Source organism: Paraburkholderia lebeckiae (genome assembly GCF_014201005.1).
In the GTDB taxonomy this organism is placed as follows: Bacteria; Pseudomonadota; Gammaproteobacteria; order Burkholderiales; family Burkholderiaceae; genus Paraburkholderia; species Paraburkholderia tuberum.
Window position 1 is genome coordinate 1 of the sequence record NZ_JACHDK010000014.1, and the last position, 56,039, is coordinate 56,039.

Genomic DNA, 56,039 nt, shown 5'->3' on the forward strand with positions numbered 1-56,039 from the left:
ATGGAGAACTTCCGTCGGATCGTCAACAGGTTTTTATCACCCGCTTAACCTGCCCACCCCGCTGAAGCCCTCGCCATCAAAGGCTTCCCGCTTCTCCGCACCCCGGCGTCCGGAGCACGAAAGAGCGGAATTCTAGTCGCCGGCATCGGGACTTGCAAGCGATATTTTGACAAGCGTATTAACGGTGCTTGAAAACCGGTTTGCGCTTCTCCACGAACGCGGCCATGCCCTCTTTCTGGTCTTCGGTGGCGAAGAGTGAATGGAACAGGCGGCGCTCGAAATGCACGCCCTCCGCGAGCGTCGTTTCATAGGCTCGGTTGACCGACTCCTTGACCATCAGCACCGCCGGCAGCGGGAATTCCGCAATGGTGGCGGCCGCGCCGACCGCTTCGTCAAGCAGCGATGCCGCCGGGATCACGCGCGAAACCAGTCCGGCGCGCTCCGCTTCGGCGGCATCCATGAAACGGGCGGTCAAACAGAGGTCCATCGCCTTCGCTTTTGACACCGCCCGCGGCAAGCGCTGCGTGCCGCCCGCACCCGGCATGATCCCGAGCTTGATTTCCGGTTGACCGAACTTTGCCGTGTCGGCGGCGAAAATGATGTCGCACATCATCGCCAGTTCGCAGCCGCCGCCGAGCGCGAAGCCCGCCACCGCGGCAATGATCGGCTTACGGATCGAGCGAACCGTTTCCCAGTTGCGCGTGATGTAGTCGCCCTTGTAGACATCCATATAGGAGTACGACGCCATCATCCCGATGTCCGCGCCGGCCGCGAACGCTTTCTCGCTGCCCGTCACGACGATTGCGCCAATCGACTCGTCGCCGTCGAACTCGCGCAACGCAGCGCCTAGTTCGTCCATCAGCGCGTCATTCAGTGCATTCAGAGCCTTTGGACGGTTGAGCGTAATCAGTCCGACCCGTCCCCGCGTCTCAACCAGAATGTTTTCGTAAGCCATGCCGCCTCCATAAGGGTTAATCGCACGCGAAAAACGCTTCGCGCATCGTCCATAGTGATGCTACCATTCACCAACCAACCGGTCGGTCAATTATTCGACAGATATTTCCCCAACGTACAGCCGAGCCTCTTTGCCATGACACATCCGCTATTCACCAAGCACGAAGACACGCTGCACCAAGCGCTCGCCGCGCTCGAAACGCGCGGCTACTGGAGCCCGTTCGTCGAGATGCCCAGTCCGAAAGTGTACGGGGAAACAGCCAACGCGGACGGCGAAGCCGCGTTCAAGGCGCTTCTAGACAAAACGTTCGACCTGGACCAATCCTCGACGGAAGAGACCGTCGGCGCAGAGGTTTCGCCGTTCGGCTTCCAGCTCGGCGTGCGTTACCCGAAAGCCGACCCGAGCACGCTCATCGCCGCATCTGCCGCGGCGCAACGCGATTGGCGCGCGGCCGGCCCGCAGGCATGGATCGGCGTGAGCCTCGAAATCCTCGCGCGCCTGAATCGCGCCAGCTTCGAGCTCGGCTACAGCGTGATGCACACGACCGGTCAGGCGTTCATGATGGCCTTCCAGGCGGGGGGCCCACACGCGCAGGATCGCGCGCTCGAAGCGGTCGCGTATGCCTGGGATCAGCTGCGCCGTATCCCCGCCGACGCGCACTGGGAAAAGCCGCAAGGCAAAAACCCGCCGCTCGCGATGCACAAGCGCTACACCGTCGTGCCGCGCGGCATCGGCCTCGTGCTCGGCTGCTGCACATTCCCGACGTGGAACGGCTATCCGGGCCTGTTCGCCGATCTGGCCACCGGCAACACGGTGATCGTCAAGCCGCATCCTGGCGCGATCCTGCCGCTCGCACTGACCGTGCGCATCGCGCGCGACGTGTTGCGCGAAGCGGGCTTCGATCCGAACGTCGTCACGCTGCTGGCCACCGCCCCGAACGACGGCGCTCTCGTCCAGCAACTGGTCCAGCGCCCCGAGATCAAACTGATCGACTTCACGGGCAGCACCCAGAACGGCACCTGGCTCGAGCGCAACGCGCACCAGGCGCAGGTCTACACCGAAAAAGCTGGCGTCAACCAGATCGTCATCGACTCGGTCGACGACATCAAGGCGGCCGCGCGCAACATCGCGTTCTCGCTGGCGCTGTACTCGGGCCAGATGTGCACCGCGCCGCAAAATATCTACGTGCCGCGAGACGGCATTCGCACCGCGGAAGGCACGCTGAGCTTTGACGATGTCTCCCAGGCGCTTGCCGGCGCGGTGCAAAAGCTCGTCGCCGATCCGGCCCGCGCCGTCGAACTGCTCGGCGCGATCCAGAACGAAGGCGTCGTGCAGCGCATCGACGAAGCCGCCGGGCTCGGTCGCGTTCTCGTCGCGAGCCAGACGCTCGAACATCCGTCCTTTCCGGGCGCTCGCGTGCGCACCCCGCTCGTATTGCAACTCGACGCCTCGACCGACCACGCCCAGTTCACGAGAGAATGGTTCGGGCCGATCTCGTTCGTCATCGCGACGGACTCGACCGCGCAGTCGCTCGACCTCGCGGGCAACATCGCCACCGAGCACGGCGCGCTAACGCTGGCGGTCTACAGCACGGACGACGCCGTGCTCGACGCCGCGCACGAAGCGTCGATTCGCGGCGGCGTCGCACTGTCGATCAACCTGACCGGGGGCGTGTTCGTCAACCAGTCCGCGGCTTTTTCGGACTTTCATGGCACCGGCGCCAACCCGGCCGCCAATGCCGCGCTAGCCGATGCCGCTTTCGTCGCCAACCGCTTCCGTGTCGTTCAAAGCCGCGTTCATGTTGAACCGAAAGCGGCGCCCGCGGTAGCTGGCTGAACGGCATAAGAAGGCTTCAGCACAACGCACGACTTCGTCCTATGCCGTTCGGCGGATGGACCGAGTCGCGCGCTCTGACTAACATCAGACATCGGATCGGCATCACGCGCCGACGCTAGTCGAGCGACCGTGCCCATCGGCCAAAGAGAGTTTGAGGAGACACCCCATGTCATATGAAGCGATCCGGCTGGACATCGACTCATCGAGCCACGTCGCCACCATCACGCTGAACCGCCCGGACAAGCTCAACAGCTTCACGCGCGCGATGCATCAGGAACTCGGCGCGGCGCTCGACCAGGTCGAAAAGTCCGGCGCCCGTGCGCTCGTGCTCACCGGCGCGGGACGCGGCTTCTGCGCCGGCCAGGATCTCGGCGACCTCGATTTCACGCCCGGCGCGGTGACCGACCTCGGCGCCGTGATCGATGAATACTTCAATCCGTTGATCCGCCGTCTGCAAGCGCTACCGTTTCCGGTGATCGCGGCGGTCAACGGCACGGCCGCCGGCGCGGGCGCCAATCTCGCGTTGGCCTGCGACCTGGTGCTCGCAGCTCGCTCCGCGAGTTTCATCCAAGCGTTCGTGAAGATCGGCCTCGTGCCGGATTCGGGCGGGACGTGGTTCCTGCCGCAACGCGTTGGCATGGCACGCGCGCTCGGCCTCGCGATCACCGGCGACAAGCTCAGCGCCGACAAAGCCGAGAGCTGGGGCTTGATCTGGCAAGCGCTCGACGACGCCGAACTGGCTCCGGCCGCGGCAAAACTCGCGGCCCAGCTTGCCCAGCAACCGACGCGCGCGATCGCCGCGATCAAGCAGGCGATGCGTGCCGGCAAGACGCAAACGCTCGACCAGCAGCTCGATCTCGAGCGTGATCTGCAGCGCCAACTAGGCGCCTCGCACGATTACGCGGAAGGCGTGCAGTCATTTATCGAAAAGCGCGCGCCGCGCTTCGAGGGGCGTTGAGATGTCCGCGCAAACCACCCGCCCCGAGCAGATGACTGCCGACGAACTCGCCCGCGCGACAGCCGCCGCGATGTACGAAAACGACGCCTGCAGTCGCGCGCTCGGGCTCGAGATTCTCGAAGTGCGCCCCGGCTATGCGCGGCTGCGCATGGCGGTGCGCGACGTTTTCCTGAACGGCCATCAGTTCTGCCACGGCGGCCTGATCTTCACGCTCGCCGATTCGACCTTCGCCTTCGCCTGTAACACCTACAACATCAATACGGTTGCCGCCGGCTGCTCGATCGAATACCTCCGGCCGGTCTACGGCGGCGACGTGCTGAGCGCCGAAGCGGTCGAGCAGACATCGAGCGGGCGCACTGGCATCTACGATATTCGCGTCACGAATCGCGCCGGCGAGACCGTCGCGATGTTTCGCGGCAAGTCGGCACAAATCAAGGGCAACCTGATTCCCACCGGCGACTGACATTGAGCGGCGGCAAGCCAGAGCCGCCCTCGCGGACAACTGTCTGCGTGGCTCTCTGACGCCAACGCGTTACATATCAGACTCAGATACTGAAGCAGCAAGGAGACACTCGATGAGCACCGCTCTTCCGCTCGATCCGATCGAGACCGCCAGCCGCGACGAGCTCGCCGCGCTCCAACTTGAACGGCTCAAATGGTCGCTCGCCCATGCGTATGAAAATTCGCCGGTGTACCGGCGCAAGTTCGACGAAGCCGGTGTTCATCCGGGCGATGCCAAGTCGGTCTCGGACCTCGCGCGCTTTCCGTTCACGACGAAGAAGGATTTGCGCGACAACTATCCATTCGGCATGTTCGCGGTGCCGCAGGAGCAGATTTCGCGAATCCATGCATCGTCTGGGACGACCGGCAAGCCGACCGTCGTCGGCTATACGGCGCGCGACATCGACACGTGGGCGAATCTCGTCGCCCGTTCGGTACGCGCCGCCGGCGCGAAACGCGGCGACAAGGTGCACGTGAGCTACGGCTACGGCCTCTTCACGGGCGGCCTCGGCGCGCATTACGGCGCCGAGCGCGCGGGGCTCACCGTGATTCCGTTCGGCGGTGGCCAGACCGAAAAGCAGGTGCAGCTGATCCAGGACTTCCGGCCGGACATCATCATGGTGACGCCGAGCTACATGCTGTCGATCGCCGACGAACTCGAGCGCCAGGGTATCGATCCGGCTAGCTGCTCATTGCGCATCGGCATCTTCGGCGCTGAGCCGTGGACCAACGACATGCGCGAGGCGATCGAAAAACGCATGGGCATCGACGCGGTCGACATCTACGGTCTCTCCGAAGTGATGGGCCCGGGCGTCGCCTCGGAGTGCGTCGAGACCAAAGACGGCCCGACGATCTGGGAAGACCATTTCTATCCCGAGATCATCGACCCCGAAACGGGCGAGGTGCTGCCCGATGGCGAATTCGGCGAACTCGTGTTCACGTCGCTGACGAAAGAAGCGCTGCCGATCATCCGCTACCGCACGCGCGATCTCACGCGCCTGCTGCCGGGCAGCGCCCGCACGATGCGGCGTATGGAAAAAATCACGGGTCGCTCGGACGACATGATGATCGTCCGTGGCGTCAATGTGTTCCCGACGCAGATCGAAGAACTACTGCTCAAGCAGCACGCGCTGGCGCCACACTATCAGATCGTACTGACGAAGGAAGGGCCGCTCGACGTGTTGACGCTGAATGTCGAACCGTGCCCCGAAAGCGCGCCAGATACTTCCGCGCTAACCACCGCGAAAAACGCGCTGGCGTACGACATCAAGGCGCTGATTGGCGTAAGCGCGGTGGTTAACGTGCTGGCGGTGAATGGAATCGAGCGCTCGGTGGGCAAGGCGCGGCGGGTGGTCGACAAGCGCAAATCGGGGCTCTAAGTCAGGCAACCGGCAACGACGCGCAGCGTAAGAGCCCAACAAAAAACAGCGTCACGCACGGATCCTGATCCAAACGTGACGCCGATTTCCACGACTTCTATTGACGGCTTCGCGGCAGCCTCCAACCCGCCTCCCGAAAACCGCCGTAACTCGGCCTGCGCCCCACCGCCTCACGAATTCGGCAGCAGCAACCACATCCGGCCACCCTGCTTCATCTTGCCAGCCAGATCACCGGCATCGTCGCCGAGGCCCCAGAAGTAGTCGGCGCGCACGCCGCCTTTGATCGCGGTGCCCGTGTCCTGCGCGAACACGAGGCGGTTCATCGGCGAGTTCGTCAGCGGCCGTGTGGTCTGCAGGAACACTGGCGTGCCGAGCGGAATCGCGCTTGGGTCGACCGCAATCGAGCGCTCCGGCGTCAGCGGCACGCCGAGCGCGCCGATCGGACCGTCCGCACCGCCGCTCGGCATACTTTCGGCCGACGGCATCTCGCGGAAAAACACGAAGCGCGGATTGGTGTCGAGCAGTCCATCGACGCGAGTCGGATTCGCACGTGCCCATGCCTTGATGCCCTGCATCGTCGCCTGCGCGGGTGTAATCTCGCCATGATCGAGCAGCCAGCGCCCGATCGACTTGTACGGCTGATTGTTGGTACCGCCAAAGCCGACGCGCATCACGCTGCCGTCTTCCATCACGATGCGCCCGGAGCCCTGCACCTGCAAAAAGAACGCTTCGATCGGATCGTCGACCCACACGAGTTCGTTGCCGCTGAGCGCACCCGAGCGTTCGAGCTGGGCTCGCGCCGGCAACGGCGCCCCTGCGCGATAGCCGGCGGGCCAGCGGTACAGCGCTGTCTGATATACCCCATGCCGCGTGCGCGAGCCCCGCAGCAGGGGCTCGTAGTAACCGGTGACCAGACCGTCGAGCGTGCCGTCGCTATTCGCGAGCTGGAACGGCGTGAAGTAGGCTTCGAAGAAGGCGCGCGCGCCGGTGACGTCGAGATCGTCGATTTGCGCGGCGGCCGCGCATGCATGCGACCAGTTCGGCTGACGCGCGAGCCTCGTGCAGTTTTGCCGCAACGCGGCCGTCGCGCCGATCAGCGAGTCGTCCTGCCAGCCCGGCACCTGCTGCCACGCAACCGCGGTCAAGCGCGACGACGCGATCTGGCCGGGGATGATCGCCGCGCCGCTCGGCGGCGAAGGCCGGAGCGCGCCGCCGCCACCGCAGGAGGCAAGCAACACCGCAACCGACAATGCACCGACCCACGCGCCGGCTCGGCCGACAAAACGCATACAATGTTCGTTCTTGATGGAAACCGCCATGTCTGATTTGTTCGACGAATACCCGATGCTCATCTTCGCGCTGGAATCGCTGCTCGCGCTGTTCCTGCTCGTCTTTATCGTTGTGTGGACGTCGGCTGGCAAGAAAAAAGCGAGACATGTCAAGCCGGCGGAACGGTCCCAACAGCAAAAGCCGCAGTGACCGGGCCTGCGGGTTGCATGCAGAACCGCGCAACCCCTCGTGCATCAAGCGCTCGTCTGAGCGCTCATCCAACCACCCACTCAACTGCCCGCTGTGCCGCGCGCCCATACGAACTCATTAAAGACCGCGCAACACCGCGCCGGTTCAATGCAACGTTCGCGGCATGCGCAACACGAACTCCGGCACCGGCGCCTCGAAGCGCTCACCATCCTCCGCCACGCAGAAATAATCGCCGCGCATCGTGCCGACCGGCGTCGCGATCACTGCCCAACTCGTGTATTCGAAATGCTCGCCCGGCTTGAGCAGCGGCTGATGACCGACCACGCCCAGCCCTTTGACTTCCTGCACGGTGTTTTCGCTGTCGGTGATGATCCAGTGACGCGCGATCAACTGTGCGGGCACCTGGCCGGTGTTACGGATGGTCAGCGTGTAGGCAAAGGCGTACTGGCGACGCTCCGGGTCCGATTCTTCGGGCAGGTAGTGCACCTGCGCCGAGACGCTGAATTCGTACTGGCTCATCCTGATTCCGATCTGATCAAACGGGCTGTGAAAAATCGTGGAAGGCCCGAACGCCAATGGTCTGCGGGTGCAGCGGCGATGCGGCGCTCATGGAGTGGCATTCTGCTTGATGCGCGGCATGGCCGCAACCGAATACGCCTTTCGGCCAGCAGTGTCTAAGACGTTGGGACACGGCTGCTTTGCCGCGCCCAGTCTCCATGCCGTTTTTGCGCCGGCACTTTGCGAAGTTTCATCGCGCGATTCCGCCACGCCAACTGCGGCCAGCACCCCGGTCTGCACGCGTAAAACCGGTAAAATGGCGCTTTCCCGCTTGCATCCGCCCCCTGTCATGACGCAATTTCGCATCGCCCCTAGCATTCTCTCCGCCGACTTCGCCCGCCTGGGCGAAGAAGTCCGCAACGTCGTCGCCGCCGGCGCCGACTGGATCCACTTCGACGTGATGGACAACCACTACGTGCCGAACCTGACCATCGGCCCGCTCGTATGCGAAGCGATCCGCCCGCACGTGGACGTGCCAATCGACGTGCACCTGATGGTGCGTCCCGTCGACCGCATCGTGCCGGACTTCGCGAAAGCCGGCGCGAACCTGATCAGCTTTCACCCGGAAGCGTCGGATCACATCGACCGCACGCTGTCGCTGATCCGCGACCACGGCTGCAAGGCCGGCCTCGTGTTCAATCCGGCGACGTCGCTGAACTATCTCGATCATGTGATGGACAAGGTCGACCTCGTGCTGATCATGTCGGTGAACCCGGGCTTCGGCGGCCAGTCGTTCATCCCCGAGGCGCTCAACAAGCTGCGTGAAGCGCGCAAACGCATCGACGCGTACACCGAGCGCACCGGCCGCGACATCCACCTCGAAGTGGACGGCGGCGTGAAGGTCGACAACATCGCGGAAATCGCGGCGGCCGGCGCGGACACGTTCGTGGCTGGCTCGGCGATCTTTGGCCAGCCCGATCACAAGGTCGTGATCGACAAGATGCGCGCCGCCCTCGCGACCGTCCAGCGTTAAAAACCACCGCCTCATGACCACTTCGTATCCCGCCCCGACGTTTACCGGCCCGCGCCTCGAAGCCGCGATCATCGACCTCGACGGCACGATGATCGACACGGCCGACGACTTCACCGCCGGCCTGAACGGTATGCTCGCTCAGCTCGACGCGGAGGAAACGACGCGCGAGGAAGTGGTCGGCTATGTCGGCAAGGGTTCGGAGCATCTGATCCGCAGCGTGCTTGCGCCGCGCTTCGAAGCCGAGCACGCGCAAGAGCGCTTCGACGAAGCGCTCGCGATCTATCAGGCCGAGTACGCGAAGATCAACGGCGTGCACACGCGGCTTTATCCAGACGTCGAGGCCGGTCTGCGCGCGCTGCGCGACGCGGGCCTGAAGCTCGCCTGCGTGACCAACAAGCCGCACCGCTTCGCGCTCGAATTGCTGCAGCAGTACCGGCTTGCACCGTATTTCAGCGTCGTGCTCGGCGGCGACAGTCTCGCGAAAAAGAAGCCCGACCCGCTTCCGATGCTAACCGCCGCTGCGCAGCTCGGCGTCGAGCCGAGCGCCACGGTGGCGATCGGCGACTCGGAAAACGACGCGCTGGCGGGCCGCGCGGCCGGCATGGCGACGCTGACCGTGCCCTACGGGTACAACCACGGCCAAGCTATACAAACGATAAAATCCGATGGTATAGTTGCCTCGCTGCTCGACGCCGCCAGGGCGATCGCAGCGCATCAATCCACGACTTAACAGTCCTTCATCCTCATGTTTCTGAATAAAAAACGGAGTCTGATTAGCATCGACCGGGGAGCCTGGCCCTGGCGTCGCTGGTCGCGCTAACCTCGCCTGAGGTACGCTGAAGCTCGTCTTCGGCAACCGTTTTTTACTTCGCTGCGCTCACGCGCTTTTTCCATCGATCTGTTTTTGCGCACCTGCATCGGCTGATTGAGCCTGCGCGTACCCGCAAGGTACCGTTGCTCATCCGCACCGCTCGCACGCGCCGATGGAAGACCCGCGCCGGTCGGTATCATTGTGTCGAGAACGTCGACCCACGCCCTGACCGGAGGCGCTTAGCCCCGCTTTGCCCGACGCTTGCTGCCGCCGGACCACCGTACAGGATCGGAACATGACCGAACTCGAATTCCAGTCCCTCGCCAACGAGGGTTTCAACCGCATCCCGCTGATCGCCGAAGCGCTCGCCGACCTCGAGACGCCGCTGTCGCTGTACCTGAAGCTCGCGCAGACCGAGCGCAACGGCGCGAACTCGTTCCTGCTGGAGTCGGTGGTCGGCGGCGAACGCTTCGGGCGTTATTCGTTCATCGGCCTGCCGGCGCGGACTTTCATGCGCACGCGCAACGGCGTGTCGGAAGTGGTCCGCGACGGCAAGGTCGTCGAGACGCACGACGGCGATCCGCTCGCGTTCATCCAGCAATTCCAGGCGCGCTTCAAGGTCGCGCAACGCCCGGGGCTGCCGCGCTTCACGGGCGGTCTCGCCGGCTACTTCGGCTATGACGCGGTGCGCTACATCGAGAAGAAGCTCGCGCACAGCGCGCCGAAAGACGACCTCAATCTGCCCGACATCCAACTGCTGCTGACCGAGGAAGTCGCCGTCATCGACAACCTCGCCGGCAAGCTCTATCTGGTGGTCTACGCCGACCCGACTCAGGCTGAGGCCTACACGAAAGCGAAGCACCGTCTGCGCGAACTACGCCAGCGGCTGCGCGTCACCGTCGAGCCGCCCGTCGTGTCGGCCAGCGTGCGCACCGAGATCTACCGCGAATTCGCGAAAGACGACTACCTGGCCGCCGTGCGCAAGGCGAAGGAATACATCGCCGCCGGCGAACTGATGCAGGTGCAGGTCGGCCAGCGCCTGATCAAGCCGTACCGCGACAATCCGCTGTCGCTGTATCGCGCGCTGCGCTCGCTGAATCCGTCGCCGTACATGTACTACTACAACTTCGGCGACTTCCACGTGGTCGGCGCGTCGCCGGAGATTCTGGTGCGCCAGGAAAAGCGCGCCGAGGACCGTATCGTCACGATCCGCCCGCTCGCCGGCACCCGTCCGCGCGGCAACACGCCCGAGCGCGATGCCGCGCTCGCGACCGAGCTGCTGAACGATCCGAAGGAAATCGCCGAGCATGTGATGCTGATCGACCTCGCGCGCAACGACGTCGGCCGCATCGCGCAGATCGGCTCGGTGGTCGTGACCGACAAGATGGTGATCGAGAAGTACTCGCACGTGCAGCACATCGTCAGTTCGGTCGAAGGCAAGCTCAAGAACGACATGACCAATTTCGACGTGCTGCGCGCCACCTTCCCGGCCGGCACGCTGTCGGGCGCGCCGAAGGTCCGCGCGATGGAGCTGATCGACGAGCTCGAGCCCGTCAAGCGTGGCCTGTACGGCGGGGCGGTCGGCTATCTGTCGTTCACCGGCGAGATGGATCTGGCCATCACGATCCGCACCGGCGTGATCGCGAACGGCAATCTGTATGTGCAGGCGGCCGCAGGCGTGGTCGCCGATTCGGTGCCCGAATCCGAATGGCAGGAGACCGAGAACAAGGCACGCGCGGTAATGCGCGCCGCCGAGCAGGTCCAGGACGGCCTCGATAGCGACTTCTGACCGGAGACACACCATGCTGCTCATGATCGACAACTACGACTCGTTCACCTACAACCTGGTGCAGTACTTCGGCGAACTCGGCGAAGACGTGCGCACCTATCGCAACGACGAAATCACGCTCGACGAAATCGCCAGGCTGAACCCCGAGCGCATCTGCCTGTCGCCGGGCCCGAGCAATCCGCAACACGCGGGCATCACGCTCGACGTGCTGCGCGAATTCGCCGGCAAGACGCCGATTCTCGGCGTGTGCCTCGGCCATCAGGCGATCGGCGAGGCGTTCGGCGGCCGCGTCGTGCGCGCGCAGACCATCATGCATGGCAAGGTCAGCACGATCGAAACCGACTGCAAGGGCGTATTCGCGGACCTGCCGAAGCATTTCACGGTGACGCGCTACCACTCGCTCGCGATCGAACGCGAATCGCTGCCCGACTGCCTCGAAGTATCGGCATGGACTGAAGACGGCGAAATCATGGGCGTGCGCCACAAGGAACTGGCCGTGGAAGGCGTGCAGTTCCACCCGGAATCGATCCTGTCCGAACACGGCCACGCGCTGCTCGAAAACTTCGTCAAGCAGTCGAAGCTCGCCGTCGGCGGCAAGGCCTCGAATCACGCGGCGTCCCGCAATGCCTGACACAAAGGGAGACGAGATCATGTCCATTACGCCCCAGGAAGCCTTGCAGCGGACCATCGAGCACCGCGAGATTTTTCACGACGAAATGCTGCACCTGATGCGCCTCATCATGCGCGGTGAGCTGTCGCCCGTGATGTCGGCGGCGATCATCACCGGCCTGCGCGTCAAAAAAGAGACCATCGGCGAAATCACCGCGGCCGCCACGGTGATGCGTGAATTTGCCCGGCACGTCGACGTGCAGGACAACTCGAACTTCGTCGATATCGTCGGCACCGGCGGCGACGGCGCGCACACGTTCAACATTTCCACCGCGACGATGTTCGTGTCGGCCGCGGCGGGCGCGAAGGTCGCAAAGCACGGCAATCGCGGCGTATCGAGCAAGTCGGGCAGCGCGGACGTGCTCGAAGCGCTCGGCGTCAACATCGATCTGCAGCCGGAGCAGGTCGCGGCATCGATTGCGGAAACGGGCATGGGCTTCATGTTCGCACCGAACCATCATCCGGCGATGAAAAACGTCGCGCCGGTACGCCGGGAACTCGGCATCCGCACGATCTTCAATATCCTCGGGCCGCTCACCAATCCGGCCGGCGCGCCGAACCAGCTGATGGGCGTGTTTCACCCCGACCTCGTCGGCATTCAGGTACGCGTGATGCAGCGCCTCGGCGCCAGGCACGTGCTCGTCGTGTACGGGATGGACGGCATGGACGAAGTGTCGCTCGGCGGCGCCACGCTGGTCGGCGAGTTGCGCGACGGCGAGATCCGCGAGTACGAGATCCACCCGGAAGACTTCGGCATGCAGATGGTGTCGAACCGCACGCTCAAAGTCGCCGACGCGGGCGAGTCGAAGGTCATGCTGCTCGACGCACTCAGCAACAAACCCGGCGTCGCGCGAGAAATCGTCACGCTGAACGCCGGCACGGCACTTTATTCGGCGAATGTAGCGACTACGATCGCGGACGGCATCGAGCTCGCGCGTGAGGCGATCGCGAGCGGCAAGGCACGCGCGAAGGTCGACGAACTGGTGCGCTTCACCCAGCAATTCAAGCAGTAATCACGTAGCGAGACATTTATGAGCGACATCCTCGACCGCATCATCGCGGTCAAACGCGAAGAAGTCCGGGCGGCCGAGCAAAGCGTGCCGCTCGAAGAACTGCGGCTCGATGCGTCTTCGCGCGATCTCCGCGACTTCGTCGGCGCGTTGCGCGCCAAGCACACGGCGGGTCTCGCCGCGGTGATCTCAGAAGTGAAGAAGGCGAGCCCGTCGAAGGGCGTGCTGCGCGAGCACTTCGTGCCGGCCGACATCGCGCGTTCGTACGAGAAGCACGGCGCGGCGTGCCTGTCCGTGCTGACCGACGTGCAGTTCTTCCAGGGCAGCGTCGCCTATCTGCAGCAAGCGCGCGCCGCGTGCCAGTTGCCGGTGATACGCAAGGACTTCATCGTCGATCCGTATCAGGTGGTCGAAGCACGCGCGATGGGAGCCGACGCGATCCTGCTGATCGCCGCTGCGCTCGAAACCGCCGAGATGCGGGACCTCGAAGCGCTCGCGCATTCGCTGGGTCTCGCGGTGCTCGTCGAAGTGCACGACAGCGATGAACTCAAGGAAGCGCTGACGCTGAAGACGCCACTGATCGGCATCAACAACCGCAATCTGCGCACCTTCGAAACCTCGCTCGACACGACGCTCGGCATGCTCGACGCGATTCCCGACGATCGCATCGTCGTGACCGAATCGGGCATCCTGTCGCGCGACGACGTCGAGCGCATGCGCGCGCGGAACGTGCACACCTTCCTCGTCGGCGAAGCGTTCATGCGCGCGGACGATCCGGGCGTGGAACTTGCGCGGATGTTTTTCTGAGCGACGTATCGACGTATCGACGTATCGACGTATCGACGTATCGACGTATCGACGTATCGACGTATCGACGTATCGGCGTATCGGGCGCAGAGAAATCCACGCAACAAGGACACCCAGAATGGGCATGGAACGCGAAATCAAGCTGGCGCTGCCGGCTTCGCAAGTGCAGGCGGCGACGCAGTGGTTCGCCGCGCGCGCCGGCAAGAACGGACGCGCGATCAAGCTCGTGAACATTTACTTCGATACGCCGCAGTTGACGCTGGCGTCGTCAAAGAGCGCGCTGCGTCTACGGCAGACCCCGGACGGCTGGCTGCAGACCTTCAAGACGGTCGGCACGGCGAAGAACGGCTTGCATCGCCGGCACGAATGGGAATTGCCGGTCGCGGGCGCGAAGCTCGAAATCGAATCGTTGCTGAGCGCTTGCGACGAACCCGCCGCCGCGGATGCACTGAAGCAGGCCGCGCCTGCGCTGATCGAGCTGTTCCACACCAATTTCACACGCACGCTATGGCTGCTCGACTCCGACGGCGCTCAGATCGAGGCGGCGATCGATCAGGGCGACGTGCTTGCCGAAGTCGACGATGAAGCGCGCCGCGCGCCGATCTCGGAGATCGAGCTCGAACTGAAATCGGGCGACGAAGCGGCGCTTCACACGCTCGCCGCCGAACTCGGCAAACAGATTGCCGGCCTCGCGCCGGATGACGTCAGCAAGGCGCAGCGCGGGTATCGGTTGCGCGCCAGGTGAGCGCGTTGCCCGAAACCCGGCGGCACCTCATGCGCTCGCTTGCCGCAACTTGAGCTAGTCCGCGTTTGCTGCGACACTTCCCCGCCATGACCTCCGCTTCCCGCACCCGCTCCAGTTTGCCGCAGGCATCGTTGTTCGACGATTTCGCGCCCGCCCCCACCGCAGCCTCCGCCGACCCCACCGCCGCCCCGCCCACGCTCGAAGCACAATTCGCCGCGCTACCCGCGGCCTGGCGCGCGCATCTGAAGCCCTTCATCGACAGCGACACCTACGCGCCGCTGTGCCGCTTCGTCGACGGTGAGCGTGCCGCCGGCAAAACGATCTATCCGGCCGACGTGTTCCGCGCGCTCCGCCTGACGAGCCCCGACGAAGTGAAAGTCGTAATCCTCGGCCAGGACCCGTACCACGGCGAAGACCGCGGCACGCCGCAGGCGCACGGCCTCGCGTTTTCGGTCGCGCCGCACGTGCGGCCGCCACCGTCGCTGCGCAACATCTTCAAGGAAATCGCCGCGAGTCTCGGTCACCAGACGCCGCAGCACGGTTGCCTCGACAGCTGGGCCAAACAGGGCGTGCTGCTGCTGAACACGGTGTTGACCGTCGAGCGCGACAGCGCCGCAAGCCACGCGAAACGCGGCTGGGAGAAATGTACAGACACGCTGATCCACGAACTCGCGACGCGGCATCAGAACCTCGTCTTCATGCTGTGGGGCGCGCATGCGCAGGCGAAGCGCGCGCTACTCGGCGGCAAGTCGCACTATGTGCTGGAGGCGCCGCATCCGTCGCCGCTGTCCGCACATCGCGGCTTTCTCGGTTGCGGGCATTTCGCGAAGGCGAACGAATATCTGGTGCAGCACGGCCGGGAGCCGATCGACTGGCGTCTACCGGACGACGCGCAAATGCTTGCGTGAGAGCGTCGTCGTCAGAAGATTGCGATACACAACGAAAACGCCACGGAGGGTGAACCCATCCGTGGCATTATTCTTTTCACCGCTCGCGCCGCATCGAAGCGGCGCAATGCGGCAGGACAAACTCGCTTAAACCGCGGCGATCGCTTCGCGTGCCGAGCTCAGCGCGGCGTTCGCGGCGTCCGGGCCCATGTTCAGCCCTTCGGCGTAGATGAAGTTCACGTCGGTCATACCGAGGAAGCCGAGGAAGCTCTTCAGGTACGGCGTCTGGCTATCGTTCGGCGTGCCGAGATACTTGCCGCCGCGCGCCGACACGACGTGGACCTTCTTGCCCGTCACGAGGCCTTCCGGACCGTTCGCGGTGTAACGGAACGTGATGCCCGCACGTGCGATGAAGTCGAAGTACGTCTTCAGTTGCGACGAGATGCCGAAGTTGTACATCGGAGCACCGATCACGATGACGTCGGCGGCTTGCAGTTCGGCGATCAGCGCTTCGCTGCGTGCGGCGATCGCGGCCTGTTCCGGGGTGCGCTGGTCGGCCGGCGTGAAGAACGCGCCGAGCACGGCGTCGTCGAGGTGCGGCAGCGGTTCGGCTTGCAGGTTACGGACGACGACTTGCGCGCCCGGATTCGACTGTTGCAGCTTTTCCGTCAGCTCGTTGACGAGAAGCGTCGAGTTCGCGCCTTGCGAACGGGCTGCCGAGTTGATTTGCAGGATCGTGGTCATGGTTGACTCCAGTAGGGGCGCGCAGTGTTGCGCGAGTGAAGTCATTGTGTTTTTTTACCGGCCGGCGAAAAAGCCGTCCGGCGGCGAAGGATTGTTGCATGTGTAGAACAATCCACCGCCCTCCTCCGCCGATTGACGACGGGACAGGCGACGATCGGTGGGCCGCCCGGGGCGGCCCACCACCGCGCCGATCACTTCGCGAGCCAGCGCTCGCAGGCCTTGCGCGCGGCGGGACGGTTATCGCTGACCGCGAGCTTGTAGCGCGCCACTTCGGGGCCGTCGAGCTTCACCTGCGTGACGCGCAGCTCGTCGCGGCGGAACGCGTGCACGTCGACTTTCGCGCCCGGCTGATAGCGCGACAGCAGAGCATCGATATTCCCGCCGGTCACGCGCAGACCATCAATCGCGATCAGCACGTCGCCAGCGGAGAGGCCCGCCTTTTGCGCGGCGCTGCCCTCGTGCACGGTCGCTAGCGCGCAATCCGCGCCGCCGCGTAGCCGCACGCCGAGCGACGGCTTGCCGTTTTTGTCGACGTCCGGCGCGAGCGCCACGCCGAACGGCGCGAGCAGCGCGTCAAGCGGCAGATCGCGCGTGCCGCGCACGCCCTCGGCGAACAGTTCGGCCAGTTGCGCGCCGCTCGCTTCCGCGAAAATCGCCTCGATCTCGCTTTCGTCGACGCCGACCAGCTTGCCTCGATAAAAATCACGGCCAAAGCGCTTCCACAGCAGCCGCATCACGTCGTCGAGCGATTTCTGGTGGCCGGTCTGCGCGCGGATCGTCAGGTCGAAGGCGAGCGCGATCAGCGAGCCCTTCGTGTAATAGCTGACGATCGCGTTCGGCGCGTTCTCGTCCTGCCGGTAGTACTTGACCCACGCATCGAACGAGCTTTCGGCGACGCTCTGCTTCAGGCGCCCGCTGCCGCGCTGCACGCCGCCGATCACCTTGCCGAGCAGGCCGAAATAGTCGTCCTGCGAGATCACGCCGCTGCGTACGAGAATCAGGTCGTCGTAATACGACGTGAAGCCCTCGAACAGCCACAGCATCGACGTGTAGTTTTCGACGCCGAGGTCATACGGCGCGAACACGGCCGGCTTGATCCGCTTCACATTCCACGTGTGGAAATACTCGTGGCTGCACAGACCGAGATAGGTCCGGTAGCCCTCGCTCATCGCCTCGCGGCCCTGCACCGGCAGATCGGTGCGATTGCAGATCAGCGCGGTAGACGCGCGATGCTCGAGCCCGCCGTAACCGTCGGTGACGGCCTGCGTCATGAACACGTAGCGCTCGACCGGCGCCTTCTTCGACTTCGGTTCGAACAACGCAATCTGCGCTTCGCAGATGCGCTTCAGGTCCTTGCACAGACGCTCCATGTCGAGCCCGATCACGCGACCGCCGATCACGACGTCGTGCGGCACGCCGTGCGCCTTGAACGTCGCGAGCGCGAATTCCCCGAGCGTCACAGGATGGTCGATCAGTTCGTCGTAGTTCTGCGCGCGGTATTCGCCGAAGCCGTAGCGCTTCGTGCCGCGCGCTTCCGGCAGGGCGGTCGCGACGCGCCAGCCGCGATACGCGGCGCCCTGCGGCTTCTGGATATCGACCACGCACTGCGCGTCCTCATGGCCGAGCGGCGACAGGAACACGCTAGTGCCGTTGAAAAAGCCGATCGTGTCGTCCAGATGCGCGGCGCGCACCGACAGGTCCCATGCGTACACCTCGTAGCGCAGCGTCAAGGCTCCCTTGACCGGCGCGGCCTGCCACGTGTGCTTGTCGATCTTCTCGACGCGCACCTTGCGGCCCGCGTCGTTCACCGCGCGCAACGTGACGATGTTGCGCGCGAACTCGCGCACCATGTAGCTGCCCGGAATCCACACCGGCAGCATGAAACGCTGGCCGGCCGGATCGGGATCGGCGACGGTCACGGTGACTTCGAACAGGTGGGCGGCGGGGTTACCCGGAACGATGGTGTAGCGGATCGGCTTCATCGGCGGCGCTTGGGAGTGTCAGGAAAGTGAGGCAGAGAAGTTCGGGGCTCGATGCGAAAGGAGGCGCTGCGTGCGCCTCCTTCAGTTCGAACCTTGCATCTGTTGCGCGCCCGGGGCGTGCGTGGCGCTGTGGCCAGCGCGCTGTTCAGTGCACGGCCGACAGTTCCTTGTCGAGCCGATCTGCGGGCACCGCGCCGGGCAGGCGGCGACCGTCGGCGAGAAACACCGTCGGCGTGCCCTCGACGTTCATCGAGCGGCCGAGCGCGAGATTCTTGTCGATCGCGGCGGTGTCGCAAGTGGCGGCGGCGGTCGGCGCCTGACGGTCCTGCATCCACGATTCCCACGCCTTCGCGCGATCGGCCGAGCACCAGATCGACTTCGACTTGGCCGTCGAATCCGGCGACAGCACCGGGTACAGGAACGTGTAGACCGTCACGTTGTCGATCGACAGCAGCGTTTTTTCGAGCTGCTTGCAGTACGGGCAGTTGGGATCGGAGAACACTGCGATCTTGCGCGCGCCGTTGCCGCGCACGACCTTCACCGCGTTGCCGAACGGCAGGCTCGCGAAGTCGATGCGGTTGGTTTCCGACAGGCGTGCCTCGGTCAGATTCTTGCGCGTCTTCGAGTCCACCATGTCGCCGAGCATCAGGTAGTCGCCGCTCGCATCGCTGTAGATGATCTGCGTGCCGAGATTCACTTCGTACAGACCCGCGATCGGCGTCTTCGACACGCCCTTGATCGTCACGTCGGACAGACGGGTTTGCAAGGTGGCTTTGAGCTTGTCGGTGGTCTGGTCGGCCTGCGCCGAGCAGCCGAGCGTAGCGGCACCGATCGCGAGCGCGGCGACGGCGATGCGGAAGGTCTTTTTCATGCTGGAGTCCTGGAGTCAGTCGCGCACCTGCGCGTTTTTTACGTTCCGGCCGCGCGTTTCGGCCGCCTATCTGTTGAACCAGGCTCGATCAGGATCGATCGGGGTCGGATAAGGGACGGATCGCTGCGCGTCGACCCGGTCATGATACCTGTCCCGGGCGCCCGTGACCGGCCATCGGCTATCCGCCCGACGCCTCGTTGCGGTTTACCCCAGCGCGGCCGACACGAGCCAGCGCTTGATGAATGGCTGCGCGCCGACGAACGCCATGCCGGTATTGCGCACGGCGCGCGCGAGCGGACCGGGCACCGAGAACAGTTTCTGCAGGCCGTCGGTGGCGATCATCAGCGCGCGAATGTCTTCGCGGCGCGCGCGTTCGTAGCGACGCAGCAGCACCATGTCGCCGAGGTCGCGGAACGACTCCTTGCCGCCGATCGTGCTCGCGAGCGCGGCGACGTCGCGCAAGCCGAGGTTCATGCCCTGTCCTGCCAACGGATGGATCAGATGCGCGGCATCACCGACCAGCGCGACACGCGGGGCGACGAGCCGGTCCACGGTCTGCAACGCGAGCGGGAAGCCCTGCGCGGGCGTCACGCAGTCGAGCGCACCGAACTGTTCACCGCTCACGTGCTCGACTTCGGCGGCGAGCCGCTCGGGATCGAGCGCGAGCAACTGCTCGGCGTGTTCGGTTCGGGCCGACCAGACCAGCGACACGTGGCCGTCCGGCATCGGCAGCAACGCGATGATCTCGCCGTCGCGGAACCACTGATACGCGGTTTCGCCGTGCGGCTTCGCAGCCTTGAAATTGGCGACCACACCGATCTGTCTGTAGTCGCGGCGCACCATCTTCGAGCCGATCTGCGCGCGCACCCACGAATGCGCGCCGTCCGCGCCGACTACCAGATCCGCTTCGAGCACGCTGCCGTTCGCGAGGCCGACGCTCGCGTTGTCGACGGAGAAATCGAGCGCCTGCGCGCGCGTGTCGATCCACGTGAGGTTCGGCTGGAAGCGCAGCGCGGCATCGAGCGCGCGCTCGATCACCGACGACTCGACGATCCACGCAAGCTGCGGCACCGATGCCTGAAAAGCCGAGAAATGCAGCTCGGCATGCGCGTCGCCGTAGACGCGCATGTCGTAGACGGGGCCGAGCCGTGTGTGATCGAGCGCCTGCCAGACCCGCAGCCGTTCGAGCAAGGCCTGCGAACTCGACGACAACGCATAGACGCGCGAGTCGAAGACAGCACCCGCGGGCAGCGCCGCGCAAGGCTGCGCGAGCAGTGCGACGCGCAGTCCGGCTTGCGTGAGCGCGAGCGCCGCGGTCTTGCCGACGAGCCCGCCGCCGATCACGGCGGCATCAAAGGTCTGGTGGTGTGCGTTCATGCGCGCATTATAGCCGCGGGGGGTGCGGGGGACGGATCGACAAGCGCGGCCGTTGGGCTCTGTGCGCGGGGCGTCGCGGGCTCGTGCCGGACATGGTGTGTGGGGTGACAGCCTGAGGTTGTCGGCGGGTCTGCGCGAGTCTGATGCCGACCGCTGGCGCAATCCGCACTTCACGCGTCGGCGGCCACGCGCATCTGCCTCCCGGGCGGGTGGCCGCGCGGCCTCGATGCGTCGTGCTAGTGCGTCGCGGCGCTTGCCGCGAGCGCCGCGTTCGCCTCGCGCATGCGCATGAAGTCGCGATCGGACGAGAGGTTGCGCCACGCGGCCGCCTCGAGCTCCGCCTTGCGATCGCGCTGATCGCTGCGTACCGCGCAGTCGGGGAACACGCGGTCGAACACGCGCCACAGCGAGTCGTAGTCGTTCTTATCGGCAAACCGCGCGATGTCGGCGTGATCTTCGTGCGACAGGTGGGTCGTCAAACAATCGATGGTCTAACGGTCCGTGGTGGCCTGCGCTTCGTCGAAATTCGGCGCGACCCATGTCGCGACCGAGCCCACCACGACCGCGGCGACGACGCCGATCCCAACCCATCTGATGATTCCCACGCTGCTCCCCCGGAAATTGGGGCTCTGCCGACTCTGACCTGACGATTCTACAGTGGCTTCGCGCAAATGCGCCGGCGGGTCCGCGCGGGCGAACGGGTTACAATTGCGCTTTCCGTGAAAACTCGCACTCAATCGTCGAGCCAACGCCCCGATTCGGTGTCTTGTCCGCTCCGCTGAGCCTGCCGCGCCCCACCTTACGCGAAGGCTTTCCGAATCCGCGCGCAGCGTCGAGCGCATCACGCAACCTACTGATTCACCGAAGGATTTCCATGAGCCTCAAATGCGGCATCGTCGGCCTGCCCAACGTCGGCAAGTCCACCCTGTTCAACGCGCTGACCAAGGCGGGCATCGCCGCCGAAAACTATCCGTTCTGCACGATCGAGCCGAACGTCGGCATCGTCGAGGTGCCGGACGCGCGGCTGAAGGCGCTCGCCGAAATCGTCAAGCCGGAGCGCATCCTGCCGGCCGTGGTCGAGTTCGTCGACATCGCCGGTCTGGTGGCCGGCGCGAGCAAGGGCGAAGGCCTCGGCAACCAGTTCCTCGCGAACATCCGCGAAACCGACGCGATCACGCACGTCGTGCGCTGCTTCGAAGACGACAACGTGATTCACGTCGCGAACAAGATCGATCCGCTGTCGGACATCGAGGTGATCAACACCGAACTCGCGCTTGCCGACCTCGCCACCGTCGAGAAGGCGCTCGCGCGCTATTCCAAGGCGGCCAAGTCGGGCAACGACAAGGAAGCCGCGAAGAACGCGGCGGTGCTGGAGAAGGTCCGCGCGCAGCTCGACCAGGCGAAGCCGGTCCGCGCGCTCGATCTGACCGATGAAGAAAAGGCCACGCTCAAGCCGTTCTGTCTGATCACCGCGAAGCCGACGATGTACGTCGCCAACGTGAAGGAAAACGGCTTCGAGAACAACCCGCACCTCGACGCGATCACGAAGTTCGCGGCCGCGGAAGGCGCGCCGGTCGTGGCCGTGTGCGCGGCGGTCGAAGCGGAAATCGCCGACCTCGACGAAGCCGACATGGAAGTCTTCCTCGCCGACATGGGCATGCATGAGCCGGGCTTGAACCGCGTGATCCGCGCGGGCTTCAAGCTGCTCGGCCTGCAGACCTACTTCACGGCCGGCGTGAAGGAAGTGCGCGCGTGGACGATCCACGTCGGCGACACGGCGCCGAAGGCAGCCGGCGCGATCCACACCGACTTCGAGCGCGGCTTCATCCGCGCGCAGACGATCAGCTTCGACGACTACATCACCTACAAGGGTGAACAAGGCGCGAAGGAAGCCGGCAAGATGCGCGCGGAAGGCAAGGAATACGTCGTGCATGATGGCGACGTGATGAACTTTTTGTTCAACGTCTAAAGCCGACTACTGCTTCCAACAGAGCACGAGTGCGTTGAATGGAAGGCCAACTACCCGGATTTCAAATAGGTAGCCTTCTGAATGAGATTCGCCGCGGCTTTCTATTGTTCGCGCAGTCCTAGCAATGCAGAGGGAAGCCTCGAGGTAATCAATCACCTGAGGGGTAAGGTAATAATGGTGTCAAACGTACAGTAACCCATTCAGACCGGTTGGCTCGTTGAAGCGATTGTCCGGACAGTGAGGCTTTCATGTCGCATACCGTTTTTATCCAGCGCGTAGTGCTGCGCAACTACAAGAGCATCGGTCACTGTGACGTCCGCTTGCAGCCCCTGACATATCTTGTCGGGCAGAACGGTGCTGGCAAAAGCAATTTTTTAGATGCCTTGCACTTCGTTCGCGATGCTTTGGCAGGTTCCTTGGACAACGCGATTAATGAACGAGGTGGGTTGAATGAAGTGCGGCGACGTTCGAGTGGACATCCAACGCATTTCGGCATCCGGATCGAGTTTCGACTCAAGGATGGTCGCTACGGATGGTATGCCTTCGACATCGGTGCCATGGCCAGCGGAGGCTATGAAGTACAACACGAAAAATGTGTGATCGATGGCATCGGCAAGGGACCTTTCTTCCGCATAGAGAAAGGCCGCTTACTCGACAGTAGCGAAACTGCCTTTCCTGCCATTACCGCTGACCGGTTGGCTCTCGTGGCGGCATCAGGCTTCACGGCATTCAGGCCCGTGTTCGATGCCTTAACTGCGATGGGGTTTTATAACCTAAACCCCAAATTGATGCGTGAGCTTCAAAAGCCGCAGGATGGCCGTTTGCTTAAGCCCGTGGGCGAAAATATCGCTAGCGTCATCGGTCATCTCGAGCGCGTGGCACCGGATCGCGTGGAGGCCATCAAAGAATACCTCCAGTCAGTCGTGCCCATGGTGCATGGCGTGGAGCGCAAGGCCATCGGTCCAATGGAGACGCTCGAGTTTCGACAGGATATGGCAGGAGCCAAGTATCCGTGGAAATTTCTGGCTCAGAACATGTCCGACGGCACCTTGCGTGCGCTCGGTGTGTTGACAGCGCTACTCCAAACCAATGTTGATTACGCGCCCACTTTGATCGGCATTGAAGAGCCGGAAACGGCGCTGCACCCGGCAGCGAGTGCGGCCTTAAGAGAGGTTTTAGTTCAGTCGGCCAAGCACACACAAGTGCTTGTGACTAGCCATAGCCCTGATCTGCTAGATGATCGTGGTATCGACGTAGACGCCATCCTAGCCGTCGTCTCTGAGGGAGGGGAAACACAGATTGCTCCGTTGGACCAAGCTTCCCGTCAAGTGTTGCGTGATCATCTGTTTTCCGCCGGAGAACTATTACGAATGAACCAGTTGGCGCCTGACCGCCAAATCATCAAGCAGCAAAGCGAAGTCCAGTTCGATTTGTTCAGCGAGGTGCGGTCGTGATTCCCATCGCGTCGATTGTGGAGGGTGATGGGGAAGTCTCGGCATTGCCGATACTCTTGCGAAGAATGGCTGCCCAATGGTCTCCTGACACGGTGATAAACCCTCTACAGCCTATTCGGGTACGGCGAGACAAGTTTTTGAACAAAGAAGAGGAATTCCGCAGGCAATTGCTCCTGGCGGCTGCCAAGACTGGCGAGGATGGATGGATCTTGATCGTACTAGATGCGGATGACGATTGCCCGGCAAGACTCGGACAGAAGATATTCGAGCGCGCACGACAATACGTGCCACATCGGCGGTTATCGGTTGTCCTGGCGAATCGAGAGTTCGAGGCTTGGTTCATTGCGGCGGCGCCGTCCCTTGACGGAGCGCGTGGCTTTTCTATTGCACCCACTGAATTACTAGATGCAGAGACTCCGCGTAATGCCAAAGGATGGATGAGAGAGCATATGCAAAGTGGCACGTACAGCGAAATACTCGATCAACCTGCATTCACCGCAAGGATGGATCTGCAACAAGCATTGGACAACAGCCGCTCGTTTCGCAAGTTGCACAGGGAATGGCAGACCCATGTCTCTCAGCGTCCTTGAACCGAAAATTCAAACCGAAACACACCTTGGCTTGGCGCTCAATATCGTCCCCTTGAGCCTCCAACGCTGTCCGGTCACCTCGAATTTTCGCCTCCCGTTTATTTCTTTTCCCTGACAGCCAATGCTAAATTTCGGCTTCCGGCGCGCCGCCGCCGGAATGTCATCGAACACAACTAGAATCGCGCGATTCGCGTCCGCGCCCCTTCCGAACCGGAGACAAAAACGATGAATTACAAGCCGCTGTTCCGTTCACTTTCCGTCGCCGCTGTATTGAGCATCGGCGTCAGCCAGGCGGCTCACGCCGCGACCGAAATCCAGTTCTGGCACGCCATGGAAGCCGCACTGGGTGAACGTCTGAACGACATCGCGAACGACTTCAACAAATCGCAAAACGACTACAAGATCGTGCCCGTGTTCAAGGGCACCTACGACCAGACCCTCGCCGCCGGCATCGCTGCCTATCGCAGCGGCAACGCGCCGGCCATCCTGCAGGTCTACGAAGTCGGCACCGCGACGATGATGCAGGCGAAGAAAGCCATCGTCCCGGTCACGCAGGTATTCAAGGACGCGGGCCTGCCGCTCGATCAGAAAGCCTTCGTGCCGACCATCGCGAGCTATTACAGCGACTCGAAAACCGGCGAACTGATCTCGATGCCGTTCAACAGCTCGACGCCGGTGCTGTACTACAACAAGGATGCGTTCAAGAAGGCTGGCCTCGATCCCAACCAGCCGCCGAAGACCTGGGCCGAGTTGCACACCGATGCGCAGAAGCTGAAGGCCTCGGGCATGTCGTGCGGCTACTCGTCGGGCTGGCAAAGCTGGATTCAGCTCGAGAACTACAGCGCGTGGCATGCGGCGCCGTTCGCGTCGCGTAACAACGGCTTCGACGGCATGGACGCGCAGCTCGAATTCAACAAGCCGCTGCAGGTCGCGCACATCCAGTTCCTGCAGAACATGGCGAAGGACGGCACGTTCACCTATGTCGGCCGCAAGGACGAACCGGTGTCGAAGTTCTATAGCGGCGACTGCGGCATCATCACGAACTCGTCAGGCTCGCTCGCGACGATCAAGAAATACGCGAAGTTCAACTTCGGCACCGGCATGATGCCGTACGACGACAGCGTGAAGGGTGCGCCGCAGAACGCGATCATCGGCGGGGCGAGCCTGTGGGTGCTGTCGGGCAAGGATCCGGCTGTCTACAAGGGCGTCGCGAGGTTTCTCGCCTATCTGGCCACGGCGCCAGTCGCCGCGAAGTGGCATCAGGACACCGGCTATCTGCCGATCGCGACCGCCGCGTACGATCTGACGCGCCAGCAGGGCTTCTACGACAAGAACCCCGGCAGCGACACCGCGATCCGCCAGATGCTGAACAAGCCACCGCTGCCGTTCACGAAGGGCCTGCGTCTGGGCAACATGCCGCAGATCCGCACCGTGATCGACGAAGAACTCGAGCAGGTGTGGGCGGACAAGAAGACGCCGCAACAGGCGCTCGACTCGTCCGTCGCGCGCGGCGACGACCTGCTGCGCCGCTTCGAAAAGGCCGGTAACTAAGCATCGCCTGCAGGCAGGTTCCGGCGCTCCCGCGCGGGAACCCGTCGTTGCGGCACACTCTGGACATCCCGATGGAAAAGCGCTCCTACTTCGGCACCAGCGCGCTGCCCTACCTGCTCGTCGCGCCGCAGCTGCTCATCACGCTCGTGTTCTTCCTCTGGCCGGCGGGCGTCGCGCTCTGGCAATCGACGCAAACCCAGGACGCGTTCGGTACGTCGAGCGCGTTCGTCGGACTCGCGAACTTCAAACAGCTCTTCGCCGACCCGCTGTATCTGGCGTCGTTCAACACGACGATCGTGTTCTGCACGCTCGTCACCGTGTCGGGCCTCGTGATATCGCTGTTGCTCGCGGTCTGCGCGGATCGCGTGACGCGCGGCGCGAAGGCCTATCAAACGCTGCTGATCTGGCCGTACGCGGTCGCGCCCGCGATCGCCGCGGTGCTGTGGTCGTTCCTGTTCAACCCGAGCATCGGCCTCGTCACGTATGCGCTCGCGAGATACGGCATCGTGTGGAATCACGCGCTGAACCCCGGTCAGGCGATGTTCCTCGTCGTGCTCGCGTCGGTGTGGCAGCAGATCAGCTATAACTTCCTGTTCTTCTATGCGGGCCTGCAGGCGATTCCGCGCTCGCTGATCGAAGCGGCCGCGATCGACGGCGCCGGTCCGGTGCGCCGCTTCTTCGGCATCGCCCTGCCGCTGCTGTCGCCGACCACGTTCTTTCTGCTGGTGATCAACATCACCTACGCGTTCTTCGACACCTTTCCCGTGATCGACGCGGCAACCGGCGGCGGCCCAGGCCAGGCCACTCGCACGCTGATCTACAAGATTTTCGCCGAAGGCTTCCAGGGGCTCGACATCGGCAGTTCGGGCGCGCAGTCGGTCGTGCTGATGATCATCGTCGTGGCGCTGACCGTCGTGCAATTCCGCTTCATCGAACGCAGGGTTCAATACTCATGATCGAGAACCGACGCGGTTTCGACCTGTTCTGTCACGCGGTGCTGATCATCGGCGTCGCGCTGGTGGTGTTTCCGGTGTACGTCGCGTTCTGCGCGGCGACGATGAGCGAGCACGAGGTGTTCACGGTGCCGCTGTCGCTCGTGCCGAGCACGCATCTGTTCGAGAACATCGTCACGATCTGGACGCAGGGCACCGGCAACGCCGCGGCGCCGTTCAATCGCATGCTGTTCAACAGCCTCGTGATGGCGCTCGTCATCGCGATCGGCAAGATCGCCGTATCGATGATCTCCGCGTACGCGATCGTCTACTTCCGCTTTCCGTTTCGCACGCTCGCGTTCTGGCTGATCTTCATCACGCTGATGCTGCCGGTCGAAGTGCGGATTTTCCCGACCGTGCAGGTGGTGTCGTCGATGCATCTGAGCAATACGTACACCGGTTTGACGCTGCCTCTGATCGCGTCGGCGACCGCGACGTTCCTGTTCCGCCAGTTCTTCAAGACGCTGCCGGACGAGCTGATGGAAGCCGCGCGCATCGACGGCGCGGGCGCGCTGCGCTTCTTCTGGGACGTCGTGCTGCCGCTGTCGCGGACCACGATGGCGGCGCTCTTCGTGATCACGTTCATCTACGGCTGGAACCAGTATCTGTGGCCGATCCTGATCACCAGCCAGCAGTCGCTGATCACCGCGGTGATCGGCATCAAGGGGATGATCGCCTCGGGCGATACCGCGACCGAATGGCATCTGGTGATGACGGCCACGCTGCTCGCGATGCTGCCGCCGCTCGTCGTCGTGCTGACGATGCAGCGCTGGTTCGTGCGCGGCCTCGTGGATTCGGAAAAATGATCCGGTATGGCGGACTGCGCCAAGCACTCAAAATCAAAGGCTAGAACGGCATGGCTGCACTGACTCTGCAAAGCGTTAAGAAAACCTACGACGGCAAACAGTTCGTGTTGCACGGCATCGACGTCGACGTCGCCGACGGCGAATTCGTCGTCATGGTCGGCCCGTCCGGCTGCGGCAAATCGACCTTGCTGCGGATGGTCGCCGGGCTCGAGCGCATCTCCGACGGCAGCATTTCGATCGCCGGCAAGGTCGTCAACGAACTGGAGCCGAAGGATCGCAACATCGCGATGGTGTTCCAGAACTACGCGCTGTATCCGCATATGAGCGTGGCCGAGAACATGGGTTACGCGCTGAAGATCGCGGGCGTCGATCGTGCGCAGATCGCGAAACGCGTCGAAGCCGCCGCGCAGATTCTCGAGCTCGGCGCGCTGCTGCAGCGCAAGCCGCGCGAGTTGTCGGGCGGGCAGCGGCAGCGCGTCGCGATGGGCCGCGCGATCGTGCGCGAGCCGGCGGTGTTTCTGTTCGACGAGCCGCTGTCGAATCTCGACGCGCGTCTGCGCGTGCAGATGCGCCTCGAAATCCAGCGCCTGCATGCGCGCCTCAAGACCACGAGTCTGTACGTCACGCACGATCAGATCGAAGCGATGACGCTGGCGCAGCGCGTGATCGTGATGAACCAGGGCCACGCCGAGCAGATCGGCGCGCCGACCGAAGTCTACGAGCGGCCAGCCACGGTGTTCGTCGCGAGCTTCATCGGCTCGCCGGGGATGAACCTGCTCGAAGGCCGTGTCTCGGACGACGGCTCGACCTTCGACGTCGCCGGCAACGGTCCGAAGCTGCCGCTCGCGGGCGTGCCGTCGATCGGCCGCGAAGTCGCGACAGGCCGCGAGTGGACGCTCGGCATTCGCCCCGAGCATCTGAGCCCGGGCACGGCCAACGCACCGTTCGCGACACTGAGCGTCGATTCTTGCGAAATTCTCGGCGCGGACAATCTCGCGCACGGCCGCTGGGGCAAGCACGATGTGACCGCGCGGCTGCCTCACGCGCATCGTCCCGCGGCCGGCGAGGCGCTGCAGGTCGTGCTGCCCGCGCAGCATCTGCACTTCTTCGATCCGGCGACTGGACGGCGCGCGAACTGAGACGCCCGCGGAGCGCCGCGACGGCGGCCCGCCGCCGGAACTCCCCTGCCGCCCGGCCCTCGCCGCGAAGTACAATGCCACCTGAACCACATGCCGCGCGCGGCAGCGCCGTCGAATCCGACGCCGCGCCGGCCGGCGCCGGGTGTTCCGCCCGGCCCTCACACCGATTACCCATTCACCCCCGACTGCCCGCCCGCACGCGGCCGGCGTCGTCAACGTCTACTGCAAGCAAATGGCCCAATACGTTTTCACCATGAACCGGGTCGGCAAAATCGTGCCGCCCAAGCGCCAGATCCTCAAAGACATTTCGCTATCGTTCTTCCCCGGCGCGAAGATCGGCCTGCTCGGCCTGAACGGCTCGGGCAAGTCGACCCTGATCCGCATCATGGCCGGTGTGGACACGGAGATCGAAGGCGAAGCGACACCGATGCCGAACCTGAACATCGGCTATCTGCCGCAGGAGCCGCAACTCGATCCGCAGAAAACCGTGCGTGAAGCGGTCGAGGAAGGCCTCGGCGACGTGTTCAACGCGCAGAAAAAGCTCGACGAGATCTACGCGGCCTACGCGGAGCCGGACGCCGACTTCGATGCGCTCGCCGCCGAGCAGGCGAAGTACGAAGCGATCCTCGCAACGACCGACGGCAGCGCCGAGCAGCAGATCGAAATCGCTGCCGACGCACTGCGCCTGCCGGCATGGGACGCGAAGATCGAGCATCTGTCGGGCGGCGAAAAGCGCCGCGTCGCGCTGTGCAAGCTGCTGCTGCAAAAGCCCGACATGCTGCTGCTCGACGAGCCGACCAACCACCTCGACGCGGAATCGGTCGAATGGCTCGAGCAGTTCCTGACGCGCTTCCCGGGCACCGTGGTCGCCGTCACGCACGATCGCTACTTCCTCGACAACGCCGCCGAGTGGATTCTCGAACTCGACCGCGGTCACGGCATTCCGTGGAAGGGCAACTACAGCAGCTGGCTCGATCAGAAGGAAGAGCGCCTGAAGCAGGAAGAAGCGTCGGAGTCCGCGCGTCAGAAGGCGATCAAGAAGGAACTCGAGTGGGTGCGCCAGAACCCGAAGGGCCGTCAGGCGAAGTCGAAGGCGCGTATCGCGCGCTTCGAGGAACTGAACAGCCAGGACTACCAGAAGCGCAACGAAACGCAGGAAATCTTCATTCCGGTCGGCGACCGCCTCGGCAATGAAGTGATCGAGTTCAAGAACGTCAGCAAGTCGTACGGCGACCGGCTGCTGCTCGATAACGTCAGCTTCAAGATCCCGGCCGGCGCGATCGTCGGCATCATCGGTCCGAACGGCGCCGGCAAGTCGACGCTGTTCCGGATGCTGACCGGTCGCGAACAACCGGATTCGGGCGAAATCGTGCAGGGTCCGACCGTCAAGCTCGCTTACGTGGACCAGAGCCGCGAAGCGCTCGCAGGCACCAAGACCGTGTTCGAGGAAATCTCGGGTGGTGCCGACGTGCTGACGGTCGGCAAGTACGAAACGCCGTCGCGCGCGTATATCGGCCGCTTCAATTTCAAGGGCGGCGACCAGCAGAAGATCGTCGGCAATCTGTCCGGCGGCGAGCGCGGTCGTCTGCATCTGGCGAAGACGCTGATCGCGGGCGGCAACGTACTGCTGCTCGACGAACCGTCGAACGACCTCGACGTCGAAACGCTGCGCGCGCTCGAAGACGCGCTGCTCGAATTCGCGGGCTCGGTGCTCGTGATTTCGCACGATCGCTGGTTCCTCGATCGCATCGCGACGCATATCCTCGCGTTCGAAGGCGACTCGCAAGTCACGTTCTTCGACGGCAACTACCAGGAATACGAAGCGGACAAGCGCGCGCGTCTCGGCGAGGAAGGCGCGCGGCCGAAGCGCCTGCGCTACAAACCGATCTCGCGTTAAGAAGCGGGCGGACGACGGCCCGTCTGGCGCAATGCCGGATGGGCCGCGGGGCATGCGCGTTGCTGACCGTCGCTAGATGGAGGCGCGCGTGAAAGTCTCGCGCACGCGACAGACGGTCAACACCACGCCGCGCGATGCGGTGACGAGGAGACAGGCATGGCGATGTCGAAGGTCAGGCGCTGGATCGTCGTCTTGGGGGCAACGCTATTGGCGTTGATTCTGATCGCGATCGGCGCAATGCAATTCGCGCAACAGGAGGTCAAGAATCGCGTCAGCGCGGCGCTCGGGCCGCTTGGCAGCGCCGACAGTATCGACGTCGGCCTCACCTCGGTACACCTCACCCACGTCGTGCTAAAAGCGCCGCCTGGCTGGCCAGCGGGCGAACCGCTACGCGCCGACGAAATCACGATCACCCCGGACGTGCGCGATCTGATCGCGCGGCGCATGCATATCCGCGAGGTCGTCGTGCGCGGCTTCGACATGGCCGTGTTACGCACGAAGGACGGCTCGCTGAATCTGCTGCCGAACCTGCGCGAATCGCTTAACCGCGGCGATCAGCCGGGCAACGCCGGCACGGCGCCGCCGATCCCGCGCGAAAAGCTGGTCGACCATATCCGCTTCGAACACGGCAACTTCCATTTCTACGACATGACTGTCGGGCCGCCGCCGTTCAAGGTCACGGTCAGCAACGCCAACGCAAGCGTCGACCATCTGCATTTGCCGGCGCTTACCGAACCGACCAATGTCAGCGTTCGCGGCTCGATGAAGGGCCCGGCGCATACGGGCACCGCGACGTTCGACGGCTGGATCAAAATCGCCAGCCGCGATTCGCAGACGACGAGCACGCTGCACGGCGTCGATATTGCGATGCTCGATCCGTATCTGCTGAAGAAGGCCGGCACGCGCGCACAGGTGACGGGCGGCACCGTCGACCTGACGATCGAATCGACGGTGCGGAACTATCATCTCCATGCGCCCGGCACGGTGACGGTCCGCAATCTGCAACTCGCCGAATCCGACAATCCGCTCGAGACGTTCATGTCGATTCCGACCCGCGCCGCCGTCGCGGCGCTGAAGACGCATAACGGCGACATCACGCTGCATTTCGTGCTCGACGGCGATCTGCGCGATCCGAAGTTCTCGGTGCGCGAAGGAATCCTCACGCGCATCGGCGCGGGGTTTGCGAAGGCGCTCGGGGTCAGCGTCGAAGGCGTCGCGAAGGGTGCGGGCGAGACCGTCAAGGGTCTTGGCAATGCGCTGAAGAATCTGCTGGGGCAGTAGCGGCGGCGGTCAGCTCAAACCGGCAAGCCCAATTCGCGCAGCTTGGCTTCCGTTTGCGCGGTGCCCGTGTGATGCACGCCGTGCCAGCCGAGCGCCGTCGCGGCTTCGGCGTTCTTCGCGTTGTCGTCGATGAAGACAAGTTCGGCCGGCTCGACACCGGGCATTTGCAGTTCGATGCGCCGGCGCATCTCCGAGAAGATCGCCGGGTCGGGCTTCACGAGCTTCACGCGCCCCGACACGACGATGTCGCGAAACCGCCGCAGAACCGGATAGTGTTCCCACGCGTACGGAAACGTCTCGGCCGACCAGTTGGTCAGCCCGAAGAGCGGCACCTCGGCCGCTTCGAGCTTTTCCATCAGCGCGATGCCGTCGTCGAGTACACCCGCCACCATCTGGTGCCAGCGTGCATAGAACGCGCGGATCAGCGGTTCGTGATCGGGAAACCGCGCGATCAGCTCGTCGGTGGCTTCGACGATCGGCTGACCGCCATCCTGGCGGATCACCCAGTCCATCGAGCAGACGTGCGTGAGGAACCAGCGGCGCTCGACTTCGTCGGGAATCAGCTCGCGGTACAGGTACTCGGGACTCCAGTCGATCAGCACACCGCCGAAATCGAACACCACTGCCTTGATCGCCATGCGCCACGCTCCTTCGGAAGGTCGTCGCTACGCTCAGATGGGTTGCGTGCGCAGTTCCAGCCACGCTTTCGCGTCGCCCGAAACATGCGGCGCGAGGCGCGTGCGCACCGTCTCGTGATACGCGTTGAGCCACGCACGCTCGTCGTCGCGCAGCAGCGACAGCTCGATGCAGCGCGTATCGATCGGGCACAACGTCAGCGTTTCGAACTTCAGGAAGTCGCCGAATTCGGTTTTTTCCGCCGCCACGTTCAGCACGAGGTTTTCGATTCGCACGCCCCACTTGCCCGGCCGATACAGACCCGGCTCGTTCGATGTGATCATGCCCTCCTCCATCGCGGTCCACGGTTCGGCCGGCGCGTAGTGCGAGATCACCTGCGGGCCTTCGTGCACGTTCAGGAAGTAGCCGACCCCGTGACCGGTGCCGTGGCCATAGTCGGCGCCGGCCTGCCAGATCGGCGCGCGCGCGATCGCGTCGAGCATCGGCGAGCGGATGCCGCGCGGGAATTGCGCGCGTGACAGCGCGATCATGCCCTTCAGCACGACCGTGAAATCGCGGCGCTGTTCGTTGCTCGGCGTGCCGACCGGGACGACGCGCGTGATGTCGGTCGTGCCGCTCAGATACTGGCCGCCCGAATCGATCAGCAGCAGGCCATTGCCTTCGATCACCGCATGCGACTCCTCGGTCGCGCGATAGTGCGGCATCGCGCCGTTCGCATTGAAGCCCGCGATCGTCGCGAAGCTCAGCGACACGAAGCCGGGACGGCGCGCGCGAGCTGCCGTCAGACGCTCGTCGATCGTCAGCTCGGTGACGCGCTCGCGGCCGAGCGCGCTTTCGAACCACGCGAAGAATTCGGCGAGCGCGGCGCCGTCCTGCTCCATCGTCTCGCGCACGTGCGTGGCATCGGCGGCGGTCTTGCACGACTTCAGGAAAGTGGACGGATTGACCGCCTCGACCACCTTGACCGACGACGGCACCGCCTGCAGCGAGCCGTACGTGATGCGGCGCGGATCGATCAGCAGCGTGCTGCCGGCCGGCAGGGCGGCAAGCGCGTCGGCGGTTTTCGCGTACGGCTCGACGCTGATGCCGTCGCGCGCGAGCACTTCGGCGAGCGCTGGCGACACCTTGCCGTCGGCGATAAACAGCGACACCCGATCCACGCCGATCAGCGCGTGCGCGACGAACACCGGGTTGTAGCTGACGTCGGCGCCGCGCAGATTCAGCAGCCAAGCGAGGTCGTCGAGCGTCGAGATGAAGTGCCACTGCGCGCCTTTCTCGACCATCGCGCGACGCACTTGCGCAAGCTTGTCCGCGCGTGTGACGCCCGCTTGCGGCGCGGCGTGCTCGAAGACGGCGTCGGCGGGCAGCGCCGGGCGCTGCGCCCAGATCGCGTCGAACAGGTCGAGGTCGGTGCGCAATCGCACGCCGTGCGCGTTCAGTGCGGCGCTCAACGCGCGCGCGGCCGCGACGCCCAGCACCGCGCCGTCCACACCGACCGTGCCGCCGCTCGCGACGTTCTGCGCGAGCCATTCGAAATGCGGCGTCGTGAGCTGGCCGCCGGTCATCTTCATCAGCTCGACACCGCTGCCGGCGAGCTGCGCACTCGCCTGCTCCCAGTAGCGGCTGTCGGTCCAGACGCCGGCGAAATCGGCGGTGACGATCAGCGTGCCGGCCGAGCCGGTGAAGCCCGACAGCCACTGGCGGCCTTGCCAGCGCCCTGGCAGATACTCGGACAGATGCGGATCCGCCGACGGCACGAGGTAAGCGGCAATGCCTTCGCGCGCCATCGCAGCGCGCAGGCTCGCAAGGCGCTCGGGAATGGAGGAGGTTTCGGGAAGTCGGGCGTTCATGGAGTTACCTGCAAGGATTCATCGACGGATTGACCGGCGCGTTGATTGACGCGACAAGAGGCCGACCGTCACGGCGACGGCGATGAGCGCGACGGCGGTGCATACCGGCCATTCGAGCATGTCGCCGTCATGGAAGAGACTTGTCACATTGCCGGCCATCCGCGCGACGCTCGTGCCGAGCACACCGGCCAACAGCGCGGCCCACCAGCGGGCGCGGCTCGCGCGGCGCTGCGGATGCAACCACCAGCCCGCGAGGCCGATCACCGCGCCGAGTACGAGAATGCCTGGCCAACCCATCAGGCGTCGACTCCAGACTGGGCGCTCAAACACGGCAAGATAAATTTCGGATTCGTCTCATAGGCGAAAGGAGCCGCCAACGCTAGCATTTTTGCCTCCTCAACTATACAAGTTCAGCACGGCGCTTTCCGCATAGCGGTTGAGTTTAGGGATCGGGGTGTGCTTAGGCAAGTTGTAAGTCTGACGAAAACGCCTCATGCTTCGCCCGTTGCCAGGCTGACGCAGCGCCATGCGCATCGCCCTTATCGAACCCGACGTCCAACACGCCAAACTGGTTGACCGGCTCATTTTCGCCGGCGGCCACGCGTGCCAGCACTTCACCACTAGCGCCACCTTCCTGCAGCGCGCTACCGACGAATTTTTCGACCTGTTGATCACCGAAAGTTGGGCCGGCGACCATTGCGCCGAAGACGTGATCCCGCGCGCGCGCTCCATTCTGCCGGGCCTGCCCGTCATGATGCTGCTGACCGCACCGCGCGAATGCCAGATCGTCGCCGCGCTGCATGCCGGCGCCGACGACTGTCTCAGCAAGCCAGTGCGCGGCCCCGAAATGCTCGCGCGTGTCGAGGCGCTGCAACGCCGTGCGGGCCTGCGGCGGCCGCCCAACCGTCGACGCGACGTGATCGGCGGCTATACGTTCGACGCGGCGAATTTGGCCGTGACATTCCGCGACCTGACCGTGATCCTGACGCCGAAGGAATTCCGCCTCGCGCTGGTGCTGTTCAACAATCTCGCGCGGCCGGTGTCGCGCGCGCATATTCTCGAAACCGTGTGGGCCCGCCGCCGCGACGTAAAGTCGCGCACCATCGACACCCACGCGTCGCGCGTGCGCAGCAAGTTGCAACTGCGCCCGGAGCTTGGCTACACGCTGACGCCGGTCTATGGTTACGGTTACCAGCTCGACGCGATCCCGCCGGAGAGCCTGACAGGCGCGAACTGACGCATGCGGGATATATGGCGGGCAGGATGTGAGTATCGTGGAAACGCTATAATATACGGCTGAACGATAGCTCCCCCAAATGCAGCTTCTAACGATCGGAATCAACCATCACACTGCGCCTGTCGCCTTGCGCGAACGCGTGGCGTTTCCGCTCGAACAGATAAAGCCCGCTCTGGATACGTTCAAAGGCATCTGGCTGGGCCACATGGCCCCCAACGCGCCCGAGGCGGCAATTCTGTCCACCTGCAACCGCACCGAACTCTACTGCGCGACCGACGACCTCGCCGCGCGCGAAGCCTCGGTGCAGTGGCTGTCGAAGTACCACAACCTCCCCATCGATGAACTCGCGCCGCACGTCTATGCATTGCCGCAGTCCGAAGCCGTGCGCCATGCGTTCCGCGTCGCGTCGGGGCTCGATTCGATGGTGCTCGGCGAAACGCAGATCGTCGGACAAATGAAGGACGCGGTGCGCACCGCCTCCGAAGCCGGCGCGCTCGGTACCTATCTGAATCAGCTATTCCAGCGCACCTTCGCCGTCGCGAAGGAAGTGCGCAGCACGACCGAAATCGGCGCGCAGTCGGTGTCGATGGCCGCCGCCGCGGTACGCCTCGCCCAACGGATTTTCGACAAGATCGCGAACCAGCGCGTGCTGTTCATCGGTGCTGGCGAAATGATCGAACTTTGCGCGACGCACTTCGCGGCGCAGCATCCGCGGGAACTCGTCGTCGCGAACCGAACCGCCGAGCGCGGCATGCGGCTCGCCGAGCGCTTCAACGGCCGCGCCATTCCGCTCTCCGAGTTACCCGCGCGGATGCACGAATTCGACATCATCGTGTCGTGCACAGCGTCCACGTTGCCGATCATCGGTCTTGGCGCGGTCGAGCGCGCGGTCAAGGCGCGCCGTCACCGGCCGATTTTCATGGTCGACCTCGCGGTGCCGCGCGACATCGAACCCGAAGCCGGCCAGCTCGAAGACGTGTTCCTGTACACCGTCGACGACCTCGGCGCGATCGTCCGCGAAGGCAATGCGTCGCGCCAGGCCGCGGTCGCGCAGGCCGAAGCGATCATCGAAACGCGCGTGCAGAACTTCATGCAGTGGCTTGATGCGCGCAGCATCGTACCGGTGATCCGCCACATGCACACGCAGGCCGACACGCTGCGCCGCGCGGAGGTCGAACGCGCGCAGAAAATGCTCGCGCGCGGCGACGATCCGGCCGCAGTCCTCGAGGCACTGTCGCAATCGCTCACCAACAAGCTGATCCATGGTCCTACGCACGCGCTGAATCGCGCGAGCACCGACAATCGCGACAAGCTGATCGAGCTGATGAGCGGCTTCTACAAACACTCCGGCTCTACCGAACGTTAGCGGCGCAGTGCTCGCCGCACCCCGCGCGCCACCGCCGTGGCTCGCAAAGTGCTTCGCCCCGGGCATTCGCCCGTTCTCCTGGCCGCATCCATTCCGGAGTCCCCTCCGCTACCCGCCCGATGAAAACGAGCATGCAACGCAAGCTCGACCAGCTGACCACCCGGCTGGCCGAACTGAACGACCTGTTGAGCCGCGAGGACATCACCGCCAACCTCGACCAATACCGCAAGCTGACGCGCGAACACGCGGAGCTCGGCCCGCTCGTCGAGCATTACGGGCTGTGGCGCCAGGCGCAAAACGACGCCGCCACCGCGCAGGAACTGCTCGCCGACGCGTCGATGCGCGATTTCGCCGAAGATGAGATCCGCGCAGCACGCGATCGTATGGAGGCGCTCGGCGTCGAACTGCAGAAAATGCTGCTGCCGAAAGATCCAAACGACGAGCGCAACATTTTCCTCGAAATCCGCGCGGGCACCGGCGGCGACGAATCCGCGCTGTTCGCGGGCGATCTGCTGCGCATGTATCTGCGCTATGCCGAGCGCAACCGCTGGCAGGTCGAGATGATGTCGGCGAGCGAATCGGACCTCGGCGGCTATCGCGAAGTGATCGTGCGAATTGCCGGCGATGCCGCGTATTCGAAACTGAAGTTCGAGTCGGGCGGGCATCGCGTGCAGCGCGTGCCGGCCACCGAAACGCAGGGCCGCATCCATACCTCGGCGTGCACGGTCGCGGTGATGCCGGAGGCGGACGAGATCGGCGAAGTCGAGATCAATCCGGGCGATTTGCGTATCGACACGTTCCGCGCGTCGGGCGCGGGCGGCCAGCACATCAACAAGACCGACTCGGCGGTGCGCGTCACGCACTTGCCGACGGGCATCGTCGTCGAATGTCAGGACGACCGCTCGCAGCACAAGAACAAGGATCGCGCGCTGAAGGTGCTCGCCGCGCGCATCAAGGACAAGCAGGCGCACGAGCAGCAGGCGAAGGAAGCGGCGACGCGCAAGAACCTGATCGGCTCGGGCGACCGTTCGGAGCGCATCCGCACGTACAACTTCCCGCAGGGGCGCCTCACCGATCACCGCATCAATCTGACGCTGTATCGCCTCGACGCGATCATGGACGGCGATCTCGAAGAACTGATCGCTGCGCTTGTCAGCGAGCATCAGGCCGAACTGCTGGCCTCGCTCGGCGACGCCGACTAACGCCCCGCCAATGACCGACGCCTCCCCGGCTCCGCTCGACCCCACCGCTCTGCCCGCCACGGCCGAGGCGCTATTGCGCGCATCGCCGCTGCCGCCGCTCGAAGCGCGGATTCTGCTCACGCATGTGCTCGGTTGGCGGCGCACGCAGCTGATCACGCGCGGCGAGGAGCCGCTCGAACGCGCAAGCGTCGAGCGTTATCGCACGTTCGAGGCGCGGCGCATGGCCGGCGAGCCGGTCGCGCAGCTCGTCGGTGCGCGCGAATTCTTCGGGCTCGAATTCGAAGTGACGCCGCACGTGCTGATTCCGCGTCCTGAGACCGAGCTGCTGGTGGAGACCGCGCTCGCGGCGATCGAACCTCGGCCGCGCCCACGTGTGCTCGATCTCGGCACCGGGACCGGCGCAATCGCGGTGGCGATCGCGTCGATGCGGCCCGACGCGCAGGTCTGGGCGCTCGACCGCTCGGCCGACGCGCTCGCCGTCGCCGCGCGCAACAGCGCGCGCCTGCTCGACGTGAAACGCCCGGGGGGCGCCGTCGTTTTCCTGCCCAGCGACTGGTACGACTCGCTCGACGCCGCGTTGCGCTTCGATGCGATCGTCAGCAATCCACCGTATATCGCGAGCGGCGACCCGCATCTGCGTGAGGGCGATCTGCGCTTCGAGCCGCGCGGCGCGCTCACCGACGAGGCCGACGGCCTCAGCGCGATCCGCGCGATCGTCGGCGGCGCCCCCGAGCGTCTCGCCGCCGACGGCACGCTTTGGATCGAACATGGCTACGACCAGGCCGAAGCCGTGCGCGGGTTGCTGAGCGAACGCGGTTTTGCCGAGGTCCGCTCGGCGCGCGATCTCGCCGGCATCGAGCGGATCAGCGGCGGCGTGCTGCGCGCCGCTGCGTCCTGAGCGCGGTCGCCGGGCTAAAACCCCAAGCGCGACGTGGCTGCGGCCGCCCGTAGCGAAATCCGCTATCATTTCAGCCTAATCTCATCCTTTATCGGAACCGCAAGGTCAGTCATGGATACGCAACAACGCATCAAGCAAATCGTCGACGGCAACAACGTCGTTCTCTTCATGAAGGGCACGGCCCAGTTCCCGATGTGCGGTTTTTCCGGCCGCGCCATCCAGATCCTGAAGGCGTGCGGTGCCGGTGAAATCAAGACCGTCAACGTGCTCGAAGACGACGAAATCCGTCAGGGCATCAAGGTGTTCTCGAACTGGCCGACCATTCCGCAGCTGTACGTGAAGGGCGAATTCATCGGCGGCTCGGACATCATGATGGAGATGTACGAATCGGGCGAACTGCAGCAGCTGTTCGCCGCGGCCTGAGCGTTCTGCGCTTCGTTCGCTTCATCAGGCGCCGCAAGCCATGCAGCAAGCACGCACCGCGGTGCCTCGCCGGCTGATCGTCGCGATCACCGGCGCCACCGGCGCCATCTACGGCATCCGGCTGCTCGAGACGCTGCGGCGGCTCGGCGGCGTCGAGAGTCACCTGCTGATTTCGAGCGCGGGTTGGCTCAACATCCAGCATGAACTCCAGTTGGGCAAGGAAGACGTGCATCCGCTCGCGGATGTCGTCCATTCGGTGCGCGATGTTGGCGCGAGCATCGCATCCGGCTCGTTCGCGACCGACGGCATGATCGTCGCGCCCTGCTCGATGAAAACTCTCGCCAGCATCGCGCACGGTTTCGCCGACAACCTGATCACCCGCGCCGCCGACGTCACACTGAAGGAGCGTCGCCGTCTCGTGCTGCTGGTGCGCGAAACGCCGTTCAATCTCGCGCATCTGCGCAATATGACGGCCGTCACCGAAATGGGTGGAGTGATCTTCCCGCCGCTGCCCGCGTTCTATAACCGGCCTGCTTCGATCGACGAGATGGTCGACCACACTGTCGCACGCGTGCTCGATCTGTTTGGGCTGGGGCCGGCGTTATCGCCGGCGTGGGAAGGATTGCGGGGCGCGCAGGATTAACCGCGACAACGCGGATTAACAACTGCCGCGATGCAATCAATTCCCGCCGAACCCATTTATCAAGCTGGCGTGCGAACCTATATTGGTAGCAATCCAATTTCTGCGTGTCGTGCTTACACGGCCGCGTTGCTGTCATGAACCGCTCACCTTCGCTTTTCCTGTCTCACGGCGCACCCACGTTGCCGATCGATCCGTCGATGCCGTCCGCCGAGTTCGGCGCGCTCGGCACGCAATTGCCGCGTCCCGCGGCAATCCTGATGTTATCGGCGCACTGGGGCACCGCGCAGCCACTCGCGAGCATCGCGACGGCGCCTGAAACCATCCACGATTTTTATGGTTTTCCGCGCCAGCTCTACGAAATCCAATACTCGGCGCCGGGCGCGCCCGACGTCGCACGTAGCGCCGCCGCGCTGCTCGGCGCGAACGGCATCGTCGCGGACGTGCAGCCGCGCGGACTCGACCACGGCGCATGGGTGCCGATGCTGCTGATGTTTCCGCGAGCGGACGTGCCGATCGCGCAACTGTCGATCCAACCGCGCAAGGACGCCGCGCATCATTTCCGCGTCGGCCGCGCGCTGCGCGCGCTGAAAGACGAAGGCGTGATGGTGATCGGCTCCGGCCAGATCACCCATAACCTGCGCGCCGCCGATTTCTCCGCGCGCCCGGAAGACGCCGATCCGCGTGTGGCCGAATTCACCGACTGGTTCGAGGACAAGCTTGTCGCGCGCGATATCGACGCGCTGCTCGACTATCGCCGCCAGGCGCCGCACGCGGTGTTGATGCATCCGACCGACGAGCATCTGTTGCCGGTATTCGCCGCGCTCGGCGCCGCCGACGACGACTATTCGCTCGCGATCCAGTCGCTCGGCACCTACCAACGCTCGCTCGCGATGACGAACTACGTGTTCGGGACCGCCTGATCCGGCTCGGGGTCGCGCACAAAGGTCAACAAAAAGCCCGCCTGATCATCGATCGGGAGGGCTTTTTATCGGCCCCGAAAGACCCGCGTCGAGCGGATCTTCGGTTTCGACCGGCGCTCAATGCGCGCCGATAACTTCGAGCACTTCGTCGTGCTCGATCCGCTCGTCCAGATACTCCGAACGATAGCCGCTGTTCACGCCCCAGAAGTAGAACGCCAACGAGAAGGCGATCACGACGAGCATGTCCCAGCCGTAAGGCAGAATGCCGAAGCCGCCAAACTCCTTGCTGCCGATCAGCGACAGGATCGCCATGATCGGCAGATACGCGACCAGCCACCAGGCAGCCTTCAGGTCACGGCCCCAGCCCTCGAAGCCCGACTTCGCCTGGAAGTAGAAATACACCGGCAGCGCGACGACCATCAGCAGAATGATTTCGCCGGTCAGCGGCCACCTCGCCCAGTACAGGATCAGCGACGCGCAGACGAACGCGAACGGCGCGATCACCTTCATGCCGGCGATGTGCAACGGGCGCTCGAGATCGGTTGCCGCTCGGCGCAGTGCCATCAGGCTGATCGGGCCGGTCAGGTACGAGATCACGGTCGCGACCGAAATCACCGCCGCGAGCGAACTCCAGCCGCGGAAGAAGAACAGGAAGATGAACGAGACGAGCAGGTTGAACCACATCGCGTTGCGCGGAACGCCATAGAACGGGTGCACGTTACCGAACATCTTCGGCATCGTGTTGTTGCGCTCCATCGCGTAGATCATGCGCGAGGTGGTCGCCATGTAGGTCGTACCGGTGCCGCTCGGGCTCACGAACGCGTCGACGTACAGCAGGATCGCCAGCCAGTTCAGGTTCAGCGCAATCGCCAGTTCCGCGAACGGCGAAGCAAAGCTGAAGTGGCTCCAGCCCTTCATCACGTCGGCCGGATTCACGGCGCCGATGTATGCGATCTGCAGCAACACGTAGATCACGAGCGCGAGCAGGATCGAGCCGATCACCGCGAACGGCACGCTCCTGGCCGGATTTCGCGCTTCACCGGCCAGGTTGATCGGGCTCTGGAAACCGTTGAATGCGAACACGATGCCGCTCGTCGCGACCGCGGTCAGCACCGCCGACCAGCCGTACGGCGCGAACGTGGTCGTCTGACCAAAGTTCTCGGTGTGGACGCCGGTCATCATCAGGCCGACGATCGTTGCGCCCGGGATCAGGAACTTGAAGATCGTGATCGCCGAGTTGGCGCGCGCGAACAGCTTGACGCCCCAGTAGTTGAGCAGGAAATAGATGATGACGAGCCCGGCGGACAGCAGTAGGCCGTTGGTCGTCAATGACCCGTCGACGAACAGCGCATGCGCCCAGGGATAGGGCCACGTACTCATATATTGGATCGATGCTTCGGCCTCGATCGGGATCACCGACACGATCGCGATCCAGTTAGCCCACGCGCTGATGAAACCGACCAGCGCGCCGTGCGAGTAGCGCGCATAGCGCACCATCCCGCCAGATTCCGGAAACATCGCACCGAGTTCCGCGTAGGTCAGCGCAATCGCGAGAATCACGACCGCACCGATGATCCATGCGCAAATCGCAGCCGGACCGGCGATTTTTGCAGCCTTCCACGCGCCGAACAGCCAACCCGATCCGATGATCGAGCCCAGACCGGTCAGCATCAGCGCGAATGGCCCGATGCTCCGTTGTATAGAACTTTTCACTTCTTCTCCTAAATCAGAACCATGTCGGCACCGTGTGACATCGCTTGTGGCGGGGGGGAACGGGGTGACGCGCATGTAAGCGCGTCCATATGCGGAATAGGTGCAACCGACGCGCGGCGCGTAGTTTAACGGTTGCACCGTGTTACTGCAGGGAAACGGGAGCCGAACTAAGGGTTCTCCCTAGCAAAAGGTTGGCCCCCTGCGCAAGCTTTGTAAGAAAATTTAGGACTAGTCCGGCAAAGTTTCGTCTAGACTGTTGACCTTCGTCCGAATTCGCCGTATAACGTTCGGGCAGGATTTCAAGTGGCGAGTGAAGTGGTTCTTTCGTAGTTCGCCCATCAACGGTACTCCGGTTGGTCCCATTACCCCCTTCCTTGATTTTCATGCACCCGGGCTTCGGCCTTATTCACCATTTTTTAGGAAAAAGTAATATGGAAACCGGTACCGTCAAGTGGTTCAACGACGCTAAGGGCTTCGGCTTCATCACTCCGGACGGCGGCGGTGAAGATCTGTTCGCGCATTTCTCGGAAATTCGCACGGAAGGCTTCAAGACGCTGCAAGAAAACCAGAAGGTCACGTTTGAAGTGAAGACGGGCCCGAAGGGCAAGCAAGCGGCTAACATCAAGCCGGTGTAAGCTCCGCGCTTCCTTCTGGACGCAAAAAAACCCCGCCTCGGCGGGGTTTTTTATTACTGCTGCCAATCTGAATGCGCCGATTAACTTCGCATGACTTCGCAATTCGCGGCGGATTATTTGTTGATTATCCGGGATTATCCGAATACACGCCGCGCATGAATACCGAGGCCGGTCGCCACGCTCGCGAGACGATCGCCGAACACCGCTTGCGCGTCTGGAAACGCCGCGGCCAGCGCGCCCGACAGAAACGCGAGGCCGGTCGACCCGCCGGTGAAATAGATCGCGTCGACATCGCGCGGCGCGACGCCCGCCGCCTGCACCGTGTCGCGCGCGGCCTGCACGATGCGTCGCGTTTCTTCCTCGCCTGCCTTGACGAGCTGCGCTTCGTCGAACGCGAGACGCAGATCCTCTTCCACTTGCTCGAGATCGATCACGGTCTCGCCGCCCGCCGCCACGCCGATCTTGGCCTCTTCCGCGTGGGCGGCGAGCGCGTGCCCGAAACGCTGTTCGACCACGCGCATCAGCCGGTCGTGGTGCTTCGTCTCCGTGAAAAGGTGCCGCATCAGCGCGAGTTCGCTGACGCGCTTCGGCGTGTAGACGGTGTTGATCAGGTGCCAGGTCGCGAGATCGAAATAAATCCGGTTCGGGATTTCGCGCCCTTGCGGATCGAGCGACTGGTAGCCCAGTTCACGCAGTATCGTGGCGAGTTCGACGCGGCGGTCGAAGTCCGTACCCGCGACGTGCACGCCGTGGTGCGCGAGCACGTCGTCCTTGCGCTCGACGCGCTTCATCCGTTCCGGCCCCACTCGCACGAGCGAAAAGTCCGAGGTACCGCCGCCGATGTCCGCCACAAGCACGAGCCCCTCGGCGCTCAGGTGCGATTCGTAGTCGAACGCAGCCGCGATCGGTTCATACTGAAAGTGGATGTCGCGCAAGCCGGCCGTGCGCGCGGCGGCTTCGAGCTGTTGCTGCGCCATCTGGTCGGCGCGCGGGTCGTCGTCGACGAAGAACACCGGGCGGCCCAGCACCGCGCGGTCGATCGCGCCGCCGGCGCTCGCCTCGGCCGCGCGCTTCAGGTGAGTCAGGAACGTCGCGATCACCTCGGTGTACTTGATCGCACTGCCGTCGCCGAGATCGGTTGTATTCTCGGCGAGCGGCGAGCCGAGAATGCTTTTCATCGAGCGCATCAGCCGGCCGTCGAAACCGTCGATGTAAGCAGCGAGCGCCGCGCGCCCGAATTCGCTGGTGTGTTCGTCGGTATTGAAGAAGACCGCGGTGGGCAGCGTCGTGTACGCGCCTTCGACCGGCGCCAGCTTCAGCTGCGGGCCGGTCGGAACCGCGACGGCCGAATTGGAAGTACCGAAGTCAATCGCGCAATAGTTCATGGCAGGAATGGCCGCTCACGGCTGGCGCGCACAGAAAGGGGAGCGGCTTTGTATCACGAAAACTCCGTCAGCATCAACTGAAGCTGATGGGACGTCCGCAAGATCGTTAGAAATCATGGCGCGGAATGGATCTTGCTGCGTCCGACCGGATATGCCGTCCCATTTCGCCATCGAGGAGACTTCGCGTCATGAGCGTGCCGCCCACCGCCGCCGTCGATGACCAGCATGCCACGCTGATCGAAACCGATCTGCCGTCGCGGCTGGACCGTCTGCCGTGGGGCCGCTTTCATACGCTGATCGTGGTCGCGCTCGGCGTGACGTGGCTGCTCGACGGCCTTGAGGTGACGCTCGCCGGCGCGGTCGCGAGCGCGCTGAAAACCAGCCCGGCGCTGCGCTTTTCGAATGCCGAGGTCGGCCTCGCGGGCAGCGCATACATTACCGGCGCGGTGCTCGGTGCGCTCGGTTTCGGCTGGCTGACCGACCGGCTCGGCCGCCGCAAGCTGTTTTTCATCACGCTGACGCTCTATCTGGCCGCGACCGCGGCGACCGCGCTGTCGTGGAATCTGATGAGCTTCATGCTGTTCCGCTTCCTGACCGGCGCGGGTATCGGCGGCGAATACACGGCGATTAACTCGACGATCCAGGAATTCACGCCGGCACGCGTGCGCGGCTGGACCGACCTCGGCATCAACGGGACGTTCTGGGTGGGCGCGGGGCTCGGCGCCGCGGGCTCGCTGGTGCTGCTCGATCCGCACCTGCTGCCTTCCGACTGGGGCTGGCGCGCGTGTTTTTTCATCGGCGCGGTGCTCGCGCTGGCGATCCTGCCGATGCGCATCTGGATACCCGAAAGCCCGCGCTGGCTACTCACGCACGGCGACGAGCGCGACGCCCGCACGATCGTCGAGGGCATCGAGACGCGTTTTCGCGACGCCGGCCACACGCTCGCCGACGACGCCCTCACGCGGCTGCGGCTGCGCGCGCGCGACCATACGCCGTTGCGCGAGGTGTTCCACACGCTGTTCAACGTGCACCGGCGCCGCGCGCTGGTCGGTCTCACGTTGATGACCGCGCAGGCATTCTTCTACAACGCGATCTTTTTCACCTACGCGCTCGTCCTCACCGACTTCTATCACGTGCCGGGCGACGACATCGGCTGGTATCTGCTGCCTTTCGCGCTCGGCAATTTCCTGGGGCCGCTCGTGCTCGGGCGGCTGTTCGACGTGATCGGCCGACGCAAGATGATCGCCGCGACCTACGCGATGTCGGCGATCCTGCTGACGCTGTCCGGCTATCTGTTCGAGCGGCAACTGCTGAGCGTCGTCACGCAGACGGTCGCCTGGATGGTCATTTTCTTCTTTGCGTCGGCGGCCGCGAGTTCCGCGTATCTGACCGTGAGCGAATCGTTTCCACTCGAAATCCGCGCGCTCGCGATCGCGGTTTTCTATGCGTTCGGCACCGCGCTCGGCGGCATCATCGGGCCGGCGTTTTTCGGTCGGCTGATCGATACGCATCAGCGCAGCGAGGTGTTTTCGGGCTATCTGGTCGGCTCGGCGTTGATGCTCGCGGCGGCGCTCGTCGCGGCGATCTGGGGTGTCGACGCGGAGCGCAAGTCGCTCGAACATGTGGCTGCGCCGCTGTCGAGCGTGACGGATGGTGAGAACGGCATGGACGGCGCTGCATGAAAAACGCGCGGGCCGTGCCGCGCGTGCCTGACTGCTTCGTTGCTTATCGCCTGCGTTCCTCGCTCTACGCGAAATCGCGCGGCAAGCGCAGCGAATCCATCGCTCAGAACGCCTTCTTCCAAGCGCCGGCGTACGCGATCTCCGCGAGCGCCGCGCGTTGACGCGGCGCCTTCTCGCGTTCGCGCAGGACCGGGTCCAGTTTGTCGACGTCGCCGTAATGGCCGAGCGAAATCATCGCGATCGGCTCGACGTCCTTTGGTAATTCGAAGGTGGTACGGAACGCGTTCACGTCGAAGCCGCTCATCTGGTGCGCGGCGAGGCCGAGCGCGTGCGCCTGCAGCACCAGCGCCATTGCCGCCGCGCCGGCGTCGTAGAACGCGCAGCGGTTTACGTCGCCCTTGTTGGTCAGTGTGTGCGCGGTCACCGCGATCAGCACTGGCGCGGGCGCATTCCAGCCCTGGTTGAACGGCACTAGCGTGGCGAAAGCCTTCTTGAATGCGACTTCGTCGACGCTGCGATCGAATACGACAAAACGCCAAGGCTGCGCGTTATATGAAGACGGCGCCCAGCGCGCCGCTTCGAGCACGGCTCGCAACTGATCGCGGCTCACCGGCTCGCTCGAATACGCGCGAGGGCTCCAGCGGCCTGCAATCAGCTCGTGAATGGCAACTTCGGTTGAGGCGGGTTTGGTGGCCATGCGCTTCTCTCGGTAGAAATTCATGATCGTCGGGCGGCTGCCCGAGGCCACATAGCATAACGGGCTTTCGGTGCGCGCTCCAAGTTGCGGCGCGGCGCTATGCGTGCTGGCTGAGAAAATGCGCACGGCCCCGTTATGAGGCCGTGCGTCGGTGCTTCGCTGACGGTGAATCCGCGCGGCTCGCGAGGGCGCCTCAGATTGCCTGCGGCGTCGGCACCTTGGCAGGGCGGTTGATGCGCAGCACGATCACCGCGGCGATCAGACACAAGCCGCCGGAAATCATCGATGCGACCGTGTAGGTGCCAAGACTCGCGCGCAGCATGCCCGCGCCGAGCGCCGCGAACGCCGCGCCGAGCTGGTGGCCCGCGACCACCCAGCCGAACACGATCGGCGCCGATTCCTTGCCGTAGACGTCGGTCGCAAGACGCACGGTCGGCGGCACGGTGGCGATCCAGTCGAGGCCGTAGAACACCGCGAACAACGGCAGTCCGAAAAAGTCGATGCCGAACGCGTGCGGCAGATACATCAGCGACAGCCCCCGCAGCCCGTAATACCAGAACAGCAGCACGCGGCTATTGAAGCGGTCCGACAGCCAGCCCGACATCGTCGTGCCGAACAGGTCGAACACGCCCATCGCCGCGAGCAACGACGCGCCCTGCACTTCGGTCATCCCGTAGTCGCCGCACATCGCGATCAGATGGGTGCCGACATAGCCATTGGTGCTCGCGCCGCAAATGAAGAAGCTGAAGAACAGCAGCCAGAAGTCGCGCGTTTTGCTCGCCGACGCGAGCGTGCCGAATGCGATCGCGAGCGGATTCTGCCTGGTGACGGTCGTCGTGATGGGCGCGTCATGCGGTTCGCCGTACGGGCGCAGCTGCATGCTGGCCGGATGCTCGGGCAGCAGGAACGCGACGAGCGGAATCACGACGCCCGCCGCGAGCGCGACGACCCACACGACCTGTCGCCAGCCGTAATGCTCGGCGATGGCCGCGAGCAGCGGCAGAAACACCAACTGGCCGGTCGCCGAGCTGGCGGTCAGGATACCCATCACGAGACCGCGGCGCGTCGTGAACCAGCGCGTCACGACCGTCGCCGACAGCGACAGCGCCGCTACTCCGGTCGAGCCGCCGACCATCACGCCCCAGATCAGCACCATTTGCCACGAATGCGTCATCAGCGACGACAGGGCGACACCCGCAGCCATGGTGCCCAGCGCGCTCAGCAGCGTCGGGCGCACACCGAAGCGCTGCATCGCGGCGGCCGCGAACGGCCCCATCAACCCGTACAGCGCGATGTTCACCGAGATCGCGAGCGAAATCGTCGCGCGGCTCCAGCCGAATTGGTGCTCAAGCGGCACCATCATCACGCTCGGTGTCGCTCGCGTACCCGCAGCCGCGAGCAACACCAGGAACACCACGGCGACGGTCAACCAGCCGTAGTGGAAACGCCCGCCTATCAGTCGCGCAGCCCAGTTCATTGGTTCTCCCATCGACGCGGCCCCGGTGGCCGCGCCGTTCGTATCATTACGGCCTCGGTGAATGACTTGTGACAGATCGGTCACAATAGTGTTGCGATCTTAGTTACTGGTCGGTAACATGTCAAGGCGTCAATCTCATTCGGGTGACTTGCCATGTCCGACAGCGAAACCCCCAAGCCCGCTCCTACTCGTGCGCGGCGCGCGCGCGGCGCGCAGACCGCCGGGCCGCAGGCGCAGCTGCATCTGCTGCGCGCGGCCAGCGAGTTGTTCTATCGCGAGGGCGTGCGCACGGTCGGCGTCGATGCGGTGGTCGAGCGCGCGGGCGTGAACAAGATGAGTCTGTACCGGCAGTTTTCGTCGAAGGACGAGCTCGTGATGGCGTATCTGGAACAGAAGGACGAGCAGTTCTTCCGCTACCTCGAGAAGAGCTTCGCGAAGCATCCGGGCGAGCCGGCGAAGCAGCTTCGGCAGTTCTTCGACGACCTCGCAGTGCGCGCCTCGGTCGACGATTACCGCGGCTGCCCGTTCGTGAATGTGTCGGTGGAGTTTTCGGATACCGCGCATCCGGCGCGGCGGTTCGTGTTCCGCAACAAGCAGCGCTTGATGGCGCGCCTCGTCGAACTGTCGACGGCGGCCGGCGCCGGCGATCCGCAAGCGCTGGCCGATGGGCTCGGTCTGCTGATCGAGGGCGTGTACGCGGCGAGCCAGACTTACGGGCCGGGCTGCGGGCCGATCCTTGCCGCGCCGAAAGTCGCCGCGCAGTTGATTGCGGCCGCTTGCGCGGAGAAGCCGGTTCGCTGAGCCAGTCCGTCAGCTGGGTCCTTTAGAATTGCGCGTTTTCCCGTCACATCCGTCCGCCATGCCGCTGCCCGCCGAATCCCACGATGCCGTTATCGCCGCGACCCGTCATTGGCTGATGGAGGCCGTGATCGGCCTGAACCTGTGTCCGTTCGCGAAGGCCGTGCATGTGAGGGGGCAGATTCGCTATTCGGTCAGCGAAGCGGACACGCTCGAAGCGGTGCTGACCGACCTGGAAGCCGAGCTGCAGACCCTCGTCGCCGCCGACCCCGCCGCCATCGACACGACGTTGCTGATCCTGCCGCGCGCGTTCGACGACTTTCTCGGCTTCAACGACTGCCTTTTCTTCGCCGACCGGCTCGTCCGGCAGCTACGGCTCGAAGGCGTCATCCAGATCGCGAGCTTTCATCCGCATTACCAGTTCGAAGGCAGCGAGCCCGACGATATCGAAAACTACACGAACCGGGCGCCCTATCCGATCTTGCATCTGCTGCGGGAAGACAGCATCGAGCGAGCCGTGCAGGCCTTTCCCGACGCGGAAGAGATCTACGAGCGCAATCAGGAAACGCTGCGGCGCATTGGCCTCGCGGGCTGGGATGCGTTGATGAAGCGCTAACTGAAGCGCCGGGCCGCGCCTCAGGCCGGCACGAAAAATCGCTCCTTCAGCGCATCGAGCCCGAGCGCGTCGAGCACTTCGCCGAGCCGCTCAGCGGGCCGGCGCCGCGGCAGGTCCTTGTACTGCGCGATGATCAACTCGTTTTTCATCGAGTGTTCCCAGCCGACCAGCTCGGTCACGCTGACCTGATAGCCATGCGCTTCGAGCTGCAGGCAGCGCAGCACGTTCGTGATCTGGCTGCCGAATTCGCGCGTGTGCAGCGGATGCCGCCAGATTTCCGTCAGCGCGGTCTTCAGAGCCTTGCCCTTGTTCTGCCGCAGCACGCCGGCTACCTCGGCCTGGCAGCACGGCACGACGACGATGTACTTCGCGTGCTTTTCGAGTGCGAAACGGATCGCGTCGTCGGTGGCGGTATTGCACGCGTGCAGCGCGGTCACGATGTCGATTTCGGCGGGCAACCGAGTCGACGTGATCGACTCCGCCACCGACAGATTCAGAAACGACATCCCCTTGAAGCCGAGCCGCGCCGCCAGCTCTTCGGACTTCGTCACCAGCTCTTCGCGCGTTTCAATGCCGTAAATGTGCGAAGCCCCACCAGCGACGTCCTGAAACTCCTTGAAAAACAGGTCGTACAGGATAAAACCGAGGTATGACTTGCCCGCGCCGTGATCGACGAGCGTCAGCGCCCCCTGCTGGTCCTTCAGGTCCTTGAGTAGCGGCTCGATGAACTGGAACAGATGGTAGACCTGCTTCAGCTTGCGACGGCTGTCCTGATTCATCTTGCCGTCGCGCGTGAGGATGTGGAGCTCTTTGAGCAGTTCGACGGACTGGTTGGGACGGATTTCGTGGGTTTTGCCGGACATCGTATGGGTCGCCATCAATTGCAGTGCGAACGTGCGACAGATGACGGAAAAAGAGAAAGGTTGCTGCCAGTTTACCCAAAGTGCAGCAATCCCAGCCAGTACGCCGCCCGGACCACGCGAGACAGGCGGTCGACTGGGAACACTTCCTGCTCGAAAAGCGTTGCGCGGAAGTGTCTCGAGAATGGCTGAAAACAGCTTGAGCGCCGGCTGAGAAAACAGGAGGCTGTCCGGCCGTGCAACCGGACACGCGAACCGGATGCATGTGGGGAGAGCGGTCCCGCAACAAGGGCCGAACATTACGTAACCAGCAGCGGCCGGCTTTGCAACGGGTCGCGCGCTCGGATGATCACAGAAGAGGCGGCAATGGATACGGTACCCAACGGAAATGTCGAACAGAAGTTTCAGGAAATGCTGGCGAAGCTCACCGCCGCGCCGGCGTGGTCGGAGAAACAGCAACTCGAGCTGGAGATGGCTCGCGACATCTCCACGGAAATGCTGCGGCTCGCCGAAGTCATGCGCGACGGCAACGTCGACCTCGAGACCTGCCTGACGATGCTCAAGTATGCCAAGGTGCTCGACTTCGTGATGACGACGCTCGCGTCGCGACGCGACATCAAGCCGCAGACGTTGCGGGTGATCTTCAAGCTCGCCGGGCTGAAGGTCGATGAGGCGTATCCGGGTTAGCGCGTCGGCATCCTGGTTAGATTGGCTTGGTATCGCGTTTCTCGTGTCACCACAAGACTGCTGCAACACGCCCGCGTCGCGGGCGGCTGGATGCCGCTCGCGACGCGGGCTTCCACACTCCCTGCCACGGGTGTCTCAAGCGTGCGGCGCCTCGACGGGCGGCGTTCCCTCATGAAATAGTGTCTTCAACTGCTCGCGCAGCTCCGGCGAATCCGCGTGCTTGTGAACGCTGACGGCATGCTGGACCGCGGCTTCGAGCAGTTCGCCGTCGCTGTCGGCGGATAGCGCGACAGTGCAGTTCGTTTCGCTCGGAAACTCGCGACAGTCGATATATTTGCGGGTCATGGCAATCTCCTTGAACCTGATGATCGACCCTTCCACCGATTCGACAGGCGATGCGCCTCGGCTGCCGGCGCGCGGCAGTGAAGCGCACCGCGGCGGCTGCGTCGGAAGTGACGTGATTGGGGATTAACGCGAGAAACGACGCGAACGGCGACTGATGGAAGGTGTTTGAAAAGTATAGGTCGCGTGCGGCGCGAGCCAAGCGGTGAACGCGATGCGCAACGGCCGGGAGAAAGACTGAATCCAGTATTTTCCGGTCTGGGGCAATCGAGCCCGGTCGCCGGGCCGAATAGCCGCCTATTTGCCAGTACCGAGCACAGTTCGACGGAGTTTGTCGACGTTTGCCGCGCGCCGCGCGCGGTGTGACAATAGCGCCCTTCGCACCGCATATCCGCTCGGTCACCGCGGCGCACCGCCTTTTCTCCCCCGTTGATCCGCTGAACCGCATGTCATTCCCGCTCAATTCCGCCCGCGTCGCCGTGATCGGCGGCGGCCCCGCCGGCCTGATGGCCGCCGAGACGCTTGCCCGGCGCGGCGTGCAAGTCCATGTATATGACGCGAAGCCGTCGGTCGGCCGCAAATTCCTGATGGCGGGCAAAGGCGGCATGAACATCACGCATTCGGAAGCCCTCACGCCGTTTCTCGAGCGCTACGGCTCGCGCCGCGAGCGCATCGCGCCATTACTCGACGCGTTCGGTCCCGACGCGCTGCGCGCATGGTTGCGCGAGTTGGGCGTCGAGACGTTCGTCGGCAGTTCGGGGCGCGTATTTCCGTCCGACATGAAGGCCGCGCCGATGCTGCGCGCGTGGCTGCATCGGCTGCGCGAAGCGGGTGTGCAGTTTCATATGCGTCACAAGTGGAGCGGCTGGGCGTCAACATCCGAAGACGGCGCCGCCCACGCGTTGCGCTTCGACACGCCCGACGGCGAGCAGACGGTCAGCTGCGACGCGGTCGTGTTCGCGCTCGGGGGCGCCAGTTGGCCGCGTCTCGGCTCCGACGCTGCGTGGGTGCCGCTGATGACGTCGCGCGACGTGCCGGTGACGCCGCTGCGTCCCGCGAACTGCGGCTTCGACGCGGACTGGAGCCCGTATCTGCGCGAGCGTTTCGCGGGTCAGCCGATCAAGACGGTCGCGATTTCCCTCACCGGCGTAGACGGAAAAGTCCACAATCGACAAGGTGAAATACTTTTGACCGAAACGGGCCTCGAAGGGAGCCTGATTTACGCGTTGTCGGCGCCGATCCGCGAGCGAATTCTCGCCGGCGGCGAGATCACGATCGCGCTGGATCTCGCGCCAGGCTTGCCGCTCGAGCGAGTCGTTGAGGAAGTGACGCGGCCGCGCGGCTCACGCTCGATCGCGAGCCATCTGCACGGGCGAATCGGAATCGGCGGGGTCAAGCTGGCGTTGTTGCACGAGATTCTGTCGAAAGAAGCATTCGCCGATGCGCGCGGCCTCGCCCACGCGATCAAGGCGCTGCCGATGCGACTGCTGCGCGCGCGACCGATCGAGGAAGCGATCAGTACGGCGGGCGGAATCCGGTTCGAGGCGTTGGACGCGCATCTGATGATCGACCGGATGCCCGGCGCATTCTGCGCGGGCGAAATGCTCGATTGGGAGGCGCCGACTGGTGGTTATCTGCTGACCGCCTGCTTTGCCAGCGGGCTGGTCGCTGGCCGGGGCGCATGCGCGTATCTGGAAGCGCACGGCACGTCGGCGTGACGCGCGCAGTCGCCAATCACCGCACCTTGAGCCGCCACAACGACGTGACCTCGGCCGCTCGCGCAACATACAACGGATCGTTCTGATCGCTAGCCTTCGGATGCCGTGGACGAATGTCCTCGCGTCCCACGACACTGAGCCCCGCGTGCTCGATCGCCGCGAGTAGCCACTCGCGCGTACGCAGCCCAAGGTGCTCGGCGAAATCCGAAATGATCAGCCAGCCCTCGCCGCCCTGCGTCAGATGATCGGCGAGGCCGTTCAGGAAGCCGACCAGCATGCGGCTGTCCGGATCGTAGACCGCGTATTCGAGCGGCGACGCGGGCCGCGCCGGCACCCACGGCGGATTGCAGACGACGAGCGGTGCGCGACCGTCCGGAAACAGATCGGCCTGCACGATCTCGACCTGCTCGGCGAAACCAAGTCGTGCGAGATTTTCACGAGCACACGCAAGCGCGCGCGCATCCTGGTCTGTCGCGACGATCTTGCGCACGCCGCGTTTGGCCAGCAGCGCGGCCAGCACGCCAGTGCCGGTGCCGATATCGAACGCGAGGTCCAGCGACGGCAGCGGCGTGCGCGCGACCAGATCGACGTACTCGCCGCGCACCGGTGAGAACACACCGTAGTGCGGATGGATGCGCTCGCCGAGCGCCGCAATCTCGACGCCCTTCTTGCGCCATTCGTGCGCGCCGATCAAACCGAGCAACTCGCGCAACGACACGACCGACGCGTCACCGGTCGCCGGTCCATAAGCTTCGATGCAGGCCTGCCGCACGTCGGGGGCGCGATGCAGCGGAATGGTGTAGTCGGCATCGAGCGGAATCAGGATCATGCCGAGCGTGCGCGCGCGCTGCGACTGCGCCTGCCGATGCAGGTTGAACGCGTCGAGCGGTGTCGCTCCCTGCTTGCGCGGCTTGCGTTCGAGCCGGCGCGTGACGGCCTGCAGCAGTTGGCGCGCGTTCTGGAAGTCGCCGCGCCACAGCAGCGCGGTGCCTTCGCAGGCGAGGCGGTAGGCTGAATCGGCGGTGGTGCGGTCGTCGGCGACGACGACGCGCTTCGGTGGCGGCACGGCCGCCTCGGAACGCCAGCGTGCGGTGCACGGGCCGTCGGCTTCTGGCCAGGTGAGAGTTGCGGGGCTGGTCATGGTGCAATGGAGTCGATGTGACGTCGCCGGCGACGTGGACCGCGGCAGCGGACCGGATCTTCGGCGGCTGCCCGCCCTCCCGGGCGACGCCCGAATAGTACCGTACCGCCGCCGTGCGGATCCGCGACGCGGCATGGATTGGTGACGGTGATGAGGTGAGTCTAGACGCAGCGAAAGTAGACAATAATATCCACAATCGACAAGGTGAAAGAGATATCGTAATTTTTGAGCCATCGCGCGGCCCACCTCACGCTGCCCCTCGCACGTTTTGACGTGCGTGAAACCCTCGTCGCAAGCGAGCCTGGCCAAGGCTTCGGTGATCGGCATCAGAAACGATCCGGCCGATTTCCACCGAAAAAAGAAAAACCCCGCCAAAGCGTGTGCTTCGACGGGGTTTTCTAGCATTTCCAGTTACTGCTGATAAAGCAATCTGGTGCCGGCTGCAGGACTCGAACCCGCCACCTCATGATTACAAGTCAAGCGCTCTACCTGATGAGCTAAGCCGGCATGAGGCCGTGATTCTACTTCATTTCACGATCTTAAGGCGAGCCCTTCCGCCGCCTTTCGAGCCATCGTCGTCGGGCTGCGGTTTGTCGTCGGCGTCGGTGGCCACGGCCGGGTCGGCTGGGGCGGTTTCGACGGCGCGCGGAGCCGCCGGCGTGTCAGCTTCGTCCGCGGCATCCGCGCCCGAATCCTGAGCCTCGCCGCCCGCCGATTCGACCGGGAACGCCATACCCTGGCCGTTTTCGCGCGCGTAGATCGCGAGGATATTGGCGACCGGCACCTCGATCTTGTGCGACTTGCCGGAGAAGCGCGCGTTGAACTCGATCCACTCGTTGCCCATCTGCAACTGGCTGGTCGCCTCGAAGCTGATGTTCAACACGATTTCGTTGTCGCGCACGAACTGACGGGGCACGCGCGTCTGATTGTCGACGCGGACCGCGATATGCGGTGTGTAGCCGTTATCCGTGCACCACTCGTAGAGCGCGCGCAACAGATAAGGCTTCGTGGAAATCTCTTGCATCAGCAGTCCTCTTGCGGGCGCGGACGTCGCATCGAAGCGATGCGGCGTCCGCGCTCCAAAGCCAAACTCAACGACGCAT

At 64.1% G+C, this 56,039-nt stretch carries 55 protein-coding genes and 1 tRNA gene (1 of these 56 running past the window's edge); 35 read left to right on the forward strand and 21 right to left on the reverse strand.

Annotated features, from left to right (window positions below):
* Positions 1-178 precede the first annotated feature (178 nt).
* Positions 179-955 (reverse strand): enoyl-CoA hydratase, encoded by a 777-nt coding sequence (locus tag HDG39_RS23565; RefSeq protein WP_184009093.1) that lies wholly within the window; start codon positions 953-955, stop codon positions 179-181.
* Between the two features lie 135 nt (positions 956-1,090).
* On the opposite strand from HDG39_RS23565, the gene paaN reads away from it, so the two are divergent.
* From paaN to paaK, 4 genes are all read left to right on the forward strand, one after another.
* A complete protein-coding gene (paaN, locus tag HDG39_RS23570) occupies positions 1,091-2,791 on the forward strand; it encodes a phenylacetic acid degradation protein PaaN (protein ID WP_184009094.1) in 1,701 nt (566 codons plus the stop codon).
* Between the two features lie 166 nt (positions 2,792-2,957).
* Positions 2,958-3,749, forward strand: a complete 792-nt coding sequence (paaG, locus tag HDG39_RS23575; protein WP_184009096.1) for a 2-(1,2-epoxy-1,2-dihydrophenyl)acetyl-CoA isomerase PaaG — start codon at positions 2,958-2,960, stop codon at positions 3,747-3,749.
* A gap of 1 nt (position 3,750) precedes the next feature.
* Positions 3,751-4,212 carry a hydroxyphenylacetyl-CoA thioesterase PaaI gene (paaI, locus tag HDG39_RS23580; protein ID WP_184009098.1) on the forward strand — a complete coding sequence of 154 codons (462 nt, stop codon included), beginning with the start codon at positions 3,751-3,753 and terminating at the stop codon, positions 4,210-4,212.
* A 112-nt stretch (positions 4,213-4,324) separates the two neighbouring features.
* Positions 4,325-5,629 (forward strand): phenylacetate--CoA ligase PaaK, encoded by a 1,305-nt coding sequence (gene paaK / locus HDG39_RS23585; protein ID WP_184009100.1) that lies wholly within the window; start codon positions 4,325-4,327, stop codon positions 5,627-5,629.
* A 170-nt stretch (positions 5,630-5,799) separates the two neighbouring features.
* On the opposite strand, the gene mltA is transcribed toward paaK, so the two are convergent.
* Positions 5,800-6,918 (reverse strand): murein transglycosylase A, encoded by a 1,119-nt coding sequence (gene mltA, locus HDG39_RS23590; protein ID WP_221305839.1) that lies wholly within the window; start codon positions 6,916-6,918, stop codon positions 5,800-5,802.
* 16 nt (positions 6,919-6,934) lie between these two features.
* On the opposite strand from mltA, the gene HDG39_RS34680 reads away from it, so the two are divergent.
* Positions 6,935-7,108, forward strand: coding sequence for a hypothetical protein (locus HDG39_RS34680; protein ID WP_221305850.1), 174 nt, complete (start codon positions 6,935-6,937; stop codon positions 7,106-7,108).
* A gap of 144 nt (positions 7,109-7,252) precedes the next feature.
* On the opposite strand, the gene apaG is transcribed toward HDG39_RS34680, so the two are convergent.
* Positions 7,253-7,627 carry a Co2+/Mg2+ efflux facilitator ApaG/CorD gene (apaG, locus tag HDG39_RS23595; protein ID WP_184009102.1) on the reverse strand — a complete coding sequence of 125 codons (375 nt, stop codon included), beginning with the start codon at positions 7,625-7,627 and terminating at the stop codon, positions 7,253-7,255.
* Positions 7,628-7,955: 328 nt separating this feature from the next.
* On the opposite strand from apaG, the gene rpe reads away from it, so the two are divergent.
* The 8 genes from rpe to HDG39_RS23635 all read left to right on the forward strand — a co-directional run bounded on the left by rpe (position 7,956) and on the right by HDG39_RS23635 (position 15,378).
* On the forward strand, positions 7,956-8,639 hold the full coding sequence (gene rpe, locus HDG39_RS23600; protein ID WP_018420129.1) for a ribulose-phosphate 3-epimerase: 684 nt from the start codon (positions 7,956-7,958) through the stop codon (positions 8,637-8,639).
* 13 nt (positions 8,640-8,652) lie between these two features.
* A complete protein-coding gene (locus tag HDG39_RS23605) occupies positions 8,653-9,369 on the forward strand; it encodes a phosphoglycolate phosphatase (RefSeq protein ID WP_184009103.1) in 717 nt (238 codons plus the stop codon).
* A 376-nt stretch (positions 9,370-9,745) separates the two neighbouring features.
* Positions 9,746-11,239, forward strand: coding sequence for an anthranilate synthase component I (trpE, locus tag HDG39_RS23610; RefSeq protein WP_184009105.1), 1,494 nt, complete (start codon positions 9,746-9,748; stop codon positions 11,237-11,239).
* Positions 11,240-11,252: 13 nt separating this feature from the next.
* Complete coding sequence (locus HDG39_RS23615; protein WP_184009107.1) at positions 11,253-11,870, forward strand: aminodeoxychorismate/anthranilate synthase component II; 618 nt, start codon at positions 11,253-11,255, stop codon at positions 11,868-11,870.
* A gap of 19 nt (positions 11,871-11,889) precedes the next feature.
* Complete coding sequence (trpD, locus tag HDG39_RS23620) at positions 11,890-12,921, forward strand: anthranilate phosphoribosyltransferase (RefSeq protein ID WP_184009109.1); 1,032 nt, start codon at positions 11,890-11,892, stop codon at positions 12,919-12,921.
* A gap of 18 nt (positions 12,922-12,939) precedes the next feature.
* Complete coding sequence (gene trpC / locus HDG39_RS23625; RefSeq protein WP_184009111.1) at positions 12,940-13,725, forward strand: indole-3-glycerol phosphate synthase TrpC; 786 nt, start codon at positions 12,940-12,942, stop codon at positions 13,723-13,725.
* Positions 13,726-13,843: 118 nt separating this feature from the next.
* Positions 13,844-14,470: a CYTH domain-containing protein gene (locus HDG39_RS23630; protein WP_184009113.1), complete on the forward strand. Its 627-nt coding sequence runs from the start codon at positions 13,844-13,846 to the stop codon at positions 14,468-14,470.
* Positions 14,471-14,556: 86 nt separating this feature from the next.
* Entirely contained in the window at positions 14,557-15,378 is an 822-nt protein-coding gene (locus HDG39_RS23635; RefSeq protein ID WP_184009115.1) for a uracil-DNA glycosylase, read from the forward strand.
* 126 nt (positions 15,379-15,504) lie between these two features.
* Here HDG39_RS23635 and HDG39_RS23640 read toward each other — a convergent pair whose 3' ends face one another.
* From HDG39_RS23640 to HDG39_RS23660, 5 genes are all read right to left on the reverse strand, one after another.
* Entirely contained in the window at positions 15,505-16,101 is a 597-nt protein-coding gene (locus tag HDG39_RS23640; protein WP_184009117.1) for an FMN-dependent NADH-azoreductase, read from the reverse strand.
* Between the two features lie 191 nt (positions 16,102-16,292).
* Positions 16,293-18,083, reverse strand: coding sequence for a M61 family metallopeptidase (locus tag HDG39_RS23645; RefSeq protein WP_184009119.1), 1,791 nt, complete (start codon positions 18,081-18,083; stop codon positions 16,293-16,295).
* Positions 18,084-18,228: 145 nt separating this feature from the next.
* Positions 18,229-18,954: a DsbC family protein gene (locus tag HDG39_RS23650; protein ID WP_018420119.1), complete on the reverse strand. Its 726-nt coding sequence runs from the start codon at positions 18,952-18,954 to the stop codon at positions 18,229-18,231.
* Positions 18,955-19,158: 204 nt separating this feature from the next.
* Entirely contained in the window at positions 19,159-20,331 is a 1,173-nt protein-coding gene (locus tag HDG39_RS23655) for a UbiH/UbiF family hydroxylase (protein WP_184009121.1), read from the reverse strand.
* A gap of 236 nt (positions 20,332-20,567) precedes the next feature.
* On the reverse strand, positions 20,568-20,810 hold the full coding sequence (locus tag HDG39_RS23660; RefSeq protein WP_260328214.1) for a hypothetical protein: 243 nt from the start codon (positions 20,808-20,810) through the stop codon (positions 20,568-20,570).
* 395 nt (positions 20,811-21,205) lie between these two features.
* On the opposite strand from HDG39_RS23660, the gene ychF reads away from it, so the two are divergent.
* The 9 genes from ychF (at position 21,206) to HDG39_RS23705 (ending at position 32,010) form a co-directional block, all read left to right on the forward strand.
* Positions 21,206-22,300, forward strand: a complete 1,095-nt coding sequence (gene ychF / locus HDG39_RS23665) for a redox-regulated ATPase YchF (RefSeq protein WP_184009123.1) — start codon at positions 21,206-21,208, stop codon at positions 22,298-22,300.
* Positions 22,301-22,548: 248 nt separating this feature from the next.
* Entirely contained in the window at positions 22,549-23,754 is a 1,206-nt protein-coding gene (locus HDG39_RS23670) for an AAA family ATPase (protein WP_184009125.1), read from the forward strand.
* A gap of 17 nt (positions 23,755-23,771) precedes the next feature.
* On the forward strand, positions 23,772-24,344 hold the full coding sequence (locus tag HDG39_RS23675) for a DUF4276 family protein (protein WP_311735895.1): 573 nt from the start codon (positions 23,772-23,774) through the stop codon (positions 24,342-24,344).
* A gap of 225 nt (positions 24,345-24,569) precedes the next feature.
* Positions 24,570-25,895: a sn-glycerol-3-phosphate ABC transporter substrate-binding protein UgpB gene (gene ugpB, locus HDG39_RS23680; RefSeq protein WP_184009129.1), complete on the forward strand. Its 1,326-nt coding sequence runs from the start codon at positions 24,570-24,572 to the stop codon at positions 25,893-25,895.
* 71 nt (positions 25,896-25,966) lie between these two features.
* Positions 25,967-26,851: a sn-glycerol-3-phosphate ABC transporter permease UgpA gene (gene ugpA, locus HDG39_RS23685; RefSeq protein ID WP_184009131.1), complete on the forward strand. Its 885-nt coding sequence runs from the start codon at positions 25,967-25,969 to the stop codon at positions 26,849-26,851.
* Positions 26,848-27,693, forward strand: a complete 846-nt coding sequence (gene ugpE / locus HDG39_RS23690; RefSeq protein WP_018420112.1) for a sn-glycerol-3-phosphate ABC transporter permease UgpE — start codon at positions 26,848-26,850, stop codon at positions 27,691-27,693. The genes ugpA and ugpE overlap by 4 nt, the downstream gene beginning before the upstream one ends.
* A 50-nt stretch (positions 27,694-27,743) precedes the next feature.
* Complete coding sequence (locus tag HDG39_RS23695; protein ID WP_184009133.1) at positions 27,744-28,832, forward strand: sn-glycerol-3-phosphate import ATP-binding protein UgpC; 1,089 nt, start codon at positions 27,744-27,746, stop codon at positions 28,830-28,832.
* A gap of 232 nt (positions 28,833-29,064) precedes the next feature.
* Positions 29,065-30,729, forward strand: a complete 1,665-nt coding sequence (gene ettA, locus HDG39_RS23700; RefSeq protein WP_018420110.1) for an energy-dependent translational throttle protein EttA — start codon at positions 29,065-29,067, stop codon at positions 30,727-30,729.
* A 156-nt stretch (positions 30,730-30,885) separates the two neighbouring features.
* The gene (locus tag HDG39_RS23705; protein WP_184009135.1) at positions 30,886-32,010 is read left to right on the forward strand and encodes a DUF748 domain-containing protein; all 1,125 of its coding nucleotides are present in this window, start codon (positions 30,886-30,888) and stop codon (positions 32,008-32,010) included.
* 14 nt (positions 32,011-32,024) lie between these two features.
* Here HDG39_RS23705 and HDG39_RS23710 read toward each other — a convergent pair whose 3' ends face one another.
* From HDG39_RS23710 to HDG39_RS23720, 3 genes are read right to left on the reverse strand one after another with little or no spacing between them, the layout of a single operon-like run.
* The gene (locus HDG39_RS23710) at positions 32,025-32,648 is read right to left on the reverse strand and encodes an HAD family hydrolase (RefSeq protein ID WP_184009136.1); all 624 of its coding nucleotides are present in this window, start codon (positions 32,646-32,648) and stop codon (positions 32,025-32,027) included.
* Between the two features lie 33 nt (positions 32,649-32,681).
* Positions 32,682-34,496, reverse strand: coding sequence for an aminopeptidase P family protein (locus tag HDG39_RS23715; protein ID WP_184009138.1), 1,815 nt, complete (start codon positions 34,494-34,496; stop codon positions 32,682-32,684).
* 18 nt (positions 34,497-34,514) lie between these two features.
* Entirely contained in the window at positions 34,515-34,793 is a 279-nt protein-coding gene (locus HDG39_RS23720) for a hypothetical protein (RefSeq protein WP_184009140.1), read from the reverse strand.
* A 229-nt stretch (positions 34,794-35,022) separates the two neighbouring features.
* Here HDG39_RS23720 and HDG39_RS23725 point away from each other — a divergent pair, with 229 nt between their 5' ends.
* The 7 genes from HDG39_RS23725 (at position 35,023) to HDG39_RS23755 (ending at position 41,185) form a co-directional block, all read left to right on the forward strand.
* Positions 35,023-35,733, forward strand: coding sequence for a response regulator transcription factor (locus tag HDG39_RS23725; RefSeq protein WP_184009143.1), 711 nt, complete (start codon positions 35,023-35,025; stop codon positions 35,731-35,733).
* A gap of 79 nt (positions 35,734-35,812) precedes the next feature.
* A complete protein-coding gene (gene hemA / locus HDG39_RS23730; protein ID WP_184009145.1) occupies positions 35,813-37,099 on the forward strand; it encodes a glutamyl-tRNA reductase in 1,287 nt (428 codons plus the stop codon).
* 119 nt (positions 37,100-37,218) lie between these two features.
* On the forward strand, positions 37,219-38,301 hold the full coding sequence (prfA, locus tag HDG39_RS23735; RefSeq protein ID WP_184009147.1) for a peptide chain release factor 1: 1,083 nt from the start codon (positions 37,219-37,221) through the stop codon (positions 38,299-38,301).
* 10 nt (positions 38,302-38,311) lie between these two features.
* A complete protein-coding gene (gene prmC / locus HDG39_RS23740; RefSeq protein ID WP_184009149.1) occupies positions 38,312-39,199 on the forward strand; it encodes a peptide chain release factor N(5)-glutamine methyltransferase in 888 nt (295 codons plus the stop codon).
* 111 nt (positions 39,200-39,310) lie between these two features.
* Positions 39,311-39,622 carry a Grx4 family monothiol glutaredoxin gene (grxD, locus tag HDG39_RS23745; protein ID WP_018420101.1) on the forward strand — a complete coding sequence of 104 codons (312 nt, stop codon included), beginning with the start codon at positions 39,311-39,313 and terminating at the stop codon, positions 39,620-39,622.
* A gap of 40 nt (positions 39,623-39,662) precedes the next feature.
* Entirely contained in the window at positions 39,663-40,265 is a 603-nt protein-coding gene (locus HDG39_RS23750) for a UbiX family flavin prenyltransferase (RefSeq protein WP_184009150.1), read from the forward strand.
* Positions 40,266-40,399: 134 nt separating this feature from the next.
* Entirely contained in the window at positions 40,400-41,185 is a 786-nt protein-coding gene (locus HDG39_RS23755) for a DODA-type extradiol aromatic ring-opening family dioxygenase (RefSeq protein ID WP_184009152.1), read from the forward strand.
* Between the two features lie 117 nt (positions 41,186-41,302).
* Here the strand turns inward: HDG39_RS23755 and HDG39_RS23760 are convergent, their stop codons facing one another.
* Positions 41,303-42,898: an APC family permease gene (locus HDG39_RS23760; RefSeq protein ID WP_184009154.1), complete on the reverse strand. Its 1,596-nt coding sequence runs from the start codon at positions 42,896-42,898 to the stop codon at positions 41,303-41,305.
* 431 nt (positions 42,899-43,329) lie between these two features.
* Between HDG39_RS23760 and HDG39_RS23765 the strand changes: the two genes are divergently transcribed.
* Positions 43,330-43,533, forward strand: coding sequence for a cold-shock protein (locus HDG39_RS23765; protein ID WP_007180251.1), 204 nt, complete (start codon positions 43,330-43,332; stop codon positions 43,531-43,533).
* A 134-nt stretch (positions 43,534-43,667) separates the two neighbouring features.
* Here the strand turns inward: HDG39_RS23765 and HDG39_RS23770 are convergent, their stop codons facing one another.
* Positions 43,668-44,918 (reverse strand): Hsp70 family protein, encoded by a 1,251-nt coding sequence (locus tag HDG39_RS23770; RefSeq protein WP_184009156.1) that lies wholly within the window; start codon positions 44,916-44,918, stop codon positions 43,668-43,670.
* Positions 44,919-45,106: 188 nt separating this feature from the next.
* Between HDG39_RS23770 and HDG39_RS23775 the strand changes: the two genes are divergently transcribed.
* Positions 45,107-46,600 (forward strand): MFS transporter, encoded by a 1,494-nt coding sequence (locus HDG39_RS23775; RefSeq protein ID WP_184009158.1) that lies wholly within the window; start codon positions 45,107-45,109, stop codon positions 46,598-46,600.
* Positions 46,601-46,703: 103 nt separating this feature from the next.
* On the opposite strand, the gene HDG39_RS23780 is transcribed toward HDG39_RS23775, so the two are convergent.
* On the reverse strand, positions 46,704-47,297 hold the full coding sequence (locus HDG39_RS23780; protein WP_018420095.1) for a nitroreductase family protein: 594 nt from the start codon (positions 47,295-47,297) through the stop codon (positions 46,704-46,706).
* 193 nt (positions 47,298-47,490) lie between these two features.
* Positions 47,491-48,774 carry an MFS transporter gene (locus HDG39_RS23785; protein WP_184009160.1) on the reverse strand — a complete coding sequence of 428 codons (1,284 nt, stop codon included), beginning with the start codon at positions 48,772-48,774 and terminating at the stop codon, positions 47,491-47,493.
* Between the two features lie 153 nt (positions 48,775-48,927).
* Here HDG39_RS23785 and HDG39_RS23790 point away from each other — a divergent pair, with 153 nt between their 5' ends.
* Positions 48,928-49,575 (forward strand): TetR/AcrR family transcriptional regulator, encoded by a 648-nt coding sequence (locus HDG39_RS23790; RefSeq protein WP_184009162.1) that lies wholly within the window; start codon positions 48,928-48,930, stop codon positions 49,573-49,575.
* 58 nt (positions 49,576-49,633) lie between these two features.
* Positions 49,634-50,188 carry a DUF1415 domain-containing protein gene (locus HDG39_RS23795; RefSeq protein ID WP_184009164.1) on the forward strand — a complete coding sequence of 185 codons (555 nt, stop codon included), beginning with the start codon at positions 49,634-49,636 and terminating at the stop codon, positions 50,186-50,188.
* 20 nt (positions 50,189-50,208) lie between these two features.
* Here the strand turns inward: HDG39_RS23795 and HDG39_RS23800 are convergent, their stop codons facing one another.
* Entirely contained in the window at positions 50,209-51,051 is an 843-nt protein-coding gene (locus HDG39_RS23800; RefSeq protein WP_184009166.1) for a class I SAM-dependent methyltransferase, read from the reverse strand.
* Positions 51,052-51,414: 363 nt separating this feature from the next.
* Here HDG39_RS23800 and HDG39_RS23805 point away from each other — a divergent pair, with 363 nt between their 5' ends.
* A complete protein-coding gene (locus tag HDG39_RS23805) occupies positions 51,415-51,735 on the forward strand; it encodes a type II toxin-antitoxin system HicA family toxin (RefSeq protein ID WP_026225718.1) in 321 nt (106 codons plus the stop codon).
* Between the two features lie 135 nt (positions 51,736-51,870).
* On the opposite strand, the gene HDG39_RS23810 is transcribed toward HDG39_RS23805, so the two are convergent.
* Positions 51,871-52,080: a DUF1059 domain-containing protein gene (locus HDG39_RS23810; RefSeq protein WP_018420089.1), complete on the reverse strand. Its 210-nt coding sequence runs from the start codon at positions 52,078-52,080 to the stop codon at positions 51,871-51,873.
* A gap of 443 nt (positions 52,081-52,523) precedes the next feature.
* Between HDG39_RS23810 and HDG39_RS23815 the strand changes: the two genes are divergently transcribed.
* Positions 52,524-53,795 carry a TIGR03862 family flavoprotein gene (locus HDG39_RS23815; protein ID WP_184009168.1) on the forward strand — a complete coding sequence of 424 codons (1,272 nt, stop codon included), beginning with the start codon at positions 52,524-52,526 and terminating at the stop codon, positions 53,793-53,795.
* A gap of 16 nt (positions 53,796-53,811) precedes the next feature.
* Here the strand turns inward: HDG39_RS23815 and HDG39_RS23820 are convergent, their stop codons facing one another.
* From HDG39_RS23820 to HDG39_RS23835, 4 genes are all read right to left on the reverse strand, one after another.
* A complete protein-coding gene (locus HDG39_RS23820; RefSeq protein WP_184009170.1) occupies positions 53,812-54,936 on the reverse strand; it encodes a methyltransferase in 1,125 nt (374 codons plus the stop codon).
* A 431-nt stretch (positions 54,937-55,367) separates the two neighbouring features.
* Positions 55,368-55,443, reverse strand: a tRNA-Thr gene (locus HDG39_RS23825).
* Positions 55,444-55,462: 19 nt separating this feature from the next.
* Positions 55,463-55,960 carry a ClpXP protease specificity-enhancing factor gene (locus HDG39_RS23830; RefSeq protein WP_184009172.1) on the reverse strand — a complete coding sequence of 166 codons (498 nt, stop codon included), beginning with the start codon at positions 55,958-55,960 and terminating at the stop codon, positions 55,463-55,465.
* Between the two features lie 67 nt (positions 55,961-56,027).
* On the reverse strand, positions 56,028-56,039 hold the final stretch of the coding sequence (locus tag HDG39_RS23835; protein WP_006052302.1) for a glutathione S-transferase N-terminal domain-containing protein. Its footprint extends 600 nt past the window's final position; the window shows 12 of its 612 coding nt (coding positions 601-612); its start codon lies off the right edge, out of view — the gene reads right to left on this strand; it ends in the stop codon at positions 56,028-56,030.

Bases quoted from the DNA above. Each gene is read 5' to 3' on its own strand.
- HDG39_RS23565 (WP_184009093.1), bottom strand. From the start codon at position 955: ATGGCTTACGAAAACATTCTGGTTGAGACGCGGGGACGGGTCGGACTG.
- paaN (WP_184009094.1), top strand. From the start codon at position 1,091: ATGACACATCCGCTATTCACCAAGCACGAAGACACGCTGCACCAAGCG.
- paaG (WP_184009096.1), top strand. From the start codon at position 2,958: ATGTCATATGAAGCGATCCGGCTGGACATCGACTCATCGAGCCACGTC.
- paaI (WP_184009098.1), top strand. From the start codon at position 3,751: ATGTCCGCGCAAACCACCCGCCCCGAGCAGATGACTGCCGACGAACTC.
- paaK (WP_184009100.1), top strand. From the start codon at position 4,325: ATGAGCACCGCTCTTCCGCTCGATCCGATCGAGACCGCCAGCCGCGAC.
- mltA (WP_221305839.1), bottom strand. From the start codon at position 6,918: ATGCGTTTTGTCGGCCGAGCCGGCGCGTGGGTCGGTGCATTGTCGGTT.
- HDG39_RS34680 (WP_221305850.1), top strand. From the start codon at position 6,935: ATGGAAACCGCCATGTCTGATTTGTTCGACGAATACCCGATGCTCATC.
- apaG (WP_184009102.1), bottom strand. From the start codon at position 7,627: ATGAGCCAGTACGAATTCAGCGTCTCGGCGCAGGTGCACTACCTGCCC.
- rpe (WP_018420129.1), top strand. From the start codon at position 7,956: ATGACGCAATTTCGCATCGCCCCTAGCATTCTCTCCGCCGACTTCGCC.
- HDG39_RS23605 (WP_184009103.1), top strand. From the start codon at position 8,653: ATGACCACTTCGTATCCCGCCCCGACGTTTACCGGCCCGCGCCTCGAA.
- trpE (WP_184009105.1), top strand. From the start codon at position 9,746: ATGACCGAACTCGAATTCCAGTCCCTCGCCAACGAGGGTTTCAACCGC.
- HDG39_RS23615 (WP_184009107.1), top strand. From the start codon at position 11,253: ATGCTGCTCATGATCGACAACTACGACTCGTTCACCTACAACCTGGTG.
- trpD (WP_184009109.1), top strand. From the start codon at position 11,890: ATGTCCATTACGCCCCAGGAAGCCTTGCAGCGGACCATCGAGCACCGC.
- trpC (WP_184009111.1), top strand. From the start codon at position 12,940: ATGAGCGACATCCTCGACCGCATCATCGCGGTCAAACGCGAAGAAGTC.
- HDG39_RS23630 (WP_184009113.1), top strand. From the start codon at position 13,844: ATGGGCATGGAACGCGAAATCAAGCTGGCGCTGCCGGCTTCGCAAGTG.
- HDG39_RS23635 (WP_184009115.1), top strand. From the start codon at position 14,557: ATGACCTCCGCTTCCCGCACCCGCTCCAGTTTGCCGCAGGCATCGTTG.
- HDG39_RS23640 (WP_184009117.1), bottom strand. From the start codon at position 16,101: ATGACCACGATCCTGCAAATCAACTCGGCAGCCCGTTCGCAAGGCGCG.
- HDG39_RS23645 (WP_184009119.1), bottom strand. From the start codon at position 18,083: ATGAAGCCGATCCGCTACACCATCGTTCCGGGTAACCCCGCCGCCCAC.
- HDG39_RS23650 (WP_018420119.1), bottom strand. From the start codon at position 18,954: ATGAAAAAGACCTTCCGCATCGCCGTCGCCGCGCTCGCGATCGGTGCC.
- HDG39_RS23655 (WP_184009121.1), bottom strand. From the start codon at position 20,331: ATGAACGCACACCACCAGACCTTTGATGCCGCCGTGATCGGCGGCGGG.
- ychF (WP_184009123.1), top strand. From the start codon at position 21,206: ATGAGCCTCAAATGCGGCATCGTCGGCCTGCCCAACGTCGGCAAGTCC.
- HDG39_RS23670 (WP_184009125.1), top strand. From the start codon at position 22,549: ATGTCGCATACCGTTTTTATCCAGCGCGTAGTGCTGCGCAACTACAAG.
- ugpB (WP_184009129.1), top strand. From the start codon at position 24,570: ATGAATTACAAGCCGCTGTTCCGTTCACTTTCCGTCGCCGCTGTATTG.
- ugpA (WP_184009131.1), top strand. From the start codon at position 25,967: ATGGAAAAGCGCTCCTACTTCGGCACCAGCGCGCTGCCCTACCTGCTC.
- ugpE (WP_018420112.1), top strand. From the start codon at position 26,848: ATGATCGAGAACCGACGCGGTTTCGACCTGTTCTGTCACGCGGTGCTG.
- HDG39_RS23695 (WP_184009133.1), top strand. From the start codon at position 27,744: ATGGCTGCACTGACTCTGCAAAGCGTTAAGAAAACCTACGACGGCAAA.
- ettA (WP_018420110.1), top strand. From the start codon at position 29,065: ATGGCCCAATACGTTTTCACCATGAACCGGGTCGGCAAAATCGTGCCG.
- HDG39_RS23705 (WP_184009135.1), top strand. From the start codon at position 30,886: ATGGCGATGTCGAAGGTCAGGCGCTGGATCGTCGTCTTGGGGGCAACG.
- HDG39_RS23710 (WP_184009136.1), bottom strand. From the start codon at position 32,648: ATGGCGATCAAGGCAGTGGTGTTCGATTTCGGCGGTGTGCTGATCGAC.
- HDG39_RS23715 (WP_184009138.1), bottom strand. From the start codon at position 34,496: ATGAACGCCCGACTTCCCGAAACCTCCTCCATTCCCGAGCGCCTTGCG.
- HDG39_RS23720 (WP_184009140.1), bottom strand. From the start codon at position 34,793: ATGGGTTGGCCAGGCATTCTCGTACTCGGCGCGGTGATCGGCCTCGCG.
- HDG39_RS23725 (WP_184009143.1), top strand. From the start codon at position 35,023: ATGCGCATCGCCCTTATCGAACCCGACGTCCAACACGCCAAACTGGTT.
- hemA (WP_184009145.1), top strand. From the start codon at position 35,813: ATGCAGCTTCTAACGATCGGAATCAACCATCACACTGCGCCTGTCGCC.
- prfA (WP_184009147.1), top strand. From the start codon at position 37,219: ATGAAAACGAGCATGCAACGCAAGCTCGACCAGCTGACCACCCGGCTG.
- prmC (WP_184009149.1), top strand. From the start codon at position 38,312: ATGACCGACGCCTCCCCGGCTCCGCTCGACCCCACCGCTCTGCCCGCC.
- grxD (WP_018420101.1), top strand. From the start codon at position 39,311: ATGGATACGCAACAACGCATCAAGCAAATCGTCGACGGCAACAACGTC.
- HDG39_RS23750 (WP_184009150.1), top strand. From the start codon at position 39,663: ATGCAGCAAGCACGCACCGCGGTGCCTCGCCGGCTGATCGTCGCGATC.
- HDG39_RS23755 (WP_184009152.1), top strand. From the start codon at position 40,400: ATGAACCGCTCACCTTCGCTTTTCCTGTCTCACGGCGCACCCACGTTG.
- HDG39_RS23765 (WP_007180251.1), top strand. From the start codon at position 43,330: ATGGAAACCGGTACCGTCAAGTGGTTCAACGACGCTAAGGGCTTCGGC.
- HDG39_RS23770 (WP_184009156.1), bottom strand. From the start codon at position 44,918: ATGAACTATTGCGCGATTGACTTCGGTACTTCCAATTCGGCCGTCGCG.
- HDG39_RS23775 (WP_184009158.1), top strand. From the start codon at position 45,107: ATGAGCGTGCCGCCCACCGCCGCCGTCGATGACCAGCATGCCACGCTG.
- HDG39_RS23780 (WP_018420095.1), bottom strand. From the start codon at position 47,297: ATGGCCACCAAACCCGCCTCAACCGAAGTTGCCATTCACGAGCTGATT.
- HDG39_RS23785 (WP_184009160.1), bottom strand. From the start codon at position 48,774: ATGAACTGGGCTGCGCGACTGATAGGCGGGCGTTTCCACTACGGCTGG.
- HDG39_RS23790 (WP_184009162.1), top strand. From the start codon at position 48,928: ATGTCCGACAGCGAAACCCCCAAGCCCGCTCCTACTCGTGCGCGGCGC.
- HDG39_RS23795 (WP_184009164.1), top strand. From the start codon at position 49,634: ATGCCGCTGCCCGCCGAATCCCACGATGCCGTTATCGCCGCGACCCGT.
- HDG39_RS23800 (WP_184009166.1), bottom strand. From the start codon at position 51,051: ATGTCCGGCAAAACCCACGAAATCCGTCCCAACCAGTCCGTCGAACTG.
- HDG39_RS23805 (WP_026225718.1), top strand. From the start codon at position 51,415: ATGGATACGGTACCCAACGGAAATGTCGAACAGAAGTTTCAGGAAATG.
- HDG39_RS23810 (WP_018420089.1), bottom strand. From the start codon at position 52,080: ATGACCCGCAAATATATCGACTGTCGCGAGTTTCCGAGCGAAACGAAC.
- HDG39_RS23815 (WP_184009168.1), top strand. From the start codon at position 52,524: ATGTCATTCCCGCTCAATTCCGCCCGCGTCGCCGTGATCGGCGGCGGC.
- HDG39_RS23820 (WP_184009170.1), bottom strand. From the start codon at position 54,936: ATGACCAGCCCCGCAACTCTCACCTGGCCAGAAGCCGACGGCCCGTGC.
- HDG39_RS23830 (WP_184009172.1), bottom strand. From the start codon at position 55,960: ATGCAAGAGATTTCCACGAAGCCTTATCTGTTGCGCGCGCTCTACGAG.